At 68.3% G+C, this 57671-nt stretch carries 51 protein-coding genes (2 of these 51 cut by a window edge); 28 read left to right on the forward strand and 23 right to left on the reverse strand.

Annotated elements, in window-relative coordinates; all coding sequences use genetic code 11:
• From KF745_00525 to KF745_00570, 10 genes are all read left to right on the forward strand, one after another.
• On the forward strand, positions 1–16 hold the 3' portion of the coding sequence (locus KF745_00525) for a prepilin-type N-terminal cleavage/methylation domain-containing protein (GenBank protein ID MBX3356889.1). Its footprint begins 425 nt before the window's first position; only the last 16 of its 441 coding nucleotides appear in the window; its start codon lies beyond the left edge, outside the window; it ends in the stop codon at positions 14–16.
• Positions 10–540 carry a GspH/FimT family pseudopilin gene (locus tag KF745_00530; protein ID MBX3356890.1) on the forward strand — a complete coding sequence of 177 codons (531 nt, stop codon included), beginning with the start codon at positions 10–12 and terminating at the stop codon, positions 538–540. The genes KF745_00525 and KF745_00530 overlap by 7 nt, the downstream gene beginning before the upstream one ends.
• Before the next feature lie 7 nt (positions 541–547).
• A complete protein-coding gene (locus tag KF745_00535) occupies positions 548–997 on the forward strand; it encodes a prepilin-type N-terminal cleavage/methylation domain-containing protein (GenBank protein MBX3356891.1) in 450 nt (149 codons plus the stop codon).
• Positions 998–1005: 8 nt separating this feature from the next.
• Positions 1006–1581 (forward strand): prepilin-type N-terminal cleavage/methylation domain-containing protein, encoded by a 576-nt coding sequence (locus KF745_00540; GenBank protein MBX3356892.1) that lies wholly within the window; start codon positions 1006–1008, stop codon positions 1579–1581.
• The gene (locus KF745_00545) at positions 1578–1988 is read left to right on the forward strand and encodes a hypothetical protein (GenBank protein ID MBX3356893.1); all 411 of its coding nucleotides are present in this window, start codon (positions 1578–1580) and stop codon (positions 1986–1988) included. Before KF745_00540 ends, KF745_00545 begins: the two co-directional genes overlap by 4 nt.
• 19 nt (positions 1989–2007) lie before the next feature.
• Positions 2008–3288: a right-handed parallel beta-helix repeat-containing protein gene (locus KF745_00550; protein ID MBX3356894.1), complete on the forward strand. Its 1281-nt coding sequence runs from the start codon at positions 2008–2010 to the stop codon at positions 3286–3288.
• A 62-nt stretch (positions 3289–3350) separates the two neighbouring features.
• Positions 3351–4547, forward strand: coding sequence for a right-handed parallel beta-helix repeat-containing protein (locus KF745_00555; GenBank protein ID MBX3356895.1), 1197 nt, complete (start codon positions 3351–3353; stop codon positions 4545–4547).
• A gap of 220 nt (positions 4548–4767) precedes the next feature.
• Positions 4768–6468 carry a hypothetical protein gene (locus KF745_00560; protein MBX3356896.1) on the forward strand — a complete coding sequence of 567 codons (1701 nt, stop codon included), beginning with the start codon at positions 4768–4770 and terminating at the stop codon, positions 6466–6468.
• Positions 6469–6475: 7 nt separating this feature from the next.
• Positions 6476–7141, forward strand: a complete 666-nt coding sequence (locus KF745_00565; GenBank protein MBX3356897.1) for a hypothetical protein — start codon at positions 6476–6478, stop codon at positions 7139–7141.
• Positions 7138–7671, forward strand: coding sequence for a hypothetical protein (locus tag KF745_00570; GenBank protein ID MBX3356898.1), 534 nt, complete (start codon positions 7138–7140; stop codon positions 7669–7671). The genes KF745_00565 and KF745_00570 overlap by 4 nt, the downstream gene beginning before the upstream one ends.
• Positions 7672–7677: 6 nt before the next feature.
• Here KF745_00570 and KF745_00575 read toward each other — a convergent pair whose 3' ends face one another.
• The gene (locus KF745_00575) at positions 7678–9858 is read right to left on the reverse strand and encodes a S9 family peptidase (GenBank protein MBX3356899.1); all 2181 of its coding nucleotides are present in this window, start codon (positions 9856–9858) and stop codon (positions 7678–7680) included.
• Positions 9859–9952: 94 nt separating this feature from the next.
• On the opposite strand from KF745_00575, the gene KF745_00580 reads away from it, so the two are divergent.
• The 7 genes from KF745_00580 to KF745_00610 all read left to right on the forward strand — a co-directional run bounded on the left by KF745_00580 (position 9953) and on the right by KF745_00610 (position 21214).
• Positions 9953–11239, forward strand: a complete 1287-nt coding sequence (locus tag KF745_00580) for a SpoIIE family protein phosphatase (GenBank protein MBX3356900.1) — start codon at positions 9953–9955, stop codon at positions 11237–11239.
• An 81-nt stretch (positions 11240–11320) separates the two neighbouring features.
• On the forward strand, positions 11321–11704 hold the full coding sequence (locus KF745_00585; protein MBX3356901.1) for a response regulator: 384 nt from the start codon (positions 11321–11323) through the stop codon (positions 11702–11704).
• Between the two features lie 33 nt (positions 11705–11737).
• Positions 11738–14653, forward strand: a complete 2916-nt coding sequence (locus KF745_00590) for a response regulator (protein MBX3356902.1) — start codon at positions 11738–11740, stop codon at positions 14651–14653.
• Between the two features lie 171 nt (positions 14654–14824).
• Positions 14825–15919, forward strand: a complete 1095-nt coding sequence (locus KF745_00595) for a redoxin family protein (GenBank protein ID MBX3356903.1) — start codon at positions 14825–14827, stop codon at positions 15917–15919.
• A 113-nt stretch (positions 15920–16032) separates the two neighbouring features.
• Entirely contained in the window at positions 16033–17472 is a 1440-nt protein-coding gene (locus KF745_00600; protein ID MBX3356904.1) for an MBL fold metallo-hydrolase, read from the forward strand.
• A gap of 74 nt (positions 17473–17546) precedes the next feature.
• A complete protein-coding gene (locus KF745_00605) occupies positions 17547–18974 on the forward strand; it encodes a TSUP family transporter (GenBank protein ID MBX3356905.1) in 1428 nt (475 codons plus the stop codon).
• 218 nt (positions 18975–19192) lie between these two features.
• Positions 19193–21214, forward strand: coding sequence for a class I SAM-dependent methyltransferase (locus KF745_00610; GenBank protein MBX3356906.1), 2022 nt, complete (start codon positions 19193–19195; stop codon positions 21212–21214).
• A gap of 48 nt (positions 21215–21262) precedes the next feature.
• On the opposite strand, the gene KF745_00615 is transcribed toward KF745_00610, so the two are convergent.
• The 7 genes from KF745_00615 to KF745_00645 form a co-directional block, all read right to left on the reverse strand.
• Positions 21263–22417: a cystathionine gamma-synthase gene (locus tag KF745_00615; protein ID MBX3356907.1), complete on the reverse strand. Its 1155-nt coding sequence runs from the start codon at positions 22415–22417 to the stop codon at positions 21263–21265.
• Between the two features lie 189 nt (positions 22418–22606).
• A complete protein-coding gene (locus KF745_00620) occupies positions 22607–22879 on the reverse strand; it encodes a hypothetical protein (protein ID MBX3356908.1) in 273 nt (90 codons plus the stop codon).
• A 154-nt stretch (positions 22880–23033) separates the two neighbouring features.
• Positions 23034–24296: a homoserine dehydrogenase gene (locus KF745_00625; GenBank protein MBX3356909.1), complete on the reverse strand. Its 1263-nt coding sequence runs from the start codon at positions 24294–24296 to the stop codon at positions 23034–23036.
• The gene (locus tag KF745_00630) at positions 24293–25489 is read right to left on the reverse strand and encodes a PLP-dependent transferase (protein ID MBX3356910.1); all 1197 of its coding nucleotides are present in this window, start codon (positions 25487–25489) and stop codon (positions 24293–24295) included. The genes KF745_00625 and KF745_00630 overlap by 4 nt, the downstream gene beginning before the upstream one ends.
• Positions 25490–25809: 320 nt before the next feature.
• Positions 25810–27180: a pyridoxal-phosphate dependent enzyme gene (locus KF745_00635; GenBank protein ID MBX3356911.1), complete on the reverse strand. Its 1371-nt coding sequence runs from the start codon at positions 27178–27180 to the stop codon at positions 25810–25812.
• Positions 27181–27302: 122 nt separating this feature from the next.
• Entirely contained in the window at positions 27303–27731 is a 429-nt protein-coding gene (locus KF745_00640; protein MBX3356912.1) for a hypothetical protein, read from the reverse strand.
• Positions 27732–27881: 150 nt separating this feature from the next.
• Positions 27882–28553 carry a sigma-70 family RNA polymerase sigma factor gene (locus KF745_00645; protein ID MBX3356913.1) on the reverse strand — a complete coding sequence of 224 codons (672 nt, stop codon included), beginning with the start codon at positions 28551–28553 and terminating at the stop codon, positions 27882–27884.
• A 257-nt stretch (positions 28554–28810) separates the two neighbouring features.
• On the opposite strand from KF745_00645, the gene KF745_00650 reads away from it, so the two are divergent.
• Together KF745_00650 and KF745_00655 are read left to right on the forward strand one after the other, a co-directional pair.
• Complete coding sequence (locus KF745_00650; GenBank protein ID MBX3356914.1) at positions 28811–28993, forward strand: hypothetical protein; 183 nt, start codon at positions 28811–28813, stop codon at positions 28991–28993.
• Positions 28994–29250: 257 nt separating this feature from the next.
• Entirely contained in the window at positions 29251–29760 is a 510-nt protein-coding gene (locus tag KF745_00655) for a hypothetical protein (protein ID MBX3356915.1), read from the forward strand.
• 74 nt (positions 29761–29834) lie between these two features.
• On the opposite strand, the gene KF745_00660 is transcribed toward KF745_00655, so the two are convergent.
• From KF745_00660 to KF745_00730, 15 genes are all read right to left on the reverse strand, one after another.
• Positions 29835–32765, reverse strand: coding sequence for an NHLP bacteriocin export ABC transporter permease/ATPase subunit (locus tag KF745_00660; GenBank protein MBX3356916.1), 2931 nt, complete (start codon positions 32763–32765; stop codon positions 29835–29837).
• Positions 32766–32773: 8 nt separating this feature from the next.
• Positions 32774–35059, reverse strand: coding sequence for an NHLP family bacteriocin export ABC transporter peptidase/permease/ATPase subunit (locus tag KF745_00665; GenBank protein ID MBX3356917.1), 2286 nt, complete (start codon positions 35057–35059; stop codon positions 32774–32776).
• Entirely contained in the window at positions 35049–36320 is a 1272-nt protein-coding gene (locus KF745_00670) for an NHLP bacteriocin system secretion protein (protein ID MBX3356918.1), read from the reverse strand. The genes KF745_00665 and KF745_00670 overlap by 11 nt, the downstream gene beginning before the upstream one ends.
• Before the next feature lie 154 nt (positions 36321–36474).
• The gene (locus KF745_00675; GenBank protein ID MBX3356919.1) at positions 36475–38175 is read right to left on the reverse strand and encodes a SpoIIE family protein phosphatase; all 1701 of its coding nucleotides are present in this window, start codon (positions 38173–38175) and stop codon (positions 36475–36477) included.
• An 86-nt stretch (positions 38176–38261) separates the two neighbouring features.
• The gene (locus KF745_00680; GenBank protein ID MBX3356920.1) at positions 38262–39410 is read right to left on the reverse strand and encodes a hypothetical protein; all 1149 of its coding nucleotides are present in this window, start codon (positions 39408–39410) and stop codon (positions 38262–38264) included.
• Positions 39407–40189 (reverse strand): NRDE family protein, encoded by a 783-nt coding sequence (locus tag KF745_00685; protein MBX3356921.1) that lies wholly within the window; start codon positions 40187–40189, stop codon positions 39407–39409. Before KF745_00685 ends, KF745_00680 begins: the two co-directional genes overlap by 4 nt.
• Positions 40177–40740, reverse strand: coding sequence for a DinB family protein (locus KF745_00690; protein MBX3356922.1), 564 nt, complete (start codon positions 40738–40740; stop codon positions 40177–40179). The genes KF745_00685 and KF745_00690 overlap by 13 nt, the downstream gene beginning before the upstream one ends.
• 64 nt (positions 40741–40804) lie before the next feature.
• On the reverse strand, positions 40805–41590 hold the full coding sequence (locus tag KF745_00695) for a hypothetical protein (GenBank protein ID MBX3356923.1): 786 nt from the start codon (positions 41588–41590) through the stop codon (positions 40805–40807).
• Positions 41583–42677 (reverse strand): ferric reductase-like transmembrane domain-containing protein, encoded by a 1095-nt coding sequence (locus KF745_00700; protein ID MBX3356924.1) that lies wholly within the window; start codon positions 42675–42677, stop codon positions 41583–41585. The genes KF745_00695 and KF745_00700 overlap by 8 nt, the downstream gene beginning before the upstream one ends.
• A complete protein-coding gene (locus KF745_00705; protein ID MBX3356925.1) occupies positions 42674–42814 on the reverse strand; it encodes a hypothetical protein in 141 nt (46 codons plus the stop codon). Before KF745_00705 ends, KF745_00700 begins: the two co-directional genes overlap by 4 nt.
• A complete protein-coding gene (locus KF745_00710) occupies positions 42811–43047 on the reverse strand; it encodes a hypothetical protein (GenBank protein MBX3356926.1) in 237 nt (78 codons plus the stop codon). Before KF745_00710 ends, KF745_00705 begins: the two co-directional genes overlap by 4 nt.
• Before the next feature lie 3 nt (positions 43048–43050).
• Positions 43051–43713 (reverse strand): sigma-70 family RNA polymerase sigma factor, encoded by a 663-nt coding sequence (locus KF745_00715; protein ID MBX3356927.1) that lies wholly within the window; start codon positions 43711–43713, stop codon positions 43051–43053.
• Entirely contained in the window at positions 43710–43970 is a 261-nt protein-coding gene (locus KF745_00720) for an STAS domain-containing protein (GenBank protein MBX3356928.1), read from the reverse strand. The genes KF745_00715 and KF745_00720 overlap by 4 nt, the downstream gene beginning before the upstream one ends.
• A 176-nt stretch (positions 43971–44146) precedes the next feature.
• Positions 44147–46120, reverse strand: a complete 1974-nt coding sequence (locus tag KF745_00725) for a sigma 54-interacting transcriptional regulator (GenBank protein MBX3356929.1) — start codon at positions 46118–46120, stop codon at positions 44147–44149.
• A gap of 111 nt (positions 46121–46231) precedes the next feature.
• Positions 46232–46468 (reverse strand): zf-HC2 domain-containing protein, encoded by a 237-nt coding sequence (locus KF745_00730; protein ID MBX3356930.1) that lies wholly within the window; start codon positions 46466–46468, stop codon positions 46232–46234.
• Between the two features lie 203 nt (positions 46469–46671).
• On the opposite strand from KF745_00730, the gene KF745_00735 reads away from it, so the two are divergent.
• From KF745_00735 to KF745_00775, 9 genes are all read left to right on the forward strand, one after another.
• A complete protein-coding gene (locus KF745_00735) occupies positions 46672–47781 on the forward strand; it encodes a glucose 1-dehydrogenase (protein ID MBX3356931.1) in 1110 nt (369 codons plus the stop codon).
• 45 nt (positions 47782–47826) lie between these two features.
• Positions 47827–48675, forward strand: a complete 849-nt coding sequence (locus KF745_00740) for an aquaporin (protein ID MBX3356932.1) — start codon at positions 47827–47829, stop codon at positions 48673–48675.
• A gap of 34 nt (positions 48676–48709) precedes the next feature.
• A complete protein-coding gene (locus tag KF745_00745) occupies positions 48710–50317 on the forward strand; it encodes a GMC family oxidoreductase (GenBank protein ID MBX3356933.1) in 1608 nt (535 codons plus the stop codon).
• The gene (locus KF745_00750) at positions 50314–51405 is read left to right on the forward strand and encodes a VOC family protein (protein MBX3356934.1); all 1092 of its coding nucleotides are present in this window, start codon (positions 50314–50316) and stop codon (positions 51403–51405) included. The genes KF745_00745 and KF745_00750 overlap by 4 nt, the downstream gene beginning before the upstream one ends.
• A gap of 43 nt (positions 51406–51448) precedes the next feature.
• On the forward strand, positions 51449–51868 hold the full coding sequence (locus KF745_00755; GenBank protein MBX3356935.1) for a DoxX family protein: 420 nt from the start codon (positions 51449–51451) through the stop codon (positions 51866–51868).
• A gap of 48 nt (positions 51869–51916) precedes the next feature.
• Positions 51917–54715: a glucosidase gene (locus KF745_00760; protein MBX3356936.1), complete on the forward strand. Its 2799-nt coding sequence runs from the start codon at positions 51917–51919 to the stop codon at positions 54713–54715.
• A 230-nt stretch (positions 54716–54945) separates the two neighbouring features.
• Positions 54946–55869 (forward strand): heme-binding protein, encoded by a 924-nt coding sequence (locus KF745_00765; GenBank protein MBX3356937.1) that lies wholly within the window; start codon positions 54946–54948, stop codon positions 55867–55869.
• Positions 55870–55917: 48 nt separating this feature from the next.
• A complete protein-coding gene (locus tag KF745_00770; protein ID MBX3356938.1) occupies positions 55918–56412 on the forward strand; it encodes a hypothetical protein in 495 nt (164 codons plus the stop codon).
• Positions 56413–56533: 121 nt separating this feature from the next.
• Positions 56534–57671: the 5' portion of an SMP-30/gluconolactonase/LRE family protein gene (locus KF745_00775; protein ID MBX3356939.1), read on the forward strand. The gene runs 464 nt beyond the window's last position; 1138 of the gene's 1602 nt are visible here — the first part of the coding sequence; its start codon is at positions 56534–56536; its stop codon lies off the right edge, out of view.

Raw genomic sequence — 57671 nt, forward strand, 5'->3', positions numbered from 1 at the left:
AGAAAACACGTGGTAGCCGCCACTCATGCCGCATCCCGCCGCCGCGCCTTCACCCTCGTCGAGATGATCGCGGTGATGGTCGTTGTCTCGGTGGTCGCGGCCGTGGCGATCCCGTCGTTCTCCTCGATCGCAGGGACCCGCCAGATCGCCGCCGCGAGGCTCCTGCTCCGAGACCTTACCTACGCCCGCGAGCGGGCGATCGCCACGGGCACCCGCGTCTGGGTCGTCTTCTCCGTCAGCGGCAACTCGTACTCCGTGCTCGCCGAGAACCCGGCCGCCCCCGGCCGGGCCGGCGCCGCCATCATCCCCGACCCGTCGGCCCCGAACCGCACCTACCAGCAACTGCTCAACACCGGCGAGTTCTCCGGGGTCCAGATCGTCAGCGCCGCGTTCGACAGCCAGGTCGAGGTCGGGTTCGACTGGTGCGGCCGGCCGCTCAACACCACCTCCGCGTTCCTCGCCGCGAACGGCGTCGTCACCCTCACCGGCTCCAAGACCGTCACCGTGCAGGCCCGAACCGGGCTGTGCACCATGCCCTGAGGCCACCATGGTCCCCCGCGCCCCCGCACGCACATCCCGCCGCTCACCCGCCCGCCGCGGGTTCACGCTGATCGAGGCGATCGCCTCGATGGTCATTCTCGGCATCGCGCTCCCGCCCATGCTCTGGGCCGTTCGCCAGGAGCACCGCAACCGCATCTCGCCCCTCTACGCCTCCAAGGCCCGCTGGCTTGCGACCGAGAAACTCGAGGACATCATCGCCGACCGCCACAGCACCACCCGCGGCTACGCCTACCTGACCGCCGGCAACTACCCCGCCGAGGCCACCATCAGCGGCTACCCGGGCTTCTCGCGCTCCGTCGCTCTCGTCGAAACCGGTCCGGACCTCGCCACCGCCGGCACGGGCTACATGAAAGTCACCGTCTCCGTCACCTGGACCGACTCCACCGGGACGTCGCGGACCCTGCCGGTCAGCACCGTCCTCACGGATTACAACTGAGCCACCCGATGAACCGCCCCGCCCGCAATCGCCGCACGCACCCACGCGCCGCCCGCCGCCGCGCCGGCTACACGCTGGTCGAGGCCATCGTGGCCATCGTGATCGTCGCGCTCCTCGGCTCGGTCGCCTCCACCATGATCTTCGAGTCCATCAAGGGCTACCGCGACGCGGCTGTCCGCGGCCAGATCCACCAGAACGTCTCCGCCGCCGCCGATCGCCTCACCAGGTCGCTGTGGAGCATCAACCGCGACACCTCCGCCTCGGTCGTCGCCCCCGCGATTTCATCGGTCGCCCCGTCGGCAATGACCTTCAACTCCAACTGGAGCCTTTCGCTCTCCGGCGGCCAGTTGCTCCTCAGCGAGAACGGCCAGACCGCAACCCCGCTGGTCCACAATGTCTCCGCGTTCTCCATCCAGTGCTACGACGAGTCCAACAACGCCCTAGGCGCCACGCTCAGCGGCGCGGCCACGCAGGGCATCCGCCGGATCCAGATGCAGATCACCGTCACCGAGCATGGTCTCAGCGAGACGATCCGGATGAAGGTCTATCTGCGAAGCACCATGAAGGGAGCGGCCATCGGATGAGAACCCTGAGGCCCATCCCAGCCGCCCGCCGCCGAGCCCGCCACCGGGGCTCGATTGGTCTGGCCATGGTCATCGTGCTCATCATCGTTCAGCTCACTGTCATCGGTGTCGTTACTACCGGTGTGCGCGAGCAGGACATCACCATCCAGCGGCTCGATACCCTGCGGGCCTTCTACGCCGCCGAGGGCGGCATGAACATGGCCATCCGCGAGATGATGAACAACGTCGACGAGGACGGCGACGGCGTCATCGGCACCATCAGCGACGACGGCAACGCCGCGAACGACCCCGCGCTCGCCGCGGCCCGCTTGGTCGTCACCAAGTCGATCTCCGGTCCCCAGATCACCCTCACCAGCCAGGGCCGCTCCGGCATCGCCCGGCGCAAAGCCCAGGCGGTGCTCCAGTAGGCCCGCCGGAGGACCAGCAATGACCAGCGTCCGCGCCAGTCTGCCATGGATCCTCGCCGCCGCGGCGATGCTCGCGGCCGCTTCTGCCGCCGACGCCACGACCTACTTTGTCCGCAAGACCGGTTCGGACAGCAACAGCGGGACGTCGAAGAACGCGGCCTGGCGGACCGTCGACAAGGCCGCCACCGTTGCCTCCGCCGGCGACATCGTCTACGTCGGCGCCGGCACCTACTCCGAGCAGGTCTCGCCCGACAAGGACGGCACCGTCGGCTCGCGGATCCGCTACATCGCCGATGTGAACGGCACCTACACCGGCGATTCGGGGGCCGTCATCGTGCAGGCCCCCAACGGCAAGAACGCGCTCTCGCTCGACAACGCCGACTACACCGAGTTCACCGGCTTCCAGTTCGTCGGTTCGACCGGAAAGGACGCCGTCATCTGGAAGAAGGCAGTGGGGGGGCTCCTTGATTCCTGCATCATCCGCGACAGCCCCAAGGACGGCATCGACATCGACGACGCCACCCTCACGATCACCAATTGCACCATCTACAACACCAAGAACCACGGCGTCATCGCATCGGGATCCACCTCGGTCATCACCATCACCGACTCGGTCATCCGTGACTGCGGCAACAACGCCATCGACCTCAACACCTCCTGCACCGTCTCCGTCGCCGGCTGCTCCCTCTACAACAACAAGGACGCCATCAACATCTCCGGTGCGGTGAGCGCCACCGTCCGTTCCACGCAGATCTTCACCTCGATCAACGGCATCTGGCTCGCCGGTAACTGCACATTCTCTGCCGCCAACTGCCTGATCCACACCATGTCCGGTGATGCTGTCCGCCTGGAGAACAAGAGCGGCATCAACGCCTCCTTCTGGCACCTCACCGCGTACGGCATCTCGGGCAACGCCTTCTATATGCGCAACGGCGCCGCCACCATCAAGAACTGCATCGTCTCGACCTGCTCCGGCCGCGGGCTGTACGTCACCGGCGGCTCGCTCATCCACTCTCACAACATCCTGCACAACATCGCCGCCGGCGCTTACTCGGGCACTTCCTCCGCCGTCGGGGAAACCACGGCCGACCCCAAGTTCGTCTGGACCGGCATCGACTTTCATCTCTCCGCCTCCTCGCCCGCGATCAACACGGGAACCAGCGCCAGCCCGGTGACCACGGCCGACCTCGGCGGCTCGGTGCGCCCCCAGGGTGGCGGGTGGGACATCGGCTGCTACGAGTTCGGCGCCGGCGGCACCCCGACCCCCAAACTGGTCAGTTGGACGGAGATCGAGCCATAAACCTCTTGCATCGCTTTCAGCTTCGCCCCCAGCGCATGTCCCCGGTCACCGGAGAACCTCGCATGATCCGCTCCCGCGTCTCCCTCATCGGCGTCGTCGTCCTCGCGCTCGCCGCCCAGGCCGCCCAGGCCACGACCTACTTCGTCCGAGTCACCGGCAACGACGCCAGCGCCGGCACCGCGCCGGCGACGGCCTTCCGCACTATCACCAAGGCGATGGCCGTGGCGGGTGCCGGCGACACGGTTTACATCGGCGCCGGCACCTACGCGGCGGCTCTCTCCGCAAGCAAGTCGGGAACCGCTGTAGCACCCATCATTTTCGCCGCCGACCTCGACGGCTCGCGCACCGGCGACGCCGGCGCGGTCATCGCCACCGCTGCTGGAAAAAGCGTCCTCACCATCAAGAACCAGGATTATCTCACCTACCTGGACATCGAGTTCCGATCCGGGACTGAAGGGGTGAGCATCCAGAACAGCGACGGCACGACGCTTCTGCGGTGCACCGTTCGCAACTGCACGGGCGATGCCGTCTCCGTCACCAACTCGGGCAGCATCATCGGCACGATCACGGTCGACGGGTGCACCATCACGAACTGCAGCGGCTCAGGCCTGGTTGTGAATCAGAACGCCACGGTCGTCGTGCGCGACACGTCGTTCTCCTCGCTGTCCGGCGGCATGTCGCTGCTCTGGCCCAACTCCTCTCTGAACGTCAATCGCTGCATCCTCAGTTCGATCAGCGGCCGCGCGGTGAACATCGACCGTGGTGTCGCCAGGCTCTCCAACATCCTCGCGGTCTCCTGCGCGGCCATGGGCGTTCGGGTCGGCTCCCACTCGTCGGTTGACGTCAAGATGGTGAACACCACCATCGCCGCCGTCTCCGGGCCCGCCGTGAAGCAAGAGGGTGGCGTGTTTGTCATGCATAACGTCGTCGTCGCCGGCTCAACCACCGGCTTCCAGCGCACCGGCGGCACCACCACCCACAGCCACAACCTCTACTACAACTGCCCGACGACCTATTCCGGCGTCTCCGCCGGATCGTCCGACCTCATCGCCGATCCCAAGTTCGCCGGCCTGGGTGACTATCGCCCTCTGACCGACTCCCCCGCCGTCGATTCGGGTTTCGATGCGTCTTCGCTCACCGCCACCGACCTCGACCGCAAGCCGCGTCCCCTCGGCGGTGGCTGGGATCGCGGCTGCTACGAGTTCGGCACCGTGCCGTCGCTCCGAATCCTGCAGTGGAACGAGATCGAGCCCAACTGAGCGAAGGCCGGTCCTGCAATCGGTTTCAGTTTCGTTCAATCCCTCAATCAAGGGTGATCCGTTCTCCGGCTGCGCCCCCGGTCCGGGGCTGGGGATCTCACGGAATGCCTTGGCATCTGCTTCCTCTAGCGCAACCAACGAAAGGCCCCCTCCGATCAGGCCGATAGCGCCAGGTACGCACTTCTCTCGCTCGACTGGTACCGCTCCCCGAAGGCATGCCATGAAGACCACCAACACTCGTGCGAAGTCCGCGATTGTCGAGATCTCGCCCTCGCGTCTCGAGGTGTCGGTGTTCTCCAGCGGCAAGCCCGCCATTCACACGTTCTTCCTTGACCAGTCCGAGTGGGGCGACAACTGGCCCGGCGTTCTCCGCGGCCTCTCCGACCCTCTTGCTAACCTCGTCCAGCAGTCTGGTCTCGTGGGCGCAGCGCCCACCGTCGTGTACGTCGCGCCCACCTCTGCCGTCGGCGTCTTCTCCTGCCCCGCCTCCGCCGGCAAGGCTTCCGCGGCGACCTCCGCGATGCTCGGTCTTGCCGGCGTCTGCCCGTTCCCGCTGGAGGGCCAGCCCTCCGGTGTCCGGCACCTCGGCACCGACAAGCCCGGCGCCGACGGCGCCGCCGGAGTCCAGGTTCACAATCTCGGCGCCGCCGACACCGATGCCTCGGTCCAGGCCATCGCCGACCTTTGCGGCCGCGCCGGCCTTGCTCCGATCTGCTTCATCCCCGCCGCGGCCGCCGCGACCGCCGATGCCGTCCGCCTTGCCCTGGAGGCCTCGGCCAAAGGCGGCGTCCACGCCGTGTTCTGGCTCGGCACGCAGGTCTCGGTGCTCGCCGTGGCCAACGCCGGCCGCCTCCGCCTCGTCCGCAACCCCTCGCTGGGCACCGACCTCTTCGTCGAGGCCCTGATCCGCCCGATCCGCGCCCGATCCAGCGACAGCCAGCCGCCGCGCGACGCCGTCACCCTTACCCGCGACCAGGCCCGTGAACTGCTCGCCCGCGCCGGCATCCCGGCCGCGGAGCAGGTCGTCGACGAGGCCCGGGGCATTCATGGCGCCGGCCTGCTCCCGCTGATGCAGCCCGTCCTGCAGCGGCTGAGCGTCGAGGTCAAGCAGTCCCTTCGTTTCGGTCTCGAGGATGCGGAGCGCGAGGCCCTCAGCCTCTCGCTCGCCGGACCCGGGTCGCTTCTCCCCAATCTCCCGCAGACTCTCGCGCGCCAGACCGGCCTCTCGCTCGGCGCCGAACAGACCTCCAGCGACCGCGATGCCCACGGCCTCGCCGCGGCGGTCCGCGCCGGCGAGTCGGTTCTGCCCATCCTCCGCCCGTTCTCAATGGAACAGGCCTCGACGTTCCGCACCACGCGGCGCACCGTCTGGGTCGGCCTAGCCGCCGCCGCCGCGGTGGTTGCCGCCGACATCGGCACCTCCTGGATGGCCCTGAGCCACGCCAACGAGCGAGTCACCCAGCTCAAGAACCAGGTCGCCCGCGATTCCGCCACCACGCCGGAGCAGGTCGCGGCGGAAGCCGCCCGCGAGAAAGTCCTCGCCCTCAGGGAGGCTATCTCCACGCAGATGGGCGACAAGGTCGACTGGAGCGCCTTCCTGACTCTTCTCGCAGACACCACCCCCGAGAACATCCGCTTCTCCAGCGTTGAGGTCGGCTTCTCCGGCCGCCGCGCCTGCACCCTCACCGGCTACCTCGATGGCGCTTCGGGCGCCGAGGCTGCTTCGGCCCTGCAGGCGTACATGTCCAGCCTGGCAGCCGTTCCACTCGTCGCCAACGTCTCCCTGGGCACCACCCAGCGGAGCCAGCGCGACGGCCGACCGGTCCAGCAGTTCGAACTCTCCGTCCTGCTCCTGGGCCTGCCGTCCAACACCGTGATAAGCGACAAGGACGCCGGCCAGATCTCCGCCGGCGAGCGGTGAACCGCCAATGAACGACCCCTCCCGTCAGATCGGCATCGAACTGTTCCTCGGCGTCGCCGCGTGCGTGGCTGCTGCCACCATCCTGGTGGACCCGCTGCACAAGAAGATCGTCGCGGCCAACGACGAGGCGACCCGCCTCGTCGCCTTCACCGGCCCGGGCGCCGCCGGTCCCATCATCCCAGCCGACCGCGCCGCCGAGGTGCTCGCCAACTCCCAGCGCCAACTCGCCCAGATCGCGAAGCAGGGCGAGGCCGTCCGTGACAAGGCCGCCCTCTACACCAGCCTCATGTCCGCCGCCGAGCGGCACTCGATCAAGGTTGACCAGGTCCAGCCCGCGAACTCCTCCAAGCCCACCGGCTCCGCCAACAAGAACGCGCCGCTCCCACCCCCGATGGCTCCGGGCGTCTGGGCCTCCGCTCCCGCCCCCGCGACCATCGACGTCCGCGGCGAGTCGACGATCTTCCTCATGACCGCCGAGGGAGCCTACGGCAATCTCACCGCGTTCCTCCGCGAACTCCAGGACGGCGGCGGCCTCCTCCGCATCCGCTCCGTCCGCCTCGACCCGGTCCAGAACTCCAACCCGCCCCTGCTCAGGGCCATGATCGAGACCGAGCACTTCACCTTTGAGATCGCTCAGCCCACCGTGGCCGCGGGCGCGGAGGGCAACCCATGAAGATCCACTCCACTACGGGCCGCCGCCTCCTGGTCCTCGGCGCCCTCGTCGGCCCTGTCATTTTGTTCCAGTCGGCGAGGTTCCTGATGAGCACCCCCCAGGCGCCCTCCGCCGCCAACGCGACGACGACCGCCGCCCCCGCTCCCGCGGCGCCGGCTCGCGGCCCCGCCGCGCTGAGCCCCGAGCAGACCCGCGCGATCGAGTGGCTCGCCAAGCAGCCCGAGCGGCCCTCCCGATCCCCGATGGAGGCCCCGCTGCGCAAGGTCGTCGTCGACGACGAGCCCGTCGAGGTCGTCGCCGAGGCGCCGACGCCCCCGCCGCCCGCGGCCCCGGGCCTCCCGCCCCTCACCCTCTCGCTCATCATGAACAGCCGCGGCGAGTCCGTCGCCATCCTCAGCGGCAAGACCTACCGCAAGGGCGACGAGGTCGCCTCAGGCTGGAAGGTCGACAAGATCGACCACGACGCATGGTCGGTCACGCTCCGCCATCCCGACGGTCGCTCGGCCGAGATCAACGCCGTCAAGCGATAGCCTGGGTCAGCGCCCGGGTTTCGCCCCCGGTGTCGCTCCGCCGGGCACGGTGTAGTTCACCCCGAGCTGGTCGAACAGGAACCCGTACACATCCACGTCCTGCTCGATGCGCTCGCTCAGCGACGAGCCGATCCCGTGCCCCGACGTCGCGCTCGTCCGCAGCAGCACCGGGTTCGACGACGCCGCCTGCAGCGCCGCCGTGAACTTCCGCGAGTGCATCGGGTCCACCCGCGGGTCGTTCGCCCCGGTCAGCATCAGGATCGGCGGGAGGTCCTTCCCGGCCGTGACGTGCTGGTACGGCGAATACGCCGCCAGTGCGCGGAACTGCTCGGGGTCCTTCACGGTCCCGAACTCCGTCACGTTGAACGCCCCGTTCGGCGAGAGCTCCACCCGCAGCATGTCGTAGATCCCGACGTGCGACACGCACACGCCGAACAACTCCGGGTGCTGCGTCATCAGCGCGCCCATTAGCAGTCCGCCGTTGCTCCCGCCCATGATCGCCAGCTTCTTCGGCGAGGTGTACCCCGCCTCCTCCAGCCGCCGGCAGCACGCCGCGAAGTCGTCGAACACGTTCTGCTTCTTCGTCAGGTTCCCCTCGCGGTGCCACTGGTCCCCATACTCGCCGCCGCCCCGCAGGTGCGCCACCGCGAAGACCCCGCCTTGCTCCAGCCACACCTTCCGCACCGCCCGGAAGTTCGGCGAGATGCTCACGCCGTACCCGCCGTACCCCCACAGGATCGTGGGGTTGTTCCCGTCCAGCTTCGTCCCCTTTCGCATCAGGATGGTCATCGGCACCTTCGTCCCGTCCTTCGAGACCGCCGTCTCCCGCACGACCTCGCAGTCCGCGAAACTCACCGGCGAGGTCGACGCCAGCGCCGTCTTCCTCAGGTCGCCGTTCTTCGGGTTGAACCGGTACCACGCCGCGGGCTCCAGCATGGACTCGTTGTGGATCAGCACCTCGTCCCCGTCCGTCGCGACCACGTGGTCCACCGACGACACCGGCAGCACCGTCGGCGACAACTCGGGCATCCCCAGCCGGTTGAACACCCGCACCCGGTTCGGCCCGCCCACCTGGTCGATCAGGTACAGCCGGTTCTTCGTCACCACGATCCCGATCTTGTCCGAGAACAACGTCTCGATGTTCGCATCCGGCGCCTCGGGCACGATCTCCACCGCGTCCTTCAGCGACCCGGTCAGCGGCATCGTGATGATCTTGCCCTTCGGGGCCCCGTTGCGGGAGACGAAGTACACATCCCCGTTTCCTCCCAGCGACCCGTGAACCACCTTGTCCTTGAACCCCGTCAACTGCTTCCACGACCCATCGGGGAACCGCACGAAGTGCGAGAACTCCCCCCCGTCCCCGTCCTGCACCGTCGCCAGCACGTTCTTCCCGTCCTTGGACGTCTCCAGGTTGATCTCCGCGATCCTCGGGAAGTCCTTGCCGATCTCGTACCGGTCCTCTTCCGTCTTCCCGCCCAGCGGGTGGAAGTAGACCTGGGTGTAGAAGTCCATGTCCTCCGCCGCCCGCTCATTCCCGCGCGGGTACCGCGTGTACCAGAATCCCGAGCCGTCCGCCGCCCACGCCAGGTCCCCGCCCGCCGTGCCGCCGTTCACGCGCGGCACCACCGAGCCCACCGGCTTGCCCGTCGCCACGTCGAACACGTGCACATCACCCGCCTCCGAGCCCCCCTGCGACATCGACACCGCCAGCAGCTTCCCGTCCGCCGACGGCCGGTACCAGTCGATCGCCGTCAGCCCCTTCGTGTCGATGACATTCGGATCGACCACCACCCGCTCGGTCTCCGGCCGGTCCGCCGACTCCATCACCACGATGAACGGCTGCTGCTTCGGCGGCTGGTGCTTGAGCACAAACAGCTTCCCGCCCGCCGCGTGCAGCTCCGTGTGCCGCACCGTGTCCGACGACGACAGGTCCGTGATCCGCGCCCGGATTGCCTCGATGTTCGGCAGGTGATCCAGCACGCTCCGCGCATACTCGTTCTGCGCATCGCTCCACGCCCGCACCGCCGGATCCTCCCAGTTCTCCAGCCACTGGTACTCGTCCACCACCTTTACGCCGTGGTACTCGTTCGTCACCGGCTTCTTTGCCGTCTCCGGCGGCGCGCCCAGGGCAACCATCGAAACCGCGCCCGCGGCGCACACGCCAAACATCCGGCTGATCGTCATCACGGCGGAACCTCCTTCGGGTGAAGAGTGGATTCAATCCTAGAGCCCCACCAGGCCCACGCCCGCCGCGCTTGGTCCATCTGGTACGCTGTCCCGCGTGACCCAGGCCCCCGCCCAAACCCCCGGCTCGGCCCGCATCCTCGTTGTCGACGACAACGAGATGAACCGCGACATGCTCTCGCGCCGTCTCATCAAGGCCGGTTACAGCGTCGAGACCGCCCCGGACGGCCAGTCCGCCCTCGCCCTGCTCCTGCCATCCAGCCCCCCACCCGGCCTCGATGGGCAGCCCGATCCCATTCAGGGGTTCGATCTTGTTCTCCTCGACGTCATGATGGCCGGCATCGACGGCTTCGAGGTGCTCCGCCGCCTCCGCGAACACCACCCCGCCACCGCCCTCCCGGTCATCATGGCCACCGCTAAGGACCAGCGAGACGACATCGTCCGCGCCTTCGACCTGGGCGCCAGCGACTACGTCACCAAGCCCATCGACTTCGCCGTCGCCCACGCCCGCGTTCGAACCCAGCTCGACCTCAAGCGCAGCGTCGACCGCATCCTCGCCCTGGAACGCAGCCTCCAGGCCCGCAACGCCGACCTGGATCGTGCCAACCAGCGCATGCGCGGCGAACTCCAGATGGCCGCCCGCGTCCAGCAGGCCCTCCTCCCCGCCTCGCTCCCCGTGCTCCCGACCGCATCGTTCGCCTGGACCTACCGCCCCTGCGAGGAACTCGGTGGCGACATCCTCGGCGTCCTCGACCTTGATGATTCCCACGTCGGCCTTTACCTCCTCGATGTCTCCGGCCACGGCGTCCCCGCCGCCCTCCTCTCGGTCACCCTCAGCCGCATCCTCGCGACCGTCCCCGGCGTCGAGTCCCTCACCATCCGCCGGCGGCACGACGGCGGCTTCGAGCCCGTGCCCCCCGCCGCGGTCGTCTCCGAACTCAACCGCCGCTTTCCGATGGACGATTCGACCCTGCAGTACTTCACGCTCTTTTACGGCGTTCTCAATGTCACCGACGGCTCGCTCCGCTTCGTCTGCGCCGGCCACCCCCCCCCGATCCTGATCCCCCGAGACGGACCCGGCCGAACCATCGACGGCTCCGACCACGCCGTCGGCTGGTTCCCCGACACCGTCTTCCAGGAGCGATCCGTCCGCCTCGCGCCGGGCGACCGATTGATCCTTTATTCCGATGGCATCTCCGAGGCGGCCAACCTCGCTGGTCGGGCTTTCGGCACGCCCGGCGTCCTCAGCACCCTTGATGCCTCCCGCAACTCCCCCCTCAAGCATGCCCTTGACGACATGGTCCGCGCCGCCTCCGGCGCCTCCGATCGGCCGTTTCGGGACGATGTCTCGGCCCTCGGGGTCGCCTTCACCGGCTCCGCCTGATCGCCCATGCCCATGACGGCCATCGAATAGACTCCGCATCGTGGAGCCACCGCGCCCGCGGCCGCCCAGGAGCCGTCACCCGTGCCCAGACTCCTGATCGTCGAGGACAACGAAGCCAACCGCGACATGCTCTCGCGCCGGCTGACCCGCCGCGGCTACGAGGTCATCATGGCCGCCGATGGCCAGCAGGGTGTCGACACCGCCTCCTCCGCCCGCCCCGATCTGATTCTCATGGACCTCAGCCTCCCCGTCCTCGACGGCTGGGAGGCCACGCGGCGACTCAAGGCCAACCCCGCCACCGCGGCCATCCCGGTCATCGCACTCACCGCCCACGCCCTCGAGACCGACCGCACCCGGGCCATGGAAGCGGGATGCAACGACTACGACACCAAGCCCGTCGACCTCGAACGCCTCGTCGCCAAGATCGAGGCCCTCCTTGGCCGCCCGTCCCAACCCTCGTCCTGATCCTGTCCCGCACCGAAGAACACGAGGCCCTCCATGCCGATCCGAGCCCTCATGCTCCTGCTTCTCCTCGTCGCGTTTGTCGCCGGCGGCGTCGTCGGCTGGAACCGGATCTCGGAGGCGATGCAGGCCAACGCCCAGCGCCAGGTCGTCTCCAAGGCCGAGATCCTCCTCCAGACCATGATCGGCGTCCGCGACTACACCACCAACAACGTCAACCTCCACCTCAAGCCCCTCCTCGCAGCAGAGCCCGAGTTCATCAAGGAGACGGTCCCGGGCTACTCCGCGCGAGAGGTTTTCGAGAACTTCCGCAACGGTAAGCCCGAGTACAGCGCCTTCCTCTTCAAGGAAGCGACGATCAACGCCACCAACGAGCGCAACGAGGCCAACCCCTTCGAGCGAGAGATCGTCCAGGAGTTCCGGAAGCAGGTCGCCGAGCACGAGGCCGACCCCGCCGTCCCCCTCGCGCCCACCAGCGGATTCCACATCGATCCGGACACCGGTGAGGACGTCTTCTACATCGCTCAGCCCATCGTCATCAAGGAACGGTCCTGCCTGGAGTGCCACACCACCCCGGACATGGCCCCCGCCAGCCAGATCCGCACCTACGGCCCGGACCGCGGCATGGGCTGGAACCTCGGCGATGTCATCGGCGCCCGCATCGTCTACGTCCCCGCGAAGCAGGTCGTTGAAGCCGGCGTTCGCACCGCCCGCAACGTCATGCTGATCTTCATCAGCACGTTCGGCCTCATGATCACCATGATCATGTTCGTCCTGGGCCGCCGGGTCGTCCGCCCTTTGCGGCACCTGGCCGGAGCCGTCGCCCGGGTCGGCAAGGGCGACCTCCCGCCCAGCACCCGCATCTCCACCCAGGATCCCATCCTCGCCCGCTCCGCCCGCCGCGGCGACGAACTGGGCACCCTCGTCGCCGGCTTCGACTCCATGGCCCAACAGGTCGGCGCCCGCGAGGATGACCTCCGCCGGGCCCGCGCCGCCTCCGAGCAGCGAGAGGTCTATTTCCGATCCGTGATCGAGCAGTCCTCCGACGCCGTGCTGATCGTCGCCCCCGACGGCGAGATCCGCTACGTCAGCCCCGCGATCACCTCCATGCTCGGCCGCTCTCCCGACGAACTCATCGGCACATCCGCCTTCGACCTGGTCCACCCCGACGACCGCCCGGCCGCCCGCGAGTCGCACGAGCGAGTCATCAAGCTCGGCGTCAGCCCCATTGTCCGCCTCCGCTGCCGCCACGCCGACGGCTCCTGGCGCGACATCGAGGCCGCCGGCAGCAGCCTCCTCGACGTCCCCGCCGTCGCCGGTATCGTCGTCGTCTTCCGCGATGTCACCGAAAAGCGACGCGCCGAAGAGGCGACCCGCGACAAGGAGGCCGCCGAGCAGGCCAACCGCGCCAAGAGCCAGTTCCTCGCCAACATGTCCCACGAGCTCCGCACCCCCCTCAACGCCATCATCGGCTACAGCGAGATGCTCCAGGAGGAAGTCACCGACCTCGGCGCCGCCGGCACCGCCTTCGTCGGCGATCTCAAGAAGATCCAGTCCGCCGGACGCCACCTGCTCAGCCTCATCAACGACGTACTCGACCTCTCGAAGATCGAGGCCGGCAAGATGGATCTCTTCCTCGAGGAGTTCGCCGTCCCCGACATCATCACCGACGTCGTCACCACCGTGCATCCCCTTGTCGAACAGAAAGGCAACCGCCTCGAAGTCCGCATCGCCCCCGACGCCGGCCAGATGCGCGCCGACCTCACCAAGCTCCGCCAGGCCCTTTTCAACCTCCTCTCCAACGCTTCCAAGTTCACCGAGGGCGGAGTCATCACCGTCGACGTCCGCCGCGAGCCCGGCTCCTCCGGCGACATCATCTCCTTCACCGTCTCCGACACCGGCATCGGCATGTCCGATGAGCAGCTCTCCCGCCTCTTCGAGGCCTTCTCCCAGGCCGACGCCTCCACCACCCGCAAGTACGGAGGCACCGGCCTGGGCCTGGCCATCACCCGCCGCTTCTGCCGCATGATGGGCGGCGACATCTCCGTCCGCAGCGAGCCATCCAAGGGCTCGGCCTTCACCATCCGCATCCCCGCTACGGTCGCCGATCCCAAGCTCGAGCCGCCGCCCGCGCCGGACGAACCCGCCACGGACACGCCCGACGCCGCCCCCGCCGGCCCCAGCCGCTGCGTCCTCGTGATCGACGACGATCCGATCGTCCACGACCTGATGCGCCGGACCCTCGCCAAGGAGGGCCTCCGCGTCGAAACCGCCCTTTCCGGCGATGCGGGACTCGAGGCCGCCCGCCGCCTCCGTCCCGACGTCATCACCCTCGACGTCATGATGTCCGGCCGCGACGGCTGGTCCGTCCTCTCCGCCCTCAAGTCCGACCCCGACCTCGCCCCCATCCCAGTCGTCATGGTCACCATCATCGACCAGAAGCGACTCGGCTTCTCCTTGGGCGCCTCGGAGTACCTCGTCAAGCCCGTCGACTTCGACCGTCTCGCCGACATCCTCGAGCGACTCAACCGCACCCACTCGGGCGACATCCTCGTCGTCGAGGACGACGCCTCCCTCCGCGAACTGGTCCGTCGCAGCATCGAGCGCATCGGCCGCCGCGTCGTCGAAGCCGAGAACGGCCGCCGCGCCATCGAGCAACTCCAGAATTGCGAAGAGGGCGCCCTCCCCGGCCTCATCGTCCTCGATCTCATGATGCCCGAGATGGACGGCTTCCAGGTTCTCGAGGCCCTCCGCACCCATCCGCGCTGGCGGTCCATCCCTGTCGTCGTGGTCACCGCCAAGCCCCTGACAGCCCAGGAACGGGCCCGCCTCCAGGAGCAGGTGATGAATGTTCTGGAAAAGGGCGACTACCCGCTCGACGACCTCCTCGCGGCGGTCCGCGATCTCGTCTCCACCTGCGCCACCCCACCGCCCGCCCCCCCCAAGGCCTGAATCGACCCGACGACCGCCCCGGTCCCCGCGTATGCAACCCCGACTTCGCCCGCCGGAATAATCCACGGCCGTGTACGGTTCTTATTTGACTCACCAACACGCCCGCACGGACAATCGGCCCGACCCCCGATTCCCCGGGCACCCACCAGTCCAACCCAAGGAGCCTTCCCAATGCTGACCCGTCTGCTCGCCGCCGGCCTCATCTTCTGCGCCGCCGGCGCCGTCGTCGCCCAGGACAGCCCGTCCAAGGAGCAGCCCGCGCCCGCTAAGGCCGAAAAACCCGCCAGCAAGAAACTGAGCCCCGGCGACAAGGCCCCGGCCCTCTCGATCGAGAAGTGGGTCAAGGGCGAGCCCGTCACCGGCTTCGAGAACGGACGCACCTACGTCATCGAGTTCTGGGCCACCTGGTGCGGCCCCTGCATCGCCAGCATGCCCCACCTCACCGAACTCCAGTCCCATTACAAGGACAAGGGCCTCACCATCATCGGCGTCACCAGCGCCGATCCCAACAACTCCCTCGACGATGTCACCGAGATGGTCAAGGAGAAGGGCGACGGCATGGGCTACACCGTCGCTTGGGACACCGACCGTGAAACCTACGACGCCTACATGAAGGCCGCCAAGCAGAACGGCATTCCCACCGCCTTCGTCGTCAACTCCGCCGGTGTCATCGCCTACATCGGCCACCCATCCCGCCTCGACAAGCCCCTCGAGCAGATCATCGCCGGCACCTACGACATCAAGGCCGCCGCCGAGCGCGAGGCCAAGCGGACGCCCCTTATGAAGGCCATCGGCTCGTCCATCCAGGCCGGCGAGTGGGACACCGCTCTGGCCAAGACCGAGGAACTCATCGCACTCGACCCCGAGAATGGCGGCGACATCGCCGCCAGCGTCTTCGCCACGGTCCTCAAGGGCGCGGACGACCCCACCAGCGCCTACGCCTTCGCCCGCAAGGCCGTCGACGGCTCCGCCAAGGACAACGCGATGGCCCTGAACATCATCTCCTGGTCCATCGTTGACCCCGAGGCCGATGTCTCCAACAAGGACCTCGACCTCGCCATGGCCGCCGCCAAGCGCTGCGACGAGATCTCCGGCAGCAAGGAGCCCGCCTTCATCGACACCCTCGCCCGCGTCTACTTCCTCAAGGGCGACAAGGTGAAGGCGATCGAACTCCAGGAGAAGGCCGTCCGCCTCGCCGACGGCGACATGCGCGAGCAGCTCGAAGAGTCCCTCGCCGAGTACAAGGCCGCCGGTTCCAAGAACTGACCAAAGAACTGGCTCCCCCCCGTCCTTCATCTCCCCTGTTCCCCCGACCGGCGTCCCCCCTGGGACGCCGGTTTTTTCTTCCATACCATCCCGGATCCCACCAAGGAGCGCCCATGCTCTTCCGCATGCTCTACGACGACAAACTCGCCCAGGCCGCCTACCTCATCGGCTGCCAGCGCACCGGCGAGGCCATCGTCATCGACCCCGAGCGCGACGCCGACCGCTACATCGCCGCCGCCCGCGCCGAGGGCCTCCGGATCACCGCCGTCGCCGAGACCCACATCCACGCCGACTACCTCTCCGGCGCCCGCGAACTCGCCGAGCGCACCGGTGCCAAGGTCTACCTCTCCGATGAGGGCGGCGCCGACTGGAAGTACCTCTGGGTCCACCACAAGTCCTCCGGCGGCGACTATCCTCACCAGCTCCTCAAGCACCACGACACCTTCTCCGTCGGCAACATCGACTTCACCACCCTCCACACCCCCGGCCACACCCCCGAGCACATCGCCTTCCTCGTCACCGACCGCGGCTCGGGCGCCGCCGAGCCCATGGGCATCGTCTCCGGCGACTTCGTCTTCGTCGGCGACCTCGGCCGCCCCGACCTCCTCGAGACCGCGGCCGGCCACGCCGGCGTCAAGGAGTCCTCCGCGCGCCAACTCCGCGAATCCGCCCGCGCCTTCCTCGATCTCCCCGACTTCCTCCAGGTCTGGCCCGCCCACGGCGCCGGCAGCGCCTGCGGCAAGGCCCTCGGCGCCGTCCCCCAGTCCACTGTCGGCTACGAGAAGCGCTTCAACCCCCTCCTCCGCATCGCCCAGGACGAAGCCCGCTTCGTCGACTCCATCCTCGACGGCCAGCCCGAACCCCCGCTCTACTTCGCCCGCATGAAGCGCGAGAACAAGTCCGGCCCCGCACTCCTCGGCGCCCTCCCCAAACCCCGCGCCCTCACCCCCGCCGACCTCGCCGATCTCACCCCCGACTCGGTCATCCTCGATACCCGCCCATGGCCCGCCTTCCGCGCCGCCCACCTCAAGGGCGCCCTCAGCGCCCCCCTCGACAAGTCCTTCCCCACCATCGCCGGCTCTTACATCGATCCCCGCTCCGCCATCATCCTCATCGCCGAGCCCCACCAGGTCGCCGAGGCCGTCCGCGACCTCATCAACGTCGGCCTCGACCGCATCACCGCCTACGCCACCCCCGACACCCTCAATACCTTCACCACATCCAACCCCTCCCGCGCCGTCTCCACCCCCGAGATCGACGTCGCCGCGGCCAAGTCTCTGCTCAACTCCGCCTCGCCCCCCTTCCTCCTCGATGTCCGCAAGAGCGTCGAGTTCACCGCCGGCCACCTCCCCGGCGCCACCAACGCCGTCCACGTCCGTCTCCCCGAATCCCTCGACCGCCTCCCCAAGAACCGCCCCATCCTTGTCAGCTGCCAGGGCGGCATGCGCTCCGCTCGCGCCTGCTCCCTCCTGCAGCGCCACGGCTTCAACGTCACCAACCTCGCCGGCGGCTTTGGCGCCTGGGCCAAGTCCGGCGGACCCGTCGAGAAGTAGCGACCCCTTGATCGCAACGTGGTGGGGCCGGCGTCCCGCCCGCTCTTGCTCAGTCGACCACCACGAGCCTCCACGTGATCTACGCCCTCCTCGGCGCCCTCATCATCGGCCTCGCCCTCGGCCTCCTCGGCTCCGGCGGCGGCATCCTCACCGTCCCCATACTCGTCTACCTCGCCGGCCACGAACGCCACACCGCCACCGCTGAGTCCCTCGCGATCGTCGGCCTCATCAGCCTCATTTCCGCCGCCCTCCTCGCCCGCGCCGGCCGGGTGGACCTCCGCCGCGCCGCCGTCTTCGGCATCCCCGGCATGGCCGGCGCTGCGCTCGGCGGCTGGCTCGGCGGCCTCGTCCCCGGCCCGGCCAAGCTCGCCCTCCTCGCCGTCATCATGCTCGCCGCCGCCGCGATGATGGCCCGCCGCTCGCCCCCAACACCCCGCTCTCCCGGCCAGATCCGCTACCTCGCCGTCGCCACCCAGGGCCTCCTCGTCGGCGCCGTCACCGGGCTCGTCGGCGTCGGCGGCGGCTTCCTCATCGTCCCAGCACTCGTCCTCCTCGGCGGCGTCGAGATGCACATCGCCATCGGCACCAGCCTCGCCATCATCACCCTCAACTCCGCGGCGGGCCTCGTCTCCAACCTCCGCGCCCTCGACGCCCGCGGCCTCCACGTCGACTGCCCCACCATCGCCCTCTTCGCCGCCATCGGCATCGGCGGCAGCCTCGTCGGCGCCTCCCTCGGCGCCCGACTCGACCAGCGACGCCTCCGCCAGATCTTTTCGGGCTTCCTTCTCCTCCTCGCCGTGTTTATCCTTATCAAGGAGGGCCCGGGCGTCGTCCGCTCATTCCGCCCGCCCGAGCCCCCCGAAGCGTCCGCGGCCGCACACTTCACCCGCAGCCCCGCCCGCAGCGTCGGGGCCCAACAGGAGGGACACCCCATGACCACCCTCGCCTCCCCCGCGACCTCAACCCAGCAGCACGTGCATCAGATCGAACCGCGAGATCTCGATTCCCTCCTCCGCGCCGGCCGCGCCGTCATCATCGACGTCCGCGAGCCCGTCGAGCACCGCACCGAGCACATCGCCGGCTCCATCTCGCTCCCCCTCTCCTCCTTCGATCCCACCCGCGTCCCCGCCGCCGGCGACAAGACCATCGTCCTCCACTGCCGCTCCGGCAAGCGATCCGCCACCGCGGCGGAAAAACTCCTCGCCGCCGGTCGCGAATCCGTCACCTGCCTCACCGGCGGTCTCGAAGCCTGGAAAGCCGCCGGACTCCCCATCGAGAAGGACGCATCCGCACCGCGCCTCGATCTGCAGCGCCAGACCCAGATCACCATCGGGTCTTTCGTGCTGCTCTGGGTTGCCCTCGGCGCCTTCGTTTCCCCTTGGTTCCTCGCCCTCGCGGCCTTCATGGGCGCCGGTCTGGTCGTTGCCGGCGCCACAGGCACCTGCGGCATGGCCATGCTCATCGCCAAGATGCCGTGGAACCGCGCCGCTCCGCAGAGCTGATCGCACGATTCTCATGCCGATACGTAGCGCATCGCCCGGATTCTGATCACGGTGGTTGCAGTCTACAACTCTGCAGAGCATCCGCCGCGGTGGTGTCAACATATGGCGCAACAAGGATTTGTGTTGCGATATCACCCATACGACCGCAGGGGTATGGGTCTCAAGAAGTGAAGACGCGATCGGACGGTCAAGCATCAGTTTTGGTACACTCCAGCCCCATGACGAGTACCAAGGTTGACGATCGTGGCGAAAAGGCGTCAGGCACGCCGTACGCAAAACACGTGTTCCGTATGATTGCTATTGCAATCGGTGCGGGGCTTATCCACTTCGGTGTTGAAAGAGCCATGCACGCCCACTCAATGACGGAATGGTTGACCAATCTCTGGTCGGCTCCGCGTGAAGAGTGGTGGAGGGGGCTTCAGGCAGGCATCGTCGCATCGTTGCTGCTTGAATCAGCCATAGTACTCGTCGATGTCGCAAGGCGGGTAGGCATGCTCCTTAGTGCTACTGGACGGCTCCAGGATGAGTTTGACGCCCCCAACCGGGTAAAGCTGCCTGACGTCGAGGATGCCGATACGAGACGGCGGGTCATGCACATCGCGACCAGTATTCGGGAAACACTTGAACTGATAGCACAGCGGACTCCAGCCGAAACTCGACAGCAGTATGCTCGCTGCTACGACGCAGCGATTTCAGAAGTCAACGCTGGCATTGCTAGTAAGCATATCCGCTTGCAGGTGGAAGGAGTTTCGGCACCTCGGATTCTAGATCTAATCCGAACAACAGCGGCCCATGCCGACCGTGTTGTGGCGACGTGCTTCACGAAGATGGACGACTTCTGGTGCACCAAGACGGGACTGGATTATCTCGAACTCAACTTGTCGCTGCTTAGGCCTGATCCGGAATACAATCGAAATCAGTCGCTTCAAATGGAGCGCATTTTTGGAGTCATGGAGAAAGATGGGTATCGAGACAACATAAAGCTTCGTGAAGTCATACGTCTTCTTCGCAGCAATGGATGCGAATGCCATGTTCGGTCTCCGCTGACTGTTTCTGGAAGCTCGCCGCGAGACTTGTTCATTCTGCTGCGCAAGGACGCTCCATTGATGGGTATCGAGTGGGATGTGGATCGTCACGGCACTGCTCTCGGAGTTACGGTTCAGTTGCCCGGCGGTGCGCTCGACGAGCTCTACGCTGCATACCGGAAGCTGCGGGCTGCGCCATCAAGTGGCGACCTGCCCGAGGGGCTCCATGAACTGCGCGGTGTGGCCGCATCAAAGGCTTATCTCGAGCGACTAAATGAGACGTATATTCGTACGAATAGCCTTCAATACCTACGTAATGCACCGAGATCTCCTGACGGCATCGCTGAGTATTGGAGAAAGCTGGAAGGAACAATAGTAAGGCCGAGCACCAAGACCATGGCATGGATGTCGGACCAGATTGCGTCGAAGATGAAGACGAACGGAAGGATTGAGCGGATCTGTATTCTCGGCTGCACGCCGGAAGTTCGGGAACTCGTGGCAACCACAAAGACTCTGGATCGCGTCAGAGTTGAGCTGGTTGATCTGTCGCAGGCGATGTACGATGGAATGAATGCTTTTATTCGTCGATCGCCTCATCTCGATGATCGCGCACGAGAGCGATGCGCCGCGCAGGTGCTACTGCCAATTAACTGGTTGGGATTGGATTTGCTTAGAAAGGCGCAGTTTGATCTTGTTCTTGGAGTGGATGTGCTCAATATGCTGCCACGAGATGGCATGAAGATGCTGCTCGATCGTATCAGTCAAGTGCTCAGGCCCGGTGGGAGTGCTCTGCTCCAGATGGTGTGCCACTCGCCTGAGCGTATGAATGGGCATTCTCAGATGGTCGATCGGATGCCACAGCGAGCAACGAGGCGCTTGGCAAAGGCCGCTAGTCATAATCATCACGATCTCTTTGTCGACATCGCGTTTGATCTCTGCAATGCTGCGGAGGACCTCCCCAAGCTGAATCTTCCTGAGGCGTATGACTGGGTAATGAGCCATGCCTCAGATGCGGCGCATGGATCCTTTGTGGATACGGTACGGTCTACGTATGCCCATTGTCACAGCGTGCTTTCGTTGGTCAGCCCTTCAGAGTTGTTTGCTGATGGGATGCGGCCAAGGGACTTGCATCCCATTGGCAATGTGCAGGACGCGTACGATGGCAAGCTGCGGTTCACCGGCGACATGCACATGTTCCGCTTTGACAAGCAATAGCAATAGAGTCCCAGAACAATGGCTGGGTTCGGCGGTACCTATGGCACCCTACTGCAGTGCGGAGTCGAGATCTTGGATAAGATCTTTCGCGTCTTCAATGCCCACGCTAAGACGGACGAGGTCGTCGGTGATGCCAAGCTGGTGCCGATGAGCTGGTGGGACGGAGGCGTGTGTCATGATCGCGGGGTGCTCAATCAGAGATTCCACTCCGCCCAGCGATTCGGCGAGCGAAAAGAGACGCACTTGTTCGAGCATCGAAGTCGCGCCGGCAACTCCGCCGTCGATGCGGCAACTGATGATGGCGCCATAGCCCCTCATCTGCTCAGTCGCCAAGGCGTGCTGTGGGTGTGCCTTGAGCCCGGGGAAAAACACTTCGAGCACACGTGTATGGGCTGACAGAAAATCAACAACCTGTAGTGCGTTGGCACAGTGACGATCCATCCGCACGTGCAGTGTCTTGGTTGATCGCAACAGCATAAAGCAGTCCGTTGGCCCCGGCACCGCACCCGCCGCGTTCTGCACGAACCGCAGCCGCTCCGCCAGTTCATCGTTGCTCGTCACCAGCACCCCGCCGATCACGTCGCTGTGCCCGCCGATGTACTTGGTCGACGAGTGCATCACCACATCCGCCCCCAGCGCCAGGGGGTTCTGTAGGTACGGTGTAGCGAAGGTGTTGTCCACCACGCTCACCGCTCCGCGCGCCCTCGCCATCGTCGTCACCGCGCCGATGTCGATCACCTTCAGCATCGGGTTCGTCGGCGTCTCGATCCACACCAGCCGCGTCTTCGGCGTGAACGCCCCCTCAGTCGCCTTCAGGTCTGTCATGTCCACCCGCGTCACAGTCAGGCCCAGTTGCTTGAACACCTTGTCGATGAGCCGGAACGTCCCCCCGTACACATCGTCGCACAGCACGATGTGATCCCCCGAACTCAGCGTGTGCAGCACGCAGTCAATCGCTGCGAGCCCTGAGGAGAAGCACAGCCCGTGTTTCCCGCCCTCAAGCGAAGCAAGGTTGTCCTCCAGCGCCGTCCTCGTCGGATTCTTCGACCGTGAATAGTCGTAACCGTCCTTAAAAACGCCCGGAGACTCTTGGACGTACGTCGAAGTCTGGTAGATCGGCGTCATGATCGCGCCAGTCGTCGGATCCGGCGACTGCCCCGCGTGGATCGCCCTCGTGCCAAACCCCTGTGCGCTGTCGTGCATGGCTCGCTCCTGAAGAGCGTCAACAGTAGGGGCCCCGTGACCCGGCGGTGGGCAGGCGGTGGGGCGGGCGTCCAGCCTGCCATCCACACTCCACCCAGTTCTCCACAGCCTTTTTGCACCGAGTGATCACTCCTGTGCGCTCAATCGCGACGATACCCCCGTTTCCTCTTGCACCCTCCACGCCACGCGTTACGTTCCCGCCATGCACGCAACGCCCTCCTCCACCCTCGCCCCCGCCGCGAAGCCCCCTCGCCATGTCGAGGAACTCTTCCCCGCCCTCCTCTTCGAGTTCGTCAACGACTCGGCGCCCATCGACCAACTCTGCACCCAGTACGACATGACCCCGCAGGAACTCGCCGACTGGGCCGAAACCCCCCGGACCATTGACCAACTCAGGGCCGTCATCCGCGTCTCAAGAATCCGCGCCGCCTGCTCCGCCGTCGCGGCGGCTCCCCTCGCCATCGAGACCCTCCGCCAACTCTCCTGCGGCGACCACGAGAGCAAGCCCGCCGAGGTCCGCCGCGCCGCCCATGAACTCCTCCGTCTCACCCATCCGGGCACGTCCGACCCTCGCCCCGGCTCCCGCTCCACACCCCGAGGGCCCCGCGCGGCGTCCTCACCGTCCATCGAGCACGGGCATCACCAGGGTCCGCTCCCAGCTGGCCACCTCAGACCCGCCGTTCAGAGCCTCCGCGAGACGCTCGCCGCCATCGAGACCTTCCACCTCCATGTGCACGCTCCCTCGCCCGAGGGCGATCTCCCGCACGCGTCCGCCCTCCCCCCGCGCGATCTCCAGCACGCGATCGGGCCCGACCTCGTGCCCGTGCCCCGCGAACCGGACGCTCGCCCGCTTGGCCCTTCCCCTTCCCCGCCCGCTCCCGAGACGCGCCTGCCCGCCGATCTCCTCGACAGCGCCGGCAGAGCCGGAAAGCCTTACCACGTCGCCCAGGATCGCCGCGGCGGTCGGCCCGGGCCCGGCGCCGAGCCCCCGAAGAAAGATCTCGCCGGCCAGCTCGCACCGGATAAGCACCCCGTTCTCCTCGGCCCGCACACCAGCGAGCGGATGCGACAGCGGAACGAGCGTCGGCCCGACCCGCAGCCGCCGCTCGACAAAGTCCAGGTCGGCGACCAGCCGGATCACCCGCCCGCTCTCCCGGGCGTGACGGATGTCCTCCAGCTGCACACGATCGATCCCTCCACGTTCGATCTCGTGAGGCCTGACGGGCCCCCATCCGCAGGCCATCGCCAGGATGCAGACTTTCTCCGCCGCATCCTGCCCGGAGATGTCGGCGCTCGGATCCGGCTCGACCAGCCCGCGAGCCCGCGCCTCATCCAGCGCGGCCGCGAACCTGATCCCTGACGCCATCCGCGACAGGATGTAGTTGCACGACCCGCTCACAATCGCCCGGATGGATTCCACGCGATCGCCGCGCAGCTGCTCCAGGGCCGCCAGCACCGGCACCCCGGCGCACACGCTCGCCTCATACGCCAGCCGTGCGCCGCCCGCTTCCGCATGCCGGGCCAGTTCCTCGGCGTGGTGCGAGATCAGCGACTTGTTCGCGGTCACCACATTTACTCCCGACTCCAGCGCGCGCCGGACGCACGCCCGCGCCGGATCCAATCCGCCGAGCACCTCGATGAGTACCCCTGGCTCCGCATCCATCACCTCCTCGAACCGCGTGGTGAACAGCCCGCCGGCAATCCCACGGTCCCGCCCCGCATCGCGCACCAGCACCTTCACCAACTCGAACCGGCCGCTCCGGTCTTCCACCAGCCGCCGCGCCACCGCGCTGCCGACCGTCCCGCACCCCAGCAGAGCCACCCGCATGGGGGGCCGCTGAGGTGCGTCAACCCTGGACAGCAATGGTGATCCGTTCACGCCCGCACCCCTTTCTCCAGGCTCTCCCGGGCATCCACCCCGGAGCCGCTCAACGCCCGATCCAGGTCGTCGATCAGGTTGGCCACCTCCTCAATCCCCACGCTCAGCCGCACCAGCCCGTCGCTGATTCCGATCCGCGCCCGTTCCTCCGCCTCCACCGAGGCGTGCGTCATCGTCACCGGGTGGCACAGCAGCGACTTGACCCCGCCCAGCGATTCCGCCAGCGGCCACAGCCGCAGCCGCGGCAGGATCGCCCTCACAGTCTCCAGTCCCCCCTTGAACTCCACGCTCACGATCGACCCAAACCCCGACGCCTGCGCCGCCGCCAGGTCGTGCTGCGGGTGGCTCCGCAGCCCCGGGTAGTACACACGCTCCACCGCCGGGTGCGATTGCAGGAACCGCGCCACCGCCAGCGCGTTCTTCGCGTGCCGCTCCACCCGGAGACCGAGCGTCTTGATCCCGCGAAGCAGCAGGAAGCAGTCCTGCGGCCCCGGCACTGCACCCGTCGCGTTCTGCACGAACTTCAGGCGCGCCGCCCAGTCCGCGTCCGACGTCACCACCGACCCGCCGATCACGTCGCAGTGCCCGCCGATGTACTTGGTGGTCGAGTGCAGCACGAGGTCCGCGCCCAGCGCCAGAGGCCGCTGGAACACCGGCGTTGCGAACGTGTTGTCCACCAGCGTCGGGATCCGCGCCGCGCGGCCGAGCGCAGCGCACGCCCGAAGGTCCGTGATCTTCAGCAGCGGGTTCGAGGGCGTCTCCAGCCACAGCAGCCGCGTCTGTGCCGTGATCGCCGCGCCGACCGCCCGGACATCCGTCGAGTCGACCAGCGAGAACCGCACGCCGAACCGCGAGAACACCCTGGTGAACAGCCGGTAGCACCCGCCGTACAGGTCCTGCGACGCGACCACATGGTCCCCCGACGACAGGCACTGCAGCACCGCGTTCGCCGCGGCGAGCCCGGAGGCGAACGCAAAGCCGTGCTTCGCCCCTTCCAACGCCGCCAGCGACGCCTCCAGCGCGGCCCGCGTCGGATTCCCCGATCGCGAGTAGCACCACTCGGGTGTGCCGCCGAGTTCGTCCTGCGAGAAAGTGGTCGTCTGGTAGATCGGGGTCACGACCGCGCCGGTGAGCGGGTCGCTGGGAGAACCGGCGTGGATGGCGAGAGTGTCGAATCCGTAATCGAGAGGCATGATCTGACTCCATGCAAGCGAGGGATGACCGTGCTCCGCATCGCGGCGGAGTGGGCCGATCGAGGGTCACAACGGGAAAACACGTCCGATGGCGGCGGCGGCAAGAAGCCCGGACGCGGGAGTCAGCGAATCTCGTTGGTGCGGTGGCGAGTCAGACGGCCATCAGCCAGACCGACCCAGCCGCACGCGGAGATTCACTCCCGTGCCCGGGCTGGACATGGACATAGGCATGTCCATCAGGTTGGCGAAGCGGAGACTCATCGGCGATGACGATAGCCGCCCGTCACTTCGAGTCAAGCGTCGCTGCACGCCGCCCGGCATCACGGCCGCGACGTCAGGAACTCCAGCACATCGATCTTCGACACGATCCCCGTGATCGCGCCGTTGTCCACCACCACGCCCACCTGGTCCGTCTCGAAGATGCGGAACAGTTCCTCGATGCGCGCCTTCGGATAGATCAGCCCGCCGATCGGGTGCGCCACCAGCCGCACCGGCGATGCGGGCGTCACCTCCCCGCCGTGCAGACCCCGAAGCACATCCACCTCGTGCACCATCGAATGCGGATGACCCTGCCCATCCACCACCGGCACCTGCGACACCCCGTGCTCCTTCAGCAGCGCAATCACCTCGCCCACCGAATCCGTCTCTCTCGCGGTGATGACCCGCTGCGGGTGCGCCCGCAGGATGTCCTCCACCAGCCCGAGGTCGTGTCCGCCGTCCAGGAAGCCGTAGTCCTTCATCCACGCATCGGAGAGGAACTTCGTGATGTACCGCGTCCCCGAGTCCGGCAGCACCGTCACCACCGTCTTGCCCGGCCCAAGCTTCTTCGCCACCTGGATCGCGATGTGCACGTTCCCGCCGCTGGACCCCCCGCAGAACAGCCCCTCCTCTCGCACCAGCCGGCGCGCGACCGTGAAGCACTCCTTGTCGTTCACCTGGTGGATCTCGTCGATCACCGAGAAGTCCGTCGCGCGGCAGAGGATGTCCTCGCCCATCCCCTCCACCTTGTACACGTGCGGCGTCGGCAGCGTCTTGGTGTAGAAGTAGTGGTAGTGCACCGACCCGATCGGGTCGACGCCGACGATCCGCACCTTCGGCGCGTGCTTCTTGAAGTACCGCCCGATCCCCGACAGCGTGCCCCCCGTCCCCAGCCCAGCCACCACCGCGTCGATCTTCCCCCCGTCCGTCTCGCGGAAGATCTCGGCCCCGGTCAGGTTCTCGTGTGCATCGATGTTCAGCGGGTTGTGGTACTGATCCACGTAGAACGCCCCGGGCGTCTCCCGCGCAATCCGCTTGGCCGTCTCGACATAGTGCTGAGGCGAGTCGCCCGGCACATCCGTCGGCGTGATCACCACCTCCGCCCCGAAGGACTTGAGCATGTTCACCTTCTCGAGCGACATCTTGTCCGGCATCGTGAACACGCAGCGGTAGCCCCGCACCGCGCACCACATCGCCACCCCAAGCCCCGTGTTGCCCGATGTGTTCTCCACGATCGTCGCGCCCGGCTTGATGTCGCCGCGCTTCAGCGACTCCTCGAGGATGTAGTACGCCATCCGGTCCTTGATGGACCCCGCCGGGTTCATGTACTCGCACTTGACCAGCACCGTGGCGCACCCCTCGGGCACGACCTTGTTCAGGCGGATCAGGGGGGTGTTGCCGATGGCGTCGAGGATCGAGTTCTTCGTGTTCACGGGCGGTTCCTGGTCGTTCGGGCCGGTGCCGGGCGTCGGACCCGCAGCATAGCCGCCGCGGCCGGGGCTGTGCCGGTCGCCTCAGGAATCGCCCAGGTTATTCGTCTGCCCCCGCCGCCCGCTCAGGATCCGTGGTCGAACATCATGACCGGCTGCGAACCCTCGTCCGGGTCCAGCACCATGTTCTCGATGTTCAGGCTCGGGAAGACCCGGTACACGTCGTCCGCCATCAGGTTCGATTCCAGCACCGTCCCGTCCAGTGCACACACCGTGTACCGCGGTCCCTCGCGCGTTGCGTACGCCAGCACAAGGTGGTCCGCCGAGGTGAGCTGCCCGATCAGCATGTTCCCCAGCGCATCGCGGTCAGGGGCCTTGAACACCGCCGGGGCCGGGCCCAGCGTCGGCTTGGGGGTCCGCGCGTGCAGCGGGTCCGCCGAGGAGTCGCTCGGGCGGATCACCGAGGAAATCGCCGCGAACACCATCACCGCGACAGCGATCGCGACAATCCGGTTCACGGAGCGGGGAAGCGGCGACAACAGGCGTCGTGACATGGAATCCATATATGGCTTATCGGCGCCCGCCGCGGCTGCATCAAGACGATCCCTCAGTTGGGCCCCGCAAACCGGCGGCCCGGAAGGGGTTCAACGTCCGAGAAGTCCCGCCATAGGGGGAAGAGGAGGATGGAGCAAGGGAGGGTGGGGTCAGGCGGTTTCCACTGCGGGCGAGGCCAGCGCGGGCTTGCGCCGCCTCACGACCACCTCCGGGCTCGGCGCTGCTGCCCGGCGCTCCGGCAGGGGTGCATCCGACAGCGCATCCGCGAGCCATTGCCGGGTCTGCTGCCAGTCGCCGACGATCGTCTTGCGGGAGACCCCGAGCACCTCGGCAACCTGCGTGTGGTTCAGCCCCGCAAAGAAACGCAGCTCGACCAGCCGCCCCCAGCGCGGGTTGACCTTGCTCAAGCGCGTGATGACCTCATCGAGCTCCCGCATCTCGACCTCACGCTCGCCCGAACTGGTCACCATGTCGAACGACACGCGGGCGTGCCCGAAGCCGCGCTTAAGCGCGCGCCGCCGCCGCGCATGGTCGATCAGCACCTTGCGCATCGCCGACGCGGCGACCGCGAAGAAGTGCGCCGGGCCGTTCCACGATTCCGGCGGGTTCCGCGCCAGGCGCAGGTACGTCTCATGCACCAGCAGCGACGGCTCCAGCATGATGTCGCGCTGCTCGCGCCGCAGGAACGACCCCGCCAGCGCGCGGAGCTGGTCGTACACCACCGGCAGCAGGTCGTCGGTGGATGCCGCCCGTTGGCGTGGCGCGGAGGCAGGAGCGGGCTGCGGGGTGGCGCGGCGACCGTTCGAAGGAGTCCTTTTCATGATCGCTCCACGAGGAAGCCGACCCTGGCTCGAGCGGGCCGACTCATCCTACTGGGGGAAGCCGCGGAACGGGAGGGTGTCGAGGGAAAACGCACCAAGTGGGCCGAAATCATGCGAACGGTGTGCGTACATTGACGGCGGTGGCGCGCGGGGGGCGGATTGCGCTCTCCCAAGTGCGAGCGAGCGGGGTTCCCACACAACCCGCCCGAGCGCCACGAAGGGACCGAACAGACAGGCAGGAGCAAGGAGCACAAGCCATGGCTGCGAAGAACTCTGGTGGTCGAGAGGAAGGGAAGCCCGACGCACAAGGGGGAAAGACCGCGAAGAAAGCGGATCTCCGCTCGGTCAGCGGGGGCTTTGCCCCCAAGGAGGTTCCGGTCCAGACCAAGGCGCCGCCGCTGACGATCAAGATCAAACTGGACCAGGATCTCAAGGGGTAGCAAAGTCGTGTGACCAGGTTGTGTTGTGTTCGCGCCATCGCCCGCTTTTCGCGGGCGATTTTTGTTGTGCGCGATCAGCCTGCAGACCGCACCGGATCACCCCCAGCCCGGTGGCGCGCACCGCGCCGAATGCGCGTGTTTCTGTGTACGTGACGTGTTGCACAGTTCGCGTTTCCTCGTGAGGCCGCTTCATGAGGCGGGTTGTCCGGAACCCCAACCAACAACCACAGGCCGGACCACAAGGTGGAGCACGAATCATGATGAACCCGAAGGATCCGAAGGCACCGACCACGACGCAGGGCAAGCCCATCAGCAGCAAGGGCTCGCTGAAGTACGCGTCGGGCGGCGGCGGCAAGGAGTGCGAGGAAGAGAACGCCAAGATCGAGATGGCCGAGAAGGCGAACGCCAACAAGATCGACAAGAGCAAGCTCGCCGGCGCTTCGGGCGGCTCGAAGAACCCCGCTGAGACCGTCGACGCCATCAAGTCGCCGGCGACCCAGGCCCAGGGCTTCGAGAAGTCCGGACGTTTCAGCAAGACCGATGCGCACAGCATCGTCGGCGGCTCGAAGAACCCGGCCGAGTCGGTCGACACCTTCAAGGGCGGAGCGACGAAGGCCGACGGCTTCGAGAAGTCGGGACGCTTTACCAAGACGGACGCTCAGAACATTGTCGGGGGCGGCCCGATGACCGCGCAATCGGGAACACGCGAGCAGTTCCCATCGCAGAAGGGCGGCACGACCAAGGACCAGGTGGTCAAGGGCGGCTGAGCCCGCGCGGCCGTGCAGGAATCCCAGACGGCGGGCGTCCGGATGGCGCCCGCCGTTCTTTCGCGCCGATATCACTAGGCGAGCTGCCGCTTGACCAGGTCGTAGAACAGGCCCGGCACGCTGACGAGGTGGTCGTAGTTCCCCTGCTGCACCACGCGGCCCTTGTCGACGACGTAGATGCGGTCGGCTGTGGCGATCGTCGAGAGGCGGTGGGCGATGACGATCCGGGTGGAGCGGAGGCGGTCGAGCGACTGCGTGACGATGGCCTGCGTGGGGTTGTCCAGGGCGCTGGTGGCCTCGTCGAAGAAGACGATGCGCGGTCGGGTGACCAGGGCCCGCGCGATCATCAGTCGCTGGCGCTGGCCGCCGGAGAGGGACGCCGCGGACTCGGAGATGATGGTGTGCATCCCCATCGGCATCTCCTCGATGTCGCGGTCGAAGCCCGCGAGGCGGGCGGCCTCCCAGGCGTCGGCGAGGGTGAGGCTGACCGAGGAGCCGACGATGTTGGAGAAGATGTCGCCGGGCATGAGGTCGCCGTTCTGGAGGACGACGCCGATCTGGCGGCGCAGGGCGTGCGGGTCCAGCCCGGCGGCGTCGAACCCGTCGTAGGCGATGGTGCCGGATTCGGGCTGCTCGAACCCAAGGAGGATGCGCAGGAGGGTGGACTTGCCCGAGCCGGAGGGGCCGACGATGGCGACGAACTCGCCGGGGTCGGCGTGGAACGAGACGTCCTGGAGGATGACGGGGCCGTCGGTCTGGTAGCGGAAGGAGATGTTGGAGACCTCGACGCGGCCGCGGAGCGGGCCTGGGGCGAGGCGGGTCTCGGAGGCCTCGGGCTTCTCCTCGAGGATGGGGGAGAGACGCTTCCAGATGGGGACGATGTTGAGCAGGCCGACGGCGGTGGTGCCGAGGTCAATCAGGCCGTAGAGGAGGCCGACGTAGGCGGAGAGGAAGGCGAGGAAGGAGCCGGTGGTGAAGGTGCGAGGCGTGTCGGCGGGGAGGAAGACCTGGCGCGCGACGACGGCGAAGAGGACCATGTAGGTGACGATCGGGAAGGCGGCGGCGAAGGTGTCGAGGGCGTTGGAGATACCGCGGGAGGAGAGCTGGAGCCGCTGCTGGCGGGCGAAGGTGCGGGCCCAGCGGGCGAAGGCGCGGTCCTCGGCGGCGGCGACCCTGATCTTGGAGACGCCGTTCATGAACTGAAGGAGGAGGGAGGCCATCTTGCCGTGGCTCTCCTGGATGTCGTGCTGGTAGCGGGCGCGGAGCAGGCCGCAGACGACGATCGCGCCGACCAGCAGCAGGATCATGCCGAGCGCGACGAGGGCGGCGGGGGGGCTGTAGTAGAAGAGGAGGGCGAGGCTGAAGACGGAGAAGACGCTGGAGACGACCGTGGTGATGGCGGAGGTGGAGAGCTCGGACATGATGGTGTCGATGCCCATCGCGCGGTAGGCGAGGTCGCCCGCCGCGTATCGCGTGAAAAAGCGGGCGGGGAGGTGGATGAGGCGGTGCCAGATCGCGGCCTGGAGGGCGCTGCCGGCGCGGTACTGGACGCGGGTGAGGGCGACCGAGCGGGTGATCTGGAAGGCGGCGGCGGCGAAGGCGGCGACGCCGAGGGCCAGGGTGATCTGGAGGAGCTGGGTCTGCTCGCTGGAGGGGATGATGTAGTCGAAGACGGTGCCGACGGCGATCGGGGTGGCGAGGGTGAGGAGCCCGCCGGCGACTCCCATGAGCACGACGGTGACGACGTCTCGCGTGAGGCCGTGGGCGGCGAAGCGGGCGAGGTCGCGGCCGGTGAGTGCGTGCGAGGGGAGGCAGCGGTAGAAGCAGAACGCGGCGGGGTCGAGTTTCCGCGCGAGCACGGCGGTGACGGGGAGGATGGAGCCGTCGGCGGGGTTGTGGAGCGAGTACGACGTGGCGGAGTCGGGGATGAGGGCGACGGGGGTCTCGCCGCCGTCGAGGAAGCCAAGGAGCGGGCCGTTGTCGCGGCGGTGCCAGTCGCGCGTGAGGCGGACGCGGCGGCTCTCGACCCGCGAGGCGTGGGCGATGGCCTCGACGGGGTTCTGGTTGTCGGCGCCGCGGGTGCCCAGTGGCGGGGGCGTGAGGTCGATGCCGAGGTGGCGACCGACGAGCGTCGCCGCGGCGATGAGGGCGGAGTCGGAGGAGTCGGCGACGGGGGTGAGGCGGGAGCGGTTGAGGATGGATCGGAGTTCGCTGAAGGCGGCGTTGACGGTGGACCGTGTGGCGACCGACTTGGCGAGGAGGCGGTGGCGGTCGCGCTCCATCTCGCGGGTGCGCTGGGTGTCGATGAGGGTTTCGAGGGCCTGGTGGAAGGTGTAAAGGCCGCGCCAGTAGGCGTCGTCGGGGGTGATCGAGTCGGAGCGGGAGGAGGCGAGGCGGCAGGGGGAATCGGCGGTGAGCCAGCCGTCTTTTCCGACGGGGAAGAGGATGTCGCCGTCGACGGTGCACGCGCCGGCGGAGCCCATGAAGCGGACGGCGCCGTTGAGGGGCCGCAGCCAGGCGATGCCGGTCTGGGGCTGGGCGGCCTCGCCTGCCGCGAGGTCGACCACGCCGCCGCAGCGGAGGTTGTGGGTCCCCGGGGGGGGGATCTCGGCGGTGCAGAGCGAGCAGACCGAGCCGACCCAGCGGTCGATGCGGGCGAGGATCTCGGGGGCGAGGTCGTCGTCGCGGGCGGCCTTTGCGAGTTGGGTGATGCCGAGGCGGATGGCGTGGGCGTCGGTGGAGCCGAAGCCCAGGAGCAGCACGTTGTGGTAGGCGGTTGGGGGCGGGAGGCCGAAGAGGAGGTTGCCCGGGGTGATGCGGAGGAGGTGGGTGCGCTGGAGGTCGGTGGCGTCGTCGTGGCGGGCGATGGTCATGGCGACGACGTCGATGTGGCCGCGGGTGACGAGCCAGACCGAGCCGGGGTCGACGAGGGGGAGCGGCTGGTTGGCCGACGTTGCGGTCGGCGTACCGCGCATTTCGAAGAGTTCGTCGAGGGTGGGGGGCATGGGAGGTGCTACTCGGACTGGATGAGCCGGCGGTAGGCGCCGTCGTCGGCGATGAGGCTGTCGTGGGTGCCGCGCTGGACGACCTTGCCGCGTTCGAGGACGATGATCTCGTTGCAGTCGCGGATGGTGGAGAGGCGGTGGGCGACGATGATGCAGGTGCAGCCGCGGCGGCGGATGTGGTCGTCGACGTACTTCTCGGTGGCGGCGTCGAGGGCGCTAGTGGCCTCGTCCATGACGAGGATGGTGGGGTCGTTGACGATGGCGCGGGCGATCTCGAGGCGTTGGCGCTGGCCGCCGGAGAAGTTCCGGCCGTCCTCCTCGACGATGGAGGCGTAGGCGCCGCGGCGGGCGGCGATGTCGTCGTGGATGCAGGCGTCCTTGGCGGCGCGCTGGATGGCGTCGTCGGGGAGGGTGGAGTCCCAGAGGGCGATGTTCTCGCGGATGGTGCCCTCGAAGAAGAAGATGTCCTGGTCGACCATGGCGAAGGAGTTGGAGAGGAGGGGGCGCGGGATGGAGTCGCGCGGGCGGCCGTCGAAGAGGATCTCGCCGGACCAGGGGCGGTAGAGGCCGGAGAGGAGGCGGGCGATGGTGGACTTGCCAGAGCCGGAGCCGCCGACGAGGGCGACGCGGTCGCCGGGGCTGAGTTCGAGGGAGAAGTCCTCGATGAGCGGGGGGTCGAGTCGGCTGTAGCCGAAGGTGACGTTGCGGATGGAGACGAAGCCGGAGAGGCGCTTGGTGAGCTGCTCGGGGGGCGCGGCGGGGTCGACGGGGCCGCGGGTGAGGGCGGGATCGATCTCGTGGTTGGCGACGTCGTCGAGGCGCTTCATGTCGCCGGTGAGGCGCTGGATGACGTCGCCGAGGCGGACGAGGTCCTGGATGGGGCGGGAGAAGTTGATGAGGAGGGACTGGAAGGCGACGAGCATGCCGATGGTGAGGGCGCCGTCCATGACCTGGAGGCCGCCGATGCCGAGGACGGCGGCGGTGGAGAGGGCGGTGAGGGTGACGGGGACGACGCCGAGGAAGGCGGAGGAGACGGCGAGGCGCTGCTCGGCGGCGGAGGACTTGGCCTGGTAGCCGGCCCAGCGGGCGAAGAAGTCGGACTCGCGGGCGGAGGCCTTGATGGACTCGATGGTCTGAATGCCGCCCATGGCGGTGGCCATTAGCTTGCCGGATTCCTGGAGCATGCGCTGGCTCTCGTCGGCGCGGGCGCGGGAGATGAGGCGGAGCAGGACGAGGTTGAGCAGCGCGATGGAGACGCCGACGGCGGTGAGGACGGGGTCGTAGCGGAGCATGAGGACGACGTAGAAGATGGCGGTGGCGAGGCCGATGGCGCTGGTGGCGAGGTCGCCGGTGAGGGCTTCGGCGACGCGTTCGTTGCCGGAGATGCGGCCGGAGATATCGCCGGCGAATCGCTGCATGAAGAAGTTCATGGGGAGGCGGAGGACGTGCCAGAGGAAGCGCCCGGTGCTGGTGATGGCGAGCTTGGCGCTGGCGCGCATGAGGTGGTGCTGTTGGAGCGCGGTGAGGCCGGCGCGGAGCGCGGCGGCGACGGCCATGCCGATCAGCAGGGGGCCGAGCCAGCGGTTGGAGCCTCCGATGAGCAGTTCGTCGACGAAGATCTTGGTGAAGGTGGGGATGGCCAGTCCCGGGATGACCAGGCCCAGGCCGGCGAGGATGCAGAAGGAGACGGCGACGCGGATGCCGGGGAGTCGCTTGGCGAGGGCGGCGACGACGGAGGGCCTGCGGCCGCCGGGCCGGAAGGCGGGGCCCGGGCTGAAGGTGAGGACGATGCCGGAGAAGGCCTTGTCGAACTCGTCGTCGGTGACGGTGCGGCGGCCGGAGGCGGGGTCGTTGAGGTAGACCACGCCGCGGCGGCCAAACCCCTCGAGGACGAGGAAGTGGTTGAAGTTCCAGAAGAGGATGGAGGGGACCGGGGCGTCGACAACCTCGTCGAGTTCCATCTTCCAGCCGGAGCACTCGAGGCCGTAGTTCTCGGCGGCGGTGAGGACGTTGGCGGCGTTGGAACCGTCGCGGGAAACGCCGCAATCGACGCGGAGGGTCTCGAGGGGGACGTAGCGGCGGAAGTGGGCGAGGATGATCCCGAGCGCGGCGGCGCCGCACTCGACGGCTTCCATCTGGATGACGGTGGGGGTCCTGGTGCGACGTCGGCGGCGCCTGGCGGGGAGACTCGGGTTCGGAGCGCGGGGCTGTGGCGGCGAATCCGGCGGCGGCGCAGCGGGCTCGTCGCCGGTCGTGACGGGGGCGGTGACGGCCTCGGCGGCGTCAGTCGGCACCGACGGCCCTCCTGACGGCGGGGATGACGAGGCTGAGAGGGCTCTGGCGGCGGACGGTGACGGAGGCGTTGCAGAGTGTGCCGGCGGAGATCTGCTGGGGCGGGCCTTCGGAGGAGGTCCAGCGGTAGCCGCTGGGGGTGTTGGGGTCGGCGGCGAGCGAGATTTCCATCTCGAGGGGTGTTCCGAACTGGGCGCTGAACTTCTCGACGAGGTCGCGATCGGCGAGCTTGGTCATCATGGCGGACTTGCTGGTGGGGATGGAGGAGATCCAGTTGACGGTGCCGACGAGGGAGCCGTGCTCCTCGCGGCGGACGGTGCTGGGGACGACCTCGACGCGCATTCCGCTCTGGATGCGCTTGCCGGTGGCGGCGGAGACGTAGACGACGGCCTTGAGGGCGCCCGGGGAGGCATCGGCGGGCTCGATGAGGACGATGGGGTCGCCGACCTGGAGGGAGTTCTGAACGGCGGCGCGGACCTCGACGACGCGGCCGGCGTATGGGCAGGTGATGCGGGACTCGCGGTCGAGGCGGTTCTGGAGGGAGCTGACGGAGAGGGCGATCTCGTCGGCCTTGAGTTTGCGGTTCATGCGTTCGCGCTCGCGCTGGAAGGAGGCGGAGCGGTTGCGGTTGACGAGTTGCTCGAGTTCGATGCGCGCCTCGTCGCGCTCCTGGCGGGCGGCCTGCATGTCGTCGTCGACGCGCTCGCGGTCGATGGCGACCATGTTGCCCTCGTTCATCAGGCGGGTGATGAACTCGCGGCGGGCCTGGAGGCGTTCGATGCGTTCCTCGGAGTAGGTGATGGTGCTCTCGAGGCGTCGGCGGTCGACGGCGGCGAGGTTCTCCTGGAGTTCCTCCTCGCGGCGGTCGAACTCGGCGAGGGCCTCGTTCTGGCGGTTAATCTCCTGGAGGCGGGTGGTGAGTTCGGCGAGCTGGTCCTCGAGGTCGCGCTTGTCGATGGTGCCGACGACGTCGCCGGCGGAGACGGGCTCGCCGACCTTGACGTCGAGGGAGATGAGCCGGCCGGTGCTGGGGGACTCGATCTGCTTGAGGCCGCCGCCGGCGATGAGGATGCCGCGGCCGTCTTCGACGGTGGGGGCCGAGCCGAAGACGGACCAGAGGCCGACGGCGGCGAGGACGGCCCAGATGGCGAGGAGGGCGATCCAGCCCTTGGGGCTGGTGACGTGGAGGACCTGGTCGAGCTGCTCGGGGGAGGAGAGGCGTTCGAGCGCCGACTCTCGGAAGAGCTGCCGTTGCAGGGACATGTGTGCGCCTCCGATCGAGGATGGCCAGCGTACCACGGGGTCCGGGATGGACCCAGAGGATTCCGGCGCGCGAGTGGAGAACGCGCGAGGGGCCGGTTGGGCGGTGGTTGTGCGGCTCGACGTGGAGCGGGATGTCGGTCAGCGCGGCTCGGCGCTAGGCGGGCGCGAGGCGAAGGCTGGCGATGGTGACATCGTCGGCGAGGGTGATGCGGTCCGGCGGCTGGGCCGGGGCGGCGAACTCGGCGAGGGCGGAGAGGAGCGCGGTGACTTCCGCCGCGGGATCGCGGGGGCGGGAGAGGGTGGAGATGATGCGATGCATTCCGAACTCCTCGCCGGCGGGGCTCTGCTGCTCGACGAGTCCGTCGCTGTAGAGGATGAGGCGGGAGTCGGGGTCGAGGACGATGCGGTCCGCGGTGTAGGCGGCGGAGGCATCGATGCCGAGGGGGAGGCCGCCGGTGGATTCGACGCGGACGGCGGGGGCGTTGGCGCGGCAGACGAGGGCGTGGCCGTGGCCCGCATCGACGAAGGCGAGGGAGCGATCGGCGGGGTTGAAGACGCCGAGCCAGAGGGTGATGAAGCGGCCTTCGGAGGAGTGGGCGGTGATATGGCGGTTGGCGTCGGCGATGGCGGCGGCGGGGTCGGCGGAGTGGTGGAGGGAGGCGTTGAGGTGGGCCTGGGCGGTGGCCATGAGCATGGCGGCCTCGACGCCCTTGCCGGAGACATCGCCGAGGAAGACGGCGACGCGGCCGTCGGGCATGGGCATGACATCGATGAGATCGCCGGCGACGAAGCGGCCGGGGCGGGAGCGGATGGACCATTCGAGGCCCGCGATGCGGCCGTCGGGTGCGGGCATGATGAGACGCTGCGCCTCGCGGGCGGCGTTGAGATCGGCCTCGAGCTGGCGCTGTCGGTGTGCGAGTTCGCCGCGGTGGAGGTTGGCGAGGGCGAGACCGGTGATGCGGGCGAGGGCCTGGCAGAAGGCGGGGGCATCGGGCTCGATGGCGCCGGCGTTGAGCGGGGCGGTCTTGCCGATCTCGTGGCGGCGGGAATCGAGGTAGAGGTAAGCGACGGGGGCGGCGTCGAGCATGATGGGGGCGCAGAGAGCGGCCTGGATGCCCAGTTGCATGACGCTCTGGCCGTAGTCCTGGGCGCCGCCCTCTTCGAGGCGGGCGATCTGGCCGTCGGCTGCGGCCTCCATGAGCGAGCGGCTGAAGGTGAAGAGGGACTCGGAGGGGCGGATGCCCATGGGGCCGACCTCGCGGGTGGCGAGGACCTCGATCTGCGAGGTGAATCCGCCGGCGCTGGGGCGGAGGAAGGCGGCGCGCGGGAAGCCGGTGCCAGAGACGAGGGCGTCGAGGACGGCCTGGGCGAGGGCGAACTCGGAGTCGGCGGCGGTGATGGAGGCGGCGCAGTCGAGGATGAGTTCGAGGCGGTGCTGGGCGCGGATGGCGAGTTCGTCGGCGGAGACGCGCTGGATGCGGTGGTAGGTGGAGCCGGCGTCGTCGCTGGTGCTGAGGAGCCTGCCGCGCTGGCCCGCGGGGCCGATGCGGAAGAGCCAGGGACCGATGCGGATGGAGTCGCCGTCGTGGATGGGCGCGGGGTCGTCGGGGATGAGACGGACGCCGTTGAGGTAGGTGCCGTGCGAGGAGGCGAGGTCCTTGAGGAGCCAGGAATCGGCGCGGCAGGAGAGTTCGGCGTGGCGGCGGGAGACGGCGCTGTCGGCGAGGACGATGTCGCAGGCGGACTGGCGGCCGAGGACCCAGGCGCGGTCGGACGAGACGACGAGCGGGTCGATAGGGGGGCCCGCGACGGGCTCGAGGTGGAGGACCCGGGTGATGGTGGAGGTTGGGCTCATGCCGCGTGAAAGGAAGGAGCGGCGCGGCGGTCGGGGGCGCGCGAGAGGGTGCGTCGGCGCCGGGCGCCGTGCTTTATCCTACCAAGTCAGCGGTGACGCAGGGTGGCGGTGCGGGCTCGGGCTGGGCGGAGCCCGCAGGCGTGGAGGAGATCGGCGAGCGTTGCTGGGGGGTGGCCACGCTTGCTGTTGGCGCTGCCGATCTCGAACGCGAGTCTCCATTGGTCCCGCAGCGTGCGCTGGGCGGCCCAGTAGCCGGTTCGGGGGTCGTACATATTGGTCGATTCGGAGCTGACGCCGTTGAGTTCGACGATGGCAAGGTCGCGGCCGGCGCGGAAGGCTTCCACGCAGGAGTAGCGCACATCGAAGCGGCCGAAGTGGAAGCCGGGGTATGACTGGGCGATGCGGTCGACGGCATTGGTGAGGTCGTCGGTGATGAGGTGGGCGCCGTCGAGGAACATCGAGCCCTGGCAGTGGTTGCCGGCGATGCCAAGGGAAATGGGTTCGCCGGGTCCGGGGACGGTGCCTGCGGCGGGGCCGAGGCGGCGGATGAAGATGTGCGCCTGGAGGCGGTAGCGGGGGTGGTTCCAAATGAGGTTGCGGAGGGTGGAGCGGCCGTCGCCGTGGATGAGAGGGAACCGCTTGTCGGTGATGGAGAAGATGCGGCCGCGGGGCTCGCCGGGGTGGCGGATGTAGAAGATGCCGGCTTCAAAGGGGCCGGGGTGGTAGACCTGGGCGATGACGGGGCCCGGGTTGGCAGCGAGGTAGGCGAGAGCCTGGGCGTGGGAGCGGGTGAGTTCGACGCCGGCGCCGCGCTGGCCGACATCGGGCTTGAGGATGATGGGGAAGGACCATGCGCGCTGCTGCATGATGCGGAGGAGCGCGGCGGACCGCTCGGGCGCGGGTGCGGGCGGGAGGATCGCGGCGGGGACGACTGCGGATTCCGGGAGACGGGAGAGGATGTCCCACTTGGACTCGCCGATGACGCCGCCGAGCGGCATGGCGGGGTTCGCGGCGGTGAAGGCGGTGAGGCTGCGATGGCGGAAGGCGAGGCGCAGGAGGTGTGGGGCGAGCGGAGCGTAGATCATCCATGCGGGCCAGAACTCCCAGCGGAGACGGCGGCTGATGATTGCACGGGTTCGTGTTCGGGCGTGGCGCCAGCGCTCCGCGATGCCGGCGGCCGGGCGGGCCGGGATTGGCGGAGCGATCATCGGCGTCGCGCCGGGGTGGGCCGTCATCCGGCCACCCTGGCCCGCTTGAGCGGGAGGGCCGAGCGGGTGGTGACGAGGGGAGTGGAGGCGTCCTCCGGGATGGGGGAGTAGTCGAGGGAGGCCGAGTGGTCCCAGAGTTCGATGACGGTGCGGCTGACGGTGCGGGCGTCGGGGCGTGACATGAGCACGCTCAGGTGGGGGCGGGTCGGCCAGGTGTGTGTGTGGAAGCGGTCCTGCGCGGCGGAGGGGTCGTCGGCGCGGGCGACGATGGACTCGAAGAGTCGGCGGCGGCGCGGTTCGACCATGTGATCACCGAGGCTCGAAGAGGTGAGCATGAGAGGGCGGCCGAGCGGGGCGCGTGAGGAGATGCGGAGCGTGCGGGAGTCTGATGTGAGGACGGCGGACTCGCCGCGGGCGGCGATGAACAGGGAAAAGGGTGGGTAGGCGGCGGGATCGATGGAGTGGAGCGAGGTGAGGGCCTCGGAGATCGAGGACTCGGCGAGTGCGAGGGGGACGAGTTCGCCGCGGGACCGCGGTGCGCTGGCAGGGATGCCGGGGGATGGGTTGGCGTTGAGGAGCGTGGCGATGAGGCCGGAGTCGTTGACGCCGATCCAGGTGCCGCCGGACTGGGGATCAATGGGAGCGAGAGCGGATCGCGGGCCGGCGGTGATGACGATGGGGGGCGTAGCGGCGGGGCGGGTGCGGCGCTCATCGCGGTTGCAGACGAGGCGGAGGAGGGGGGAGTGCTCGCGGGCCGAGCCGGCGGCGCGACGGAACCTCGGGGCCACGACTGTTACCGTGCACATCGACCTGAATCCAAGTGGGCGAGGGTGGAGGGGGCGTAGCCGAAGGTGGCGGGGACGGGCGTGCCGAGCGAGATCGCCATGGATCGCACGGTGGCGTTGTGGTGGATCGTGTGGCTGAGGACGAAGGCGAGTTCGCGGCCGAGGGTTGATTCGACTTCGACGCAGGCGCCGCCGCGGGATGGCATGACGCGGACGTTGAGCAGATCGTCGGCGTCGGCGCGGGCGAGATCGAGGATGGCCTGGTGGAGGCGGCGGATCTCGACGACGGCGGCGGCGGGGCTGGACTCGATCGTGGTACCGCGGTCGCGGTGGTCGTAGTCGACGACGCCGGTGCGGGCGCCGGTGGTGAGGGCGCGGACGTGGTCGAGGGCGTGGCGGATGTGGGCGCCGAGGGAGCCGTTCGCGAATGTGGGGCCGCAGGGGCGGGTGTACAGGTCCACGGTGAGGGAGAGGGCGACGGACTCGAGTTCGGCGAGGATGTCGGCGAGCGGGGCCGCGAGGAGCGCGGCGCTGGTGCTGTGACGGGTGAGGTGATCGATGGTGGTGTGCATGTGCGGCGCCCCGGGGGTTGGTCGGGATTGAGATGCCGTTGGGTGCATGGAGTTGCGGGGCGGATTAGTGCGGGGTGGTTGCGGAACGGCGGATGTTGTCGGGTGGCACGGAGAGCATGTTGATGCCGTCGAAACGGCGGAGTATTCCCGAGACTACCACGGGTTCGCCCACGAGGTCGAGCATGGGGGGCGGGAGCGGTTCGCCGCGGTCGGTTACCAGGAGGTAATAGTCGTGGCCGTCGGTGGTTGGAACGACGAGCATCGGGGGGATGCCTCGGGAGATGCAGAGGGTGGCGCAGGCTTTGTGGCCTTTGCCGTCGCCGGGTTTCATCGCGCCGAGGAAGCACTTGTAGTCGACGATCTCGCCGCGGAGGGTGATGGGGCCGAGGGTGTCGGTAGTGGGGGCGGGCACAGGGGATTGTGAAGGGAGGGGTGTGACGGCGTCGGCGTCGGGGAGGAGTTCGAGGATCTCGCGGCCGTCGCGGTCGAGCCTCCAGCCTCGGATGCGGACGTGGACGCCGTCGTTGGACGCGACGCGGTCCTGGGCGCCGTGCTTGCCTTCCTGGACGAGGAAGATGGTGGTTGGGGGATCGCCAGGGTGCTGCGGGGCGACCCTGAGGATTGGGTAGGGGTGGGCGACGAGGGTTCCCTCACGGGAGACGGGGAGGCCGGTGTCCCAGACGGCGGGTCCGGGATCGCGCTGGGTCAAGGCGATGATGGCGGCGGAGATCGCCGCAAGCCAGAGGATGGCGGGGATCAGCACGCGAAGGGCGCGCCGATGAGTCTGCGGCATGGGGAGGTAGCCGACGTAGAAGTCGTCGGGCGCGGGGGTGGAGGTATGTTCAGGCATGGGCCGGCTCCAGCGGTTCGAAGCGGGCCGGGGGGACAGGGGTGCCTGGTGGGAGCGGGTCGGGGTTGATGAGGATGCGCCGGCCTTCGATGCGGACCTGGTACGTGGGGATGCGCTCGGTGAACGGGGGCGGCGACTGGCCGCTGGCGGGGAGGTACTGGTAGCCGTGCCAGGGACAGGTGATGCAGCCGTCGATGACCTTGCCCTCGCTGAGCGGGCCGCCCTGGTGGGCGCAGGTGTCGGAGACCGCGGAGATCGAGCCGTTGTGGCGGAAGACGGCGACGCGGGCGGGAGGGGAGTTGCCGGCGCGCTTGATGCAGATGGAGGCGGCGCGGTTGTCGGGGATGTCGTCGACGGCGCCGGCATCGATCCAGGCGGGCGCGGGTGGGATGGGGATGGCCGCGCGATCGCGGGCGAGTTCGCGGCGGCCGGCGATGAGGTGGAGGGAGCTGACCAGGGAGATGCTGATCGCCAGGAGGATGGGGTAGAGGAGGCTGCGCTCGGACTGCAGGATGCCGAGGGCGACGTGCATGATGATCAGGGCGTAGGCGGCGTACACGAGCATGTGCAGGGACTTCCAGATCCGGGGCGAGAGGTTGGCGAGCCAGAAGTCGTGGCTGGTGGCGGCCATGAGGAAGAGGATGAGAAGGGCGAGGAACCCGAGGACTTCAAAGCGGAACCCGCTGATCGAGGCGAAGGAGGTGACGCCGCCGCTCTCGACCAGGGTGGCGACGATGGGGTTCCGGCCCCCGAAGGCGCCGTAGTAGAGGGTGGCGAGGGCGGCATGGGCGAGCGCAACGAGGAACATGCAGACGCCGAGGTGTCGGCGGTTGTAGAGAAGCGGGGCGGCGCGGGGCCACAGGCGGGCGAGCGGGCCGATGCAAAGGATGATGGTGAGCATGACCAGGGCGCAGGTGGCCAGCGCGCGGATCAGAAGGATCTCGTCGCTGATCGCGTGGCGGCCGCGCCAGGCGAGTTTGCCGACGGCGATGAAGGCGAGGAGGTAGAGGGCGACGCCGGAGACCATGGTGAGGTCGTAGAGGCGCTTGTGCCGGTTCCACTGCACGAGGCGGTATGAGGCGCTCATGGGCGGGCTCCGGGTGTGGAGGAGGCCGGCGCGACAGGCGCGGGGCGGGCGAGGAGGGCGCCGGCGAGCGCGATGAGGAGGGCGGCGCCGAGCACGGTCCAGAGGGCGGCGTGGATGCGTCGCTGGGTCGGGGTCAATGCCGGGGGTCCTTGTCGGGGGATGTGTTGCGTCGGGCGGCCAGCCAGCGGCGCAGGAGCAGAGGCCAGAGGGCGGCGGCGCCGGGGAGGATGACGAGGCGGAATCCGATCGGGGCGTGCCGAGCGACTGGGTCGATGCGGGCGGCGCCCACGAGCGAGAACGCGATGGCGAAGAGCAGGCCGAGCGCGAGGTAGGCGGCGAGGAGGATGAGCAGGATGGCGACCGGGTCCATGGGCTAGTTCCCGTCGGTGGCGGCGTGTGCGGAATCGGCGCTGAGTGAGCCGTCGCGCATGTAGGGATCGAGGAGGGTTCGGAGGGCTTGGCGGGCGCGGTGGAGGCGGGTCTTGACGGCGGCGTCGGTGAGGCCGAGGTGGGCGGCGGTCTGGGCGGTATCGAGTTCCTCGATGTCGCGTAGGAGCAGGACGAGGCGGTAGGGCTCGGGGAGGCGGTCGATGCAGGAGCGGATGATCGATGCGAGTTCGTCTCGGTCGAGGCGGTTGGTGGGGGGCTGGCGCCACGGGCTGGGGGCGACGGCGTGGTGGCCGGACTCGTCGAACGCGGGGAGGAGCCCCTCGATGGAGCCGGCGGGGTGGCGGGAATCGGTTCGGCGCTTCATGAGCGCCGCGTTCACGGCGATGCGGTGGAGCCATGTCGAGAGGCGAGAGGTTCCCTCGAAGGAGGCGATGGCCTTGAACGCGGAGAGGAAGGCGTCCTGGACGGCGTCCTGGGCGTCGGCTTCGCTGCGGAGGTAGCGGCGGGCGACGGCGAGCATCCGCGGGCCGTACTCGCGGACGACGTGGTCGAACGCCGCTTCATCGCCGGATCGCAGCCGGGCGAGGAGATCCGCCTCGGGATCGGCGTGCGGCGATGCGGTGGAGCCGGGTCGTGCAGCGGTCATGACTGGGTCTCCTCGAGCAGCGTAGCGATGTACGGGGATGGTGCGTGCAGGCGGAAGCCGCGGGCGCGCAGGTGGGCGAGCATGTCGAGGCCGCGGGAGTCGGCGGACAGCAGGCCGGAGAGATCGAGCGTGACAGCGCTGGGTGACTGGGCCGTGTTGCACAGGCGCAGGAGTTCACCGACGCCGTCGGAATCGAGGCGGCCCTCGATCCGGATGGTCCTGCTGGTGGTGGAGGTGGATTGCGAGAGTTTGAACACTGGCGTGCCTCCGTGTGCCGGGTGTGTGGCAAGCCGCGTGCCAGTGGTGCCGGGTCGGGCGGGTGTGTTGCTAAGTAGTGGAAACAGCAGCGTTTGCAGGCGATTGGGACTTCGCGGCGGGGAAACGGCGAGGCGCGGCCGGCCGCGTGGGGACGCGACGGGCCGCGTCGGCGGGCTCAGGCCTTGATGCCGAGTTTCGCCATCTTGCTGCGGAGCGTGCTGGGCGGGAGTCCGAGGATGGCGGCGGCGCCGGAGGGGCCGGCGATGGCGCCGCCGGTCTGGCGGAGGACGGCGGCGATGTGCTCGCGCTCGACGTCGGCAAGGGAGGAGCCTGCGCGAGGGGCCGAAGCCGCGGGGGCTGCGCCGCGAGGAAGGAGGATACTCGGGTCGACGCGGAGGACGGGTTCGTCGTCGGGGGTGAGGATGACGGCTCGCTCGATGACGTTGCGCAGTTCGCGGATGTTCCCGGGCCAGGGGTAGCGGGAGAGGCGGCTCAGGGTCTCGGGGTCGACGCGGTCGATGCGCTTGCCCATGGCGGCGGCGATGGGGGTGACGAAGTAGCCGGTGAGGAGGGGGATGTCGGAGGGGCGGTCGCGGAGCGGCGGGACGGAGATCGGGAAGACGCCGAGGCGGTAGTAGAGGTCGGCGCGGAAGCGGCCGGCGTCGACATCGGCGGCGAGGTCGCGGTTGGTGGCGGCGATGACGCGGACATCGACCTTGATGGTCGAGGAGCCGCCGACGCGTTCGAACTCCTGTTCCTGGAGGACGCGGAGGAGCTTGACCTGAACATCAGGGGAGACCTCGCCGACCTCATCGAGGAAGATGGTGCCGCCGTTGGCGAGTTCGAAGCGGCCGCGGCGGGCGGCGACGGCGCCGGTGAAGGCGCCCTTTTCGTGCCCGAAGAACTCGCTCTCGACCAAGCCGGCGGGGAGGGCGGCGCAGTTGACCTTGATGAAAGGGCGGTCGTGGCGCTGACTGCGGGCGTGGACGGCGCGGGCGATGAGCTCCTTGCCTGAGCCGGTCTCGCCCATGATGATGACGTTGGAATCGGTGGGCGCGACGAGGGCGATGTCGGCGAGGACCTTGCGGATGGCTGGGCTCTTGCCGACGATGTCGGGCTCGGAGCCCGGGGCGTGGCCGGCAGCGGTTTCCTTGAGGTAGGCGTTCTCGTGCCGGAGTTCCTCGAGGCGGCGGCGGGTCTGCTCGCGCTCGCCGATGTCCCGCAGGGTGATCGCGACGAGGGCGGAGCGGCCCGCGGCGGCGAAGGAGACGGCGCCCTCGATGGGGAACTCCTCGCCGTCGGCGCGGCGGGCGGCGAGGCCGGCGGGGAGCGGGTGAGAAGCGCCGGCGTGGGCCGGGGCGGATTCGGCGGCGTAGCGCTGGAGGTGGGCCGCGAGGGCTGGGGGGGCGAAGCGGGTGATCGGAGCGCCGACCGCGTCGGCCTGGGTGCAGCGGAAGATGCGCTCGGCCGCGGAGTTGAAGATGGCGATGCGGAGAGAGGAATCGAAGGCGACGACGGCGTCCATCGAGGCGTTGATGACGGAGCGGAAACGCTCCTCGCTCTGGCGGAGGGCTTCCTCGGCGCGGCGGCGGAGGAGCTCGGTGGTGGCGCGGGCGGCGAAGATGCGGAAGACCGCGAGGTTGCGGGGCACGGGGGGCATCGGGCGGGTGTCGAGGACGAAGAGGTGGCCGAGGACGCCGCCGGCGGGATCCAGCAGCGGGACTCCGAGGTAGCTCTCTGCGCCGAGTGCGACCAGCGGTTTGTCGGCGGGGAAGCGGGCGCAGAGCCCTGATGGGTGGTGCGCAAAGCGGCCGCCGATGACGCTCTCGCAGGGGGTGCCGACGACGGAGTACTCGACGTTGTCGAGGAATCTCGTGCCGCCCCAGAACGCGAGGGTGCGGACGGTGAGCGGGGGGCTAAGGAACTCGGCGACGACGGCGTACTTGACGGAGATGGCCGTGGCGAGGTTGCGGACCAGGGCCTGGAAGCACTCGTCGCCGGAGGTCTGAGCGATGCCTTTGAGGAGGGAGTAGAGGACCGAGTCTTCGGAGAGGAGTTCCTGGGGGGCCCCGGGTCCGCCGTCGGGGGCGGGCGATGGGTGGGCGGGGATGGGGGCTGGGGGAGAGGCTGGGTGGGCCTGGTCGGTCACGCTCGCTGCGCCTTCAGGAGCCGGGTGTCCACGCGCGGCATGGTCTGGCCCCGCAGGGGCAGGGTACCAGAGGCGTCTGGGGTGCACCAGCGTGGGCCGCATAGCGGGGTGTCAGCGTGAGGATTGGCGGGCCGCGCGGATGGCGGCGACGAGGGACTCGGGCGCCGGGTCGTCCTTGGCATGAGCGAAGGCGTCCTTGCCGAGTTTGACGGCCTGGGAGTAGGTCCGCAGGTAGTCGCGGCAGGCCTCGCAGACGGCCAGGTGGCCCTCGAAGGCGGACCTGGTTACGGCCGGCAGTTCGTCGTCGAGGTAGAGCATCAGGAAGTCGGCGATCTCTTGGCACGTCATGCGAGACTCCTGAGCCGGCAATACCGGGGCGACGTGGGTTGGATGCGGTTTTCGTTCCCGGGTTACGGGTGGTGCGGGAGAATTCGTGGAGACGGCAACGCGGGGCGGCGCGGCGGCATCGAACGACCGCGGCTCAGTCACGCCCCCCCGGCGGCCCCTTGGTCTGCCGGCACGGGGCGTGGGGGCGCACACGGAGATGATACATGAAGGCCGTCGCTGTCTACCCGCGGGAGCGGGATATCCGTCTGATCGAGGTTGCCGAGCCACGGATCACGTCGCCGACGCAGGTGAAACTGCGAACGCTGGAGGTGGGGGTGTGCGGGACGGACCGGGAGATCTGCGGGTTCCATTACGGGACGCCGCCGGAGGGGTCGGAGTTCCTGGTCATCGGGCACGAGTGCCTTGGGGAGGTGGTGGAGGTGGGGTCGGGGGTGACCGGGTTCAAGCCGGGTGACCTGGCGGTGCTGACGGTCCGGCGGGGCTGCGGGCTGCGGGAGTGCCCGGCGTGCGGCGAGGGGCGGCAGGACTTCTGTTACACGGGGCGGTTCACCGAGCGGGGGATCAAGCAGCAGCACGGGTACATGACCGAGATGGTCGTGGACGAGCAGCAGAACATGGTGCCGGTGCCCAGGAGCCTGCGCGAGGTCGCGGTGCTGGTCGAGCCGCTCACGATCGCGGAGAAGGCGCTGATCGAGGTGTGGCAGGTGCAGCAGCGCCTGCCGTGGTCGTGCCCGACGGCGAAGGACAAGAAGCCGGGGCACTGCCACCATGCGCTGGTGCTGGGGGCGGGGCCGATCGGGCTGCTGGGGGCGATGGCGTTCGCCGCGGCGGGGTTCTCGACGTTCGTGTACTCGAGGGAGGACGAGGGGAGTGAGAAGGCAGAACTGGTGCGGTCGTTCGGGGCGACGTATGTGTCGGCCGGGAGGACACCGGTGGAGGGGCTGGTGGATCGGATCGGGACGATCGACGTGGTGTACGAGGCGACGGGGGCCTCGCGGCTGTCGTTCGAGGTGCTCAAGCAGGTGGGGGCCAACGCGGCGTTCATCTTCACGGGGGTGCCGGGGCTGAAGGGGCCGGCGGAGATCGACACCGACCAGATCATGCGGAACATGGTGCTCAAGAACCAGGTGCTGCTGGGGACGGTGAACGCGGGGCGTGACGCGTTCGAGGCAGCGATCCGCGACCTTGGCGTGTTCATGGAGAAGTGGCCGGGCGCGGTGCGGAAACTGCTGACGGGCCGGTTCCGCGCGCAGGACTACCGGGAGCCGCTGCTGTCGACCGACGGCATCAAGAGCGTCATCACGTTTTCCTGATCGGGCCTGGCGCGGCGGCGCCGGGCGGCGGATGAGGAGGCGGCGATGACCATGGTTGAAGCGGTGGCGCGGCACTGGCCGGAGTATGTCATCGAGGGCGTGCTGCTGGGGCTGTTCATGGTCTCCGCGTGCGTGGCGGTGATCGTGGTGGAGCATCCGGGCTCGCCGGTGCGGCGGGCAGTTCGGAGCGGGCTGGCCCGTCGGGCGATCGTCGGGGCGGCGATGGGGCTGACGGCGGTGGCGCTGATCACATCGGCGTGGGGGAAGCGGTCCGGGGCGCACATGAATCCGGCGGCGACGCTCGCGTTCGCGTGGCTCGGGAAGGTGGATGGGTGGGACGCGGCGTGGTATGTCGTTGCACAGTGCATCGGCGGGGTCGCGGGTGTGCTGCTGTGTCGGGGGGTGCTGGGCGCGGTGGTCTCTCATCCGTCGGTGGAGTACGTGGTCACGCGGCCGGGGCCGCGGGGCGCGGTGTGGGCGTTCTGGGGTGAGTTGGGGATCTCGTTCGTTCTGCTGCTGGCGGTGCTGGTGCTGAGCGGGCGGATGGGGACGGCCGCGCTCACGCCGTGGGTGGTCGGGGTGCTGCTCACGGTGTACATCGCGTTCGAGGCGCCGCTGTCGGGGATGAGTCTCAATCCGGCGCGGACACTGGCGTCGGCCGTGGCGGCCCGGCGGTACACGGCGCTGTGGGTGTACCTCGCGGCGCCGACGCTGGGCATGCTGGGCGCGGCGGCGGTGTACACGGCCGTTCCCGGCTGGGGGAGTGTGCCGTGCGCGAAACTGGATCACTCGGGCCCGGGGCCGTGCCTCTTCCACTGCGAGTTTGAGGAGCGGTCGCGGCTGCACGCAACGTCGCAGCGCGACCGGCATCCGACGGACGGCGGGGCGCGCTGAACCGGGTTGGGGGCGCGCGGACCAGGAGCCTCACATGCAGCGGGATGGTCGCTACGACGTCATCATCATCGGGAGCGGGGCGGGCGGTGGCACGCTGGCGCGGCACCTGGCACCGTCGGGGAAACGGATCCTGATCGTGGAGCGCGGCGGTTTTCTGCCGCGGGAATGGGCGAACTGGGACCCGAAAGCGGTGTTCGAGGAGCAGCGGTACCTCGCGAAGGAGACGTGGTACGACCGCGACGACCGGCCGTTCACGCCGTTCACGCATTACTGCGTGGGTGGGAATACAAAGGTGTACGGGGCGGCGCTGCTGCGGATGAGGGAGGATGACTTCGGCGAGGTGCGGCACTACGGGGGGATCTCTCCGGCGTGGCCGATCACGTACGAGGATCTCGAGCCGTACTACACGCGGGCGGAGCGGATGTACAGCGTGCACGGCCGACGCGGCTCGGACCCGCACGAACCGCGTGCGTCGTCGCCGTACCCGTTCCCGCCGATCGAACACGAGCCGCGGATGCGGGAGGTCTTTGAGGATCTTCGGGCGCTGGGGCACAGGCCTTTCCCGATCCCGCTGGGTGTTCGCCTACCGGAGCCGGCGAGCGCGGATCGGCCAGCATCGTCGTACCGCCTCGGCCGGTTTGACGGGTACCCGGATGTGACGGAGGTGAAAGCCGATGCGCAGGTGTGCGGCGTCGGGCCGGCGCTGGCGTATCCGAACGTGTCGCTGGTGACCGGGTGCGTGGCGGAGCGGCTGGAGACGGACGAGTCGGGGCGGCGGGTGATCGGGGTAGTGGTGCGGCGCGAGGGGACGGGTGAGCGGGTGGTTCTCTCGGGGGATGTCGTTGTGGCGGCGTGTGGGGCCGTGAACACCGCCGCGCTGATGCTGCGATCGGCGAACGAGCGGCACCCGCGCGGGCTGGCGAACTCGTCGGACCAGGTCGGCCGGAACTACATGACGCACAACAACGGGATGGTCATCGCGGTGACGGAGGGACAGAACCCGTCGCAGTTCCAGAAGTCGTTCGGGCTCACGGAGTTTTACCGGGGCGCGCCGGACTCGGCTCTGCCGCTGGGGACGATCCAGCTGATGGGGAAGCCGGATCCGGGAACGCTGGCGTTCATGGCGAAGGGGACGATGGACAACGTGCCGGTGGAGGAGTTGGCAAAGCGGACCGTTGATTTCTTCATCACGGCGGAGGATCTGCCGGATGCGCAGAACCGGGTCTTGCTGCGGGGGGACGGGGCGATCCGGATCGCGTACACGCAGAACAACATCGAGGCGTACGACCGGCTGGAGGCGAAGCTGCGGGAGATGATGGACGCGGCGGAGCGCCGGCACGGGCGCGCGGCGCCGACGTACCTGACGCTCAAGCTGGGTGTGAACGGGGTGAGCCACCAGTGCGGCACGATGCGGATGGGATCGGATCCGGCGACGTCGGTGGTCGACCCGTCGTGCCGGGCCCATGACGTGGACAACTTGTACGTCGCGGACAGTTCCTGCTTCGTCTCGAGCAGCGCGGTGAACCCCTCGCTGACGATCATGGCGAATGCGATGCGGGTCGGGGATGAGATCCTGGGCCGGATCGGGTGCCCGTCGTGCTCGGCGCTGGCGGCCGAGATGGAAGGGAGCGCGGCGGTATGACGAGGGCCACAGCGATCAGGCGGTGGATCGTTGCGTGCGCGGCGGGGATCGCGATCGCGGGCGGCGCCGGAGTGATGGTGGCGACCGAGCCACCGGCGCGGTCCGTGGAATCGGGCACGGCCATGGCCGGGCCGCTGGTGCGGGCCGTCGGGCCGATCGGGATCACGGTGAGCGACTTGGAGGGGGCGGTTCGCTTCTACACGGGTGTCCTGGGGTTCGAGCGGGTGGTCGACGTGGAGATCGCGGGGGACGCCGCGGAGCGGCTGCGCGGGTTGTTTGGCGTCCGGGCGCTGGTGGCGCGGTTGCGATTGGGCTCGGACGAGATCGAGCTGACGCAGTACCTGGCCCCGGAGGGGCGGCCGATCCCGGCGGATTCCCGGAGCAACGACCGCTGGTTCCAGCACATCGCGATCGTCGTGGCGGATATGGACCGGGCGTACGCGCTGCTCAGGCAGCACCGCGTGCGGCACGCCTCATCGGGGCCGCAGACGCTGCCGGCATGGAACACGGACGCGGCGGGGATCTCGGCGTTCTACTTCAAGGATCCGGATGGGCACGTGCTGGAGGTGATTCACTTCCCGGCGGGCAAGGGGGACCCGAAGTGGCACGCCGCGGCGGACTCGGCGAGGTTGTTCCTGGGGATCGACCACACCGCGATCGTGGTGGCGGACACGGAGCGGAGCCTGGAGTTCTACCGCGACACGCTGGGCCTGCACGTGGCGGGATCGAGCGAGAACTACGGGACTGAGCAGGAGCACCTCAACAACGTGTTCGGGGCGCGCCTGCGGATTACGTCGCTCCGGGCCGAGTCGGGTCCGGGGGTCGAACTGCTGGAGTACCTGTCACCGAGCGACGGCCGCGCGGCACCGACGGATGAGAAGGCGAGCGACCTGACGCACTGGACGACCGGGCTGATCGTGTGGGATGGGCCTGTGGCGGAGGCGTCGCTGCGAGCGGCGCGGGCGAGGTGGGTGTCGCCCGGGCTGGTCGAGACGCCGGACGGCGTAGCGATGCAGGTGCGGGATCCGGATGGACACGCGCTGATCGTTTCGGCGTCGGCGAGCGCTGGCACGAGGGTGTCCCGGTGATCAGACGGATTGTGCGACCGGAGGGTGTGGAGCGGAGCCAAGAATGAGCAAGTCCCTGTCCATCCTGTGCTGGGTGATGCAGATAGCGGCCGCGGGAATCCTGCTGCAGACGCTGTTCTTCAAGTTCAGCGGGGCGGAGGAGTCGCGGTACATCTTCTCGACGCTCGGTGTGGAGCCGTGGGGGAGGTTTGCCGCGGGCACCGCGGAGCTGGTGGCGGTGGTGCTGCTGCTGGTGCCGCAGACGGCGGCGATCGGGGCGGCTCTCGCGGCGGTGCTGATGGGCGGGGCGGTGATGAGCCATCTGACGAGGCTCGGGGTGGAGGTACGGGGCGATGGGGGGTTGCTGTTCGCGCTGGCCGTGGTGGTGTTGGCGGCGAGCGTGGGGGTGGTGGTGATCCGCCGGTCGCAGTTGCCGGTGATCGGTCCGCAGCTGCGCAGTGTGGCGGGGACCGAGACAGTCTGAGCGTGATTCAAACCGGGGCCGCGCAGCGGCGGATTTCAGGAGACGGCGATGGCGATGCACAACGGAACGACGGCACGTCCTGGTGGGCAAGCAGAACGCAAGGACCCGGAGTCGGTACGACTGGCGGAGGATGGGCGGCGGGAGAAGAACTGGAAGCGGTGGGGGCCGTACCTCGCGGAGCGGCAGTGGGGGACGGTACGGGAGGACTACTCCGAGGGGGGCGACTGCTGGAACTCGTTCTCGCATGACCAGGCGCGGTCTCGCGCCTACCGGTGGGGCGAGGATGGCCTGCTGGGGATCACGGACCGGGAATGCCGGCTGTGCTTCGGGCTTGCGCTGTGGAACGGGAAGGACCCGATCCTTAAGGAGCGGCTCTTCGGGCTGACGGGCCCAGAGGGGAACCACGGCGAGGACGTCAAGGAGGAGTACTTCTACCTCGACTCTACGCCGACGCACTCGTACATGAAGGTGCTGTACAAGTACCCGCAGGCGGAGTTCCCGTACGCGCGGCTGGTGCACGAGAACAGGTCGAGGGGGCGCGGCGAGGCGGAGTACGAACTGGCGGACACCGGCGTGTTCGCGCAGAGCAGGTACTTCGATGTGCAGGCCGAGTACGCCAAGGCGGGGCCGGATGATGTGCTGATCCGCGTGACGGTGTCGAACCGGGGGCCGGAGCCGGCGAGGATCGACGTGCTGCCGACGTTGTGGTTCCGGAACACGTGGTCATGGCCGACGCAAGGCGAGGCGGCCGGGAAGCCGAGGCTCGCCCGCGCCGCATCGCAGGTGGTCGCCGATCACCCGACGCTGGGGCGGTTCCGGCTGGCCGTGGGGACAGGGCCGGACGGGCGGGAACCTGAACTGCTGTTCACGGAGAACGAGAGCAACGCTGCGAGGCTGTATGGGGGGACGAACACCTCGGGGTACGCGAAGGACGGGTTCCACGAGCGCGTGGTCGGCGGGCGGGAGAGCGCGGTGAATCCATCGGGCGAGGGGACGAAGGCCGCCGCGTGGTATCGGATGGAGATCCCGGCGGGGGGGCGCGTGTCGCTGCGGCTGCGGCTGTGCCCGGAGTCGGACGCGCCGGCGCGAGGGGTTGGCGAGGACTTTGACAGCGTGTTCGAGCAGCGGCTCGGCGAGGCCGACGAGTTTTACACCGGGCTCGGGCATGATCGGCTGGAGCCCGAGCAGCGGGCGGTGGCGCGGCAGGCCGCCGCGGGATTGCTGTGGAGCAAGCAGTTCTATTACTACGTCATCAAGCCGTGGATGACCGGCGACCCGGGGCACCCGGCGCCGCCGGAATCCCGCAAGTCGGGGCGGAATGCGGACTGGTTGCACCTGTACAACCGTGACATCATCTCGATGCCGGACAAGTGGGAGTACCCGTGGTTCGCGGCGTGGGATCTGGCGTTTCACATGATTCCATTTGCGAGGCTGGACCCGCAGTTTGCCAAGGAGCAGCTCCTGCTGCTGCTGCGGGAGTGGTACATGCATCCGAGCGGGCAGATCCCGGCGTACGAGTTTGCGTTCGGGGATGTGAACCCGCCGGTGCACGCGTGGGCATGCTGGCGGGTGTACAAGATGACCGGGCCGCACGGGGGGCGCGACCGTGTCTTCCTGGCCCGGGCGTTCCACAAGCTGCTGCTCAACTTCAACTGGTGGGTGAACCGGAAGGACCCATCGGGGAAGCACCTGTTCGCCGGGGGATTCCTGGGCCTGGACAACATCGGCGTCTTTGACCGGTCGCAGCCGCTGCCCACGGGCGGCACCCTGGAGCAGGCGGATGGGACGGCGTGGATGGCGTTCTATTGCGGCACGATGCTGAGCATCGCGCTGGAACTGGCGTCGGAGGATCCGGCGTACGAAGACGTCGCGAGCAAGTTCTTCGAGCACTTCGTCGCGATCACGGACGCGATCAACACGGTTGGCGGCACGGGATTGTGGGACGAGGCGGACGGGTTCTACTACGACCAGATTCGGCTGGATGGCGGGCGTTCGATCCCGCTCAAGGTGCGATCGCTGGTCGGGATGGTTCCGCTGCTGGCGGTCGAGGTGCTTGAGAACGAGGTGATCGATCGGCTCCCCGGTTTCAAGAAGCGGATGCAGTGGTTCCTGGATCACCGCAAGGACCTGCCGTGGAACACGACATGTGCGTGCGGCCACGGCGGTGCGGACCGGGGGCACCGCCTGCTGGCGATCCCGACGCGGGAGCGGCTCGAGCGAGTGCTGTCGTACCTGCTGGACGAGGGCGAGTTCCTCTCGCCGTACGGCGTGCGGTCCGTGTCGAAGGTGCACGAGCGGTCGCCGTACGTGCTGGGACTTGGCGGGCGGGAGTACCGCGTAGATTACACGCCGGGGGAATCGACGACAGGGCTGTTCGGCGGGAACTCCAACTGGCGGGGTCCGATCTGGTTCCCGCTGAACTTCCTGATCCTGGAGGCGTTGGAGAGGTATCACCACTTCTACGGTGATGACCTGCGGGTGGAGTGCCCTAAGGGGTCGGGGGTGATGGTCAATCTTGGTCAGGCGGCGGACCTGGTGCGGATGCGCCTCGTGGCGCTGTTCCTGCCCGGGGATGGCGGCCGGCGGCCGTGCCATGGCGAGGAGGCGCGGTTTGCGCTCGATCCCCACTGGCGGGACCTTGTACTGTTCCACGAACATTTTCACGGCGACACCGGCCGCGGCCTTGGGGCCACCCACCAGACGGGCTGGACGGCGCTGGTGCTTCCGATGCTCGAATCTCTTGTACGGGAAAGGCCGGGCGCTGCCGGGCGTGCGAATGAATCAGGTGCGGGAGCGGCAACGGTCACGACATCCCGTCGGGCGCGGGGCGTGCACGCGGCAACGTAAAGCAACGATCCTCATCAGCCGTGCACCGTGTCGGCACTCGGAGCGCCGGCGCGGTGCACGCGCGCCGGGGGCTCCTTCGGGGTAGTCGTGAATGGAGGAGCCTCGGATGAGCGGTGCAACGGGCGCGGGTGGGCGGCATCACACGTGCAGCCAAGCCCACGCGCGGCAGGCGCACAGGCGGGCTCACGCTCGCTCGTTCGGCACACGCATCTGGCACAAGGACCAAACCCATGATGACATTCGCTTCGGTTCTCCTTGCGACGGCGATCGCCGGCACGGAGCCCCCGATCGGGACAAACGCTCGGGAGGTCAACTGGCCGCATGCGGGTGCGCAGGTGGTCACCCAGAAGGCAACGCTGACCCAGGCCGGGGCACGGCGGGTCATCAACGCTGCTATCGCTGAGATTCGCCGGAATGGGACCACCGGGGTCATCGCTGTTGTTGACGACGGCGGGAACCTGGTGGCCGTCGAGCGCACCGACGGCACGTTCGCGGCCGGAGCGAACATCTCGATCGGCAAGGCGCGCACATCGGCGCTGTTCAAGAAACCCACGAACGCATTCGAGGAGATTATCAAGGGTGGGCGGACGCCGATGGTGGCGCTCAACGACTTCACGCCGCTGCAGGGCGGGGTGCCGATCTTCGTTGAGGGGGAGGTCGTTGGCGCTGTCGGTGTCAGCGGGGCGAAGAGCGCCCAGCAGGATGAACAGATCGCGATGGCCGGCGCCGCGGCGGTGGCCTCGATGGCCGGAGCGAGCGGTGGTGAGGACCAGGCCGTGGTGTACGTGCCGCGGGCCGTTGTTGACTCGGGGCTGGCGAAGGGGGAGGTTCTCGTGGATACGCCGCGGTACGCGGTGAACGCGAGCCGGCGGGACCAGCCGGGGCTAGCGGAGGTTCATGACGATGAGACCGATGTGTTCTACGTCCTCGACGGCGCCGCGACGCTGGTGACCGGCGGCGATGTGGTTGGGCCGGACATCTCGGCGCCGGGGCAGGTGCGTGCCAGATCGATCCGGGGCGGAGAGGCGAGGCAACTGGTCAAGGGCGACGTCGTTGTCGTGCCCGCCGGTGTGCCCCACTGGTTCAAGGCCGTTGATGCCCCCTTGGTGTACATGACGGTCAAAGTCAAGAGCGAGGCTCCGGTCGCGCCGTGACCGCGACGTTAGTTGTTGTTTCCCTAACCCCATTTCGAGTGCTTCCACATGACACGCACACTGAATCTAGTTGTCGTCCTGCTGCTCCTTGTGATCACCGGTTGCGAGAATGCTGCGCGGTGCATTACCGCCGGCGATGGTCCATCAGGGCAAAGGGTCCTGGTCAACATCGATGACCAGGGCGTTGCTCTGGAGGGCTACGACCCGGTGAGTTACTTCACCCGTGCCAAGCCCGTGAAGGGTGATCCGGCGATCACGTCAACGTACCTCGGCGCGACGTACCGTTTTACCAGCGGCGCGGACAAGGCGACGTTTGACGCGGATCCCGCGAAGTACGCCCCACAGTTCGGCGGGTACTGCGGGTATGCGGCATCGATCAACACGATCTCGCCGGTGGACCCCATGCTCTACCAGGTACTTGACGGCCGGCTCGTGCTGCAGCACAACCAAAAGGCGTGGCGTCTCTGGAACCAGGATGTTCCGGGGAACCTCGCCAAGGCCGATCAGAACTGGCCCGGACTGGTCCAGCGGAACTGCCACTGAGGTTTGCCACCGCGGTCTCTCCGTTCCGAGGCCCGGCGCTGCAACCGGCGCGGGGCCTTTTCGATTCGGGCGGCTTCCCGTGCCGTCGATTCCATCCACCCTCGTTGCCAAGGGCTCAGTCATGCGTATCTCCTGCTTCCTCGTTTCAGTGCTCGCCTCGATCGGCGCGACTTTCGCCGCGCCGGACCGGTCGCCGCTGGCGCCCGATGCGATTGTTGATCTGCGAACACCGGGAGGCGTGGGGATGGTCAATGGGCAATGGCGCTACACAGATGCGGTGATCACAGAGGTTGATCACCGTGTCGCGGGGGCCGACAACAAGCCATCGGGACTGGCGGTGCGAACGCACGACGTTTCGCCGCATGCCGGTTCGGTTGAGTTTGACGACGCAGGCTGGGAGGAGGTGGATCCCACGGGGCTCGAGAGGCGGCGATCGACCGGGCGGCTGGCGTTCGGCTGGTACCGTCTCAACATTACCATCCCCGAGCGGGTTGGAACGCTGAATACCGCTGGAGCCAGCGTGTACTTCGAGATCGTCGTCGACGACTATGCCGAGGTGTGGGTCGACGGCAGATTGCCGCAAGTGCTGGGCCAGAGTGGCGGGGCGCTGGTGCGCGGCTGGAACTCGCCGAATCGGGTGTTGCTGACCGACCACGCCAAGCCGGGGCAGCGGATCCAGGTGGCGGTGTTCTGCGCCAACGGGCCGCTCTCCGAGCCGCCGGCGAACTACATCTGGATCCGGTCCGCCACACTGGACTTCTATCGGCCAGGGAGAGCGGTGGGGGCGGTGCCGGTGTCGACGGAGGTCACGCGAGTTGATCCGGCGATCGACGTCATCATCCTCCCCGGTACGCAGGCGGAGAGACTGGCAGATGGGTTCAGTTTCGTCGAGGGGCCGGTGTGGGCCAGCGTCGAATCGGGATACCTGCTCTTCAGTGATCCAAATAGGAATGTCATCCATCGTTGGTCGCCGGATGGGGAGGTCTCCATCTACCGCACCAAGAGCGGTTACACGGGGACCGACATCGGTGAGTACCACCAGCCCGGCTCCAACGGCTTGGCGATCGATCCCGAAGGCCGGCTGACCATCTGCGAGCACGGAAACCGGCGTGTGACGCGGCTGGAGCACAACGGCACCCTCACCGTGCTCGCGGATCGGCACAACGGAAAGCGGCTGAACAGCCCGAACGACCTTGTGTACCGGTCCGATGGGACCCTGTATTTCACGGATCCCCCTTTTGGCCTTCCGAGGGCGTTCG

This window comes from Phycisphaeraceae bacterium (genome assembly GCA_019636655.1).
GTDB lineage: Bacteria > Planctomycetota > Phycisphaerae > Phycisphaerales > UBA1924 > JAHBXB01.

Coding starts and splice junctions, on each gene's coding strand:
- KF745_00535 (MBX3356891.1), top strand. CDS start 548: ATGGTCCCCCGCGCCCCCGCACGCACATCCCGCCGCTCACCCGCCCGC.
- KF745_00540 (MBX3356892.1), top strand. CDS start 1,006: ATGAACCGCCCCGCCCGCAATCGCCGCACGCACCCACGCGCCGCCCGC.
- KF745_00545 (MBX3356893.1), top strand. CDS start 1,578: ATGAGAACCCTGAGGCCCATCCCAGCCGCCCGCCGCCGAGCCCGCCAC.
- KF745_00550 (MBX3356894.1), top strand. CDS start 2,008: ATGACCAGCGTCCGCGCCAGTCTGCCATGGATCCTCGCCGCCGCGGCG.
- KF745_00555 (MBX3356895.1), top strand. CDS start 3,351: ATGATCCGCTCCCGCGTCTCCCTCATCGGCGTCGTCGTCCTCGCGCTC.
- KF745_00560 (MBX3356896.1), top strand. CDS start 4,768: ATGAAGACCACCAACACTCGTGCGAAGTCCGCGATTGTCGAGATCTCG.
- KF745_00565 (MBX3356897.1), top strand. CDS start 6,476: ATGAACGACCCCTCCCGTCAGATCGGCATCGAACTGTTCCTCGGCGTC.
- KF745_00570 (MBX3356898.1), top strand. CDS start 7,138: ATGAAGATCCACTCCACTACGGGCCGCCGCCTCCTGGTCCTCGGCGCC.
- KF745_00590 (MBX3356902.1), top strand. CDS start 11,738: ATGCCGATCCGAGCCCTCATGCTCCTGCTTCTCCTCGTCGCGTTTGTC.
- KF745_00595 (MBX3356903.1), top strand. CDS start 14,825: ATGCTGACCCGTCTGCTCGCCGCCGGCCTCATCTTCTGCGCCGCCGGC.
- KF745_00600 (MBX3356904.1), top strand. CDS start 16,033: ATGCTCTTCCGCATGCTCTACGACGACAAACTCGCCCAGGCCGCCTAC.
- KF745_00610 (MBX3356906.1), top strand. CDS start 19,193: ATGACGAGTACCAAGGTTGACGATCGTGGCGAAAAGGCGTCAGGCACG.
- KF745_00615 (MBX3356907.1), bottom strand. CDS start 22,417: ATGCACGACAGCGCACAGGGGTTTGGCACGAGGGCGATCCACGCGGGG.
- KF745_00620 (MBX3356908.1), bottom strand. CDS start 22,879: ATGGCGAGGGGAGCCGCCGCGACGGCGGAGCAGGCGGCGCGGATTCTT.
- KF745_00630 (MBX3356910.1), bottom strand. CDS start 25,489: ATGCCTCTCGATTACGGATTCGACACTCTCGCCATCCACGCCGGTTCT.
- KF745_00640 (MBX3356912.1), bottom strand. CDS start 27,731: ATGTCACGACGCCTGTTGTCGCCGCTTCCCCGCTCCGTGAACCGGATT.
- KF745_00645 (MBX3356913.1), bottom strand. CDS start 28,553: ATGAAAAGGACTCCTTCGAACGGTCGCCGCGCCACCCCGCAGCCCGCT.
- KF745_00650 (MBX3356914.1), top strand. CDS start 28,811: ATGGCTGCGAAGAACTCTGGTGGTCGAGAGGAAGGGAAGCCCGACGCA.
- KF745_00655 (MBX3356915.1), top strand. CDS start 29,251: ATGATGAACCCGAAGGATCCGAAGGCACCGACCACGACGCAGGGCAAG.
- KF745_00660 (MBX3356916.1), bottom strand. CDS start 32,765: ATGCCCCCCACCCTCGACGAACTCTTCGAAATGCGCGGTACGCCGACC.
- KF745_00670 (MBX3356918.1), bottom strand. CDS start 36,320: ATGTCCCTGCAACGGCAGCTCTTCCGAGAGTCGGCGCTCGAACGCCTC.
- KF745_00675 (MBX3356919.1), bottom strand. CDS start 38,175: ATGAGCCCAACCTCCACCATCACCCGGGTCCTCCACCTCGAGCCCGTC.
- KF745_00680 (MBX3356920.1), bottom strand. CDS start 39,410: ATGACGGCCCACCCCGGCGCGACGCCGATGATCGCTCCGCCAATCCCG.
- KF745_00685 (MBX3356921.1), bottom strand. CDS start 40,189: ATGTGCACGGTAACAGTCGTGGCCCCGAGGTTCCGTCGCGCCGCCGGC.
- KF745_00690 (MBX3356922.1), bottom strand. CDS start 40,740: ATGCACACCACCATCGATCACCTCACCCGTCACAGCACCAGCGCCGCG.
- KF745_00695 (MBX3356923.1), bottom strand. CDS start 41,590: ATGCCTGAACATACCTCCACCCCCGCGCCCGACGACTTCTACGTCGGC.
- KF745_00700 (MBX3356924.1), bottom strand. CDS start 42,677: ATGAGCGCCTCATACCGCCTCGTGCAGTGGAACCGGCACAAGCGCCTC.
- KF745_00710 (MBX3356926.1), bottom strand. CDS start 43,047: ATGGACCCGGTCGCCATCCTGCTCATCCTCCTCGCCGCCTACCTCGCG.
- KF745_00715 (MBX3356927.1), bottom strand. CDS start 43,713: ATGACCGCTGCACGACCCGGCTCCACCGCATCGCCGCACGCCGATCCC.
- KF745_00730 (MBX3356930.1), bottom strand. CDS start 46,468: ATGACGTGCCAAGAGATCGCCGACTTCCTGATGCTCTACCTCGACGAC.
- KF745_00735 (MBX3356931.1), top strand. CDS start 46,672: ATGAAGGCCGTCGCTGTCTACCCGCGGGAGCGGGATATCCGTCTGATC.
- KF745_00740 (MBX3356932.1), top strand. CDS start 47,827: ATGACCATGGTTGAAGCGGTGGCGCGGCACTGGCCGGAGTATGTCATC.
- KF745_00745 (MBX3356933.1), top strand. CDS start 48,710: ATGCAGCGGGATGGTCGCTACGACGTCATCATCATCGGGAGCGGGGCG.
- KF745_00750 (MBX3356934.1), top strand. CDS start 50,314: ATGACGAGGGCCACAGCGATCAGGCGGTGGATCGTTGCGTGCGCGGCG.
- KF745_00755 (MBX3356935.1), top strand. CDS start 51,449: ATGAGCAAGTCCCTGTCCATCCTGTGCTGGGTGATGCAGATAGCGGCC.
- KF745_00760 (MBX3356936.1), top strand. CDS start 51,917: ATGGCGATGCACAACGGAACGACGGCACGTCCTGGTGGGCAAGCAGAA.
- KF745_00765 (MBX3356937.1), top strand. CDS start 54,946: ATGATGACATTCGCTTCGGTTCTCCTTGCGACGGCGATCGCCGGCACG.
- KF745_00770 (MBX3356938.1), top strand. CDS start 55,918: ATGACACGCACACTGAATCTAGTTGTCGTCCTGCTGCTCCTTGTGATC.